Origin of the sequence: Saliphagus sp. GCM10025334 (assembly GCF_042663485.1) — an archaeon.
GTDB lineage: Archaea > Halobacteriota > Halobacteria > Halobacteriales > Natrialbaceae > Natronosalvus.
Genome location: NZ_JBHTAF010000002.1, coordinates 451,229 through 505,528 on the forward strand (window position 1 = coordinate 451,229; position 54,300 = coordinate 505,528).

General features: G+C 65.4%; 57 protein-coding genes, 2 tRNA genes and 1 pseudogene (2 of these 60 only partly in view). 27 read left to right on the plus strand and 33 right to left on the minus strand.

The genetic code is table 11. The features are described from left to right. The 3 genes from ACFQO4_RS10485 to ACFQO4_RS10495 all read right to left on the minus strand — a co-directional run. Positions 1 to 323 carry the 5' portion of a desampylase gene (locus tag ACFQO4_RS10485; protein WP_500260865.1) on the minus strand. Its footprint begins 211 nt before the window's first position, so the window shows 323 of its 534 coding nt (coding positions 1–323); the start codon lies at positions 321 to 323; the stop codon falls past the left edge of the window. Next, positions 320 to 1,276, minus strand: coding sequence for a cobalamin-binding protein (locus tag ACFQO4_RS10490; RefSeq protein ID WP_500260866.1), 957 nt, complete (start codon positions 1,274 to 1,276; stop codon positions 320 to 322). Before ACFQO4_RS10490 ends, ACFQO4_RS10485 begins: the two co-directional genes overlap by 4 nt. A 172-nt stretch (positions 1,277 to 1,448) precedes the next feature. Further along, entirely contained in the window at positions 1,449 to 1,994 is a 546-nt protein-coding gene (locus tag ACFQO4_RS10495) for an NUDIX hydrolase (protein WP_500260867.1), read from the minus strand. A 192-nt stretch (positions 1,995 to 2,186) separates the two neighbouring features. Between ACFQO4_RS10495 and ACFQO4_RS10500 the strand changes: the two genes are divergently transcribed. After that, complete coding sequence (locus ACFQO4_RS10500) at positions 2,187 to 2,462, plus strand: PadR family transcriptional regulator (RefSeq protein WP_253430794.1); 276 nt, start codon at positions 2,187 to 2,189, stop codon at positions 2,460 to 2,462. Positions 2,463 to 2,570: 108 nt separating this feature from the next. On the opposite strand, the gene ACFQO4_RS10505 is transcribed toward ACFQO4_RS10500, so the two are convergent. Continuing rightward, a complete protein-coding gene (locus tag ACFQO4_RS10505) occupies positions 2,571 to 3,671 on the minus strand; it encodes a DUF4397 domain-containing protein (protein WP_500260868.1) in 1,101 nt (366 codons plus the stop codon). Positions 3,672 to 4,043: 372 nt separating this feature from the next. On the opposite strand from ACFQO4_RS10505, the gene ACFQO4_RS10510 reads away from it, so the two are divergent. From ACFQO4_RS10510 to ACFQO4_RS10530, 5 genes are all read left to right on the plus strand, one after another. Then, the gene (locus tag ACFQO4_RS10510) at positions 4,044 to 4,736 is read left to right on the plus strand and encodes a helix-turn-helix domain-containing protein (protein WP_312910290.1); all 693 of its coding nucleotides are present in this window, start codon (positions 4,044 to 4,046) and stop codon (positions 4,734 to 4,736) included. Between the two features lie 183 nt (positions 4,737 to 4,919). Further along, complete coding sequence (locus ACFQO4_RS10515) at positions 4,920 to 5,318, plus strand: HalOD1 output domain-containing protein (RefSeq protein ID WP_500260869.1); 399 nt, start codon at positions 4,920 to 4,922, stop codon at positions 5,316 to 5,318. 175 nt (positions 5,319 to 5,493) lie between these two features. Next, positions 5,494 to 6,282: a formate/nitrite transporter family protein gene (locus ACFQO4_RS10520; protein WP_500260870.1), complete on the plus strand. Its 789-nt coding sequence runs from the start codon at positions 5,494 to 5,496 to the stop codon at positions 6,280 to 6,282. Between the two features lie 131 nt (positions 6,283 to 6,413). Further along, positions 6,414 to 7,679 carry a DUF2238 domain-containing protein gene (locus ACFQO4_RS10525; protein ID WP_500260871.1) on the plus strand — a complete coding sequence of 422 codons (1,266 nt, stop codon included), beginning with the start codon at positions 6,414 to 6,416 and terminating at the stop codon, positions 7,677 to 7,679. A 158-nt stretch (positions 7,680 to 7,837) separates the two neighbouring features. Further along, positions 7,838 to 8,107, plus strand: a complete 270-nt coding sequence (locus ACFQO4_RS10530) for a hypothetical protein (RefSeq protein WP_500260872.1) — start codon at positions 7,838 to 7,840, stop codon at positions 8,105 to 8,107. A gap of 113 nt (positions 8,108 to 8,220) precedes the next feature. On the opposite strand, the gene ACFQO4_RS10535 is transcribed toward ACFQO4_RS10530, so the two are convergent. Further along, positions 8,221 to 9,384, minus strand: a complete 1,164-nt coding sequence (locus ACFQO4_RS10535; protein WP_500260873.1) for an NAD(P)/FAD-dependent oxidoreductase — start codon at positions 9,382 to 9,384, stop codon at positions 8,221 to 8,223. A gap of 107 nt (positions 9,385 to 9,491) precedes the next feature. Here ACFQO4_RS10535 and ACFQO4_RS10540 point away from each other — a divergent pair, with 107 nt between their 5' ends. Next, positions 9,492 to 10,463 carry an ornithine cyclodeaminase family protein gene (locus tag ACFQO4_RS10540; RefSeq protein WP_500260874.1) on the plus strand — a complete coding sequence of 324 codons (972 nt, stop codon included), beginning with the start codon at positions 9,492 to 9,494 and terminating at the stop codon, positions 10,461 to 10,463. 111 nt (positions 10,464 to 10,574) lie between these two features. Here the strand turns inward: ACFQO4_RS10540 and ACFQO4_RS10545 are convergent, their stop codons facing one another. From ACFQO4_RS10545 to ACFQO4_RS10590, 10 genes and pseudogenes are all read right to left on the minus strand, one after another. Then, complete coding sequence (locus ACFQO4_RS10545) at positions 10,575 to 11,279, minus strand: ABC transporter ATP-binding protein (protein WP_500260875.1); 705 nt, start codon at positions 11,277 to 11,279, stop codon at positions 10,575 to 10,577. 96 nt (positions 11,280 to 11,375) lie between these two features. Then, positions 11,376 to 12,131: an ABC transporter ATP-binding protein gene (locus ACFQO4_RS10550; protein WP_500260876.1), complete on the minus strand. Its 756-nt coding sequence runs from the start codon at positions 12,129 to 12,131 to the stop codon at positions 11,376 to 11,378. Next, on the minus strand, positions 12,128 to 13,177 hold the full coding sequence (locus tag ACFQO4_RS10555) for a branched-chain amino acid ABC transporter permease (RefSeq protein WP_500260877.1): 1,050 nt from the start codon (positions 13,175 to 13,177) through the stop codon (positions 12,128 to 12,130). The genes ACFQO4_RS10550 and ACFQO4_RS10555 overlap by 4 nt, the downstream gene beginning before the upstream one ends. Then, positions 13,174 to 14,058, minus strand: a complete 885-nt coding sequence (locus ACFQO4_RS10560) for a branched-chain amino acid ABC transporter permease (protein WP_500260878.1) — start codon at positions 14,056 to 14,058, stop codon at positions 13,174 to 13,176. The genes ACFQO4_RS10555 and ACFQO4_RS10560 overlap by 4 nt, the downstream gene beginning before the upstream one ends. 18 nt (positions 14,059 to 14,076) lie before the next feature. Then, positions 14,077 to 15,450, minus strand: coding sequence for an ABC transporter substrate-binding protein (locus ACFQO4_RS10565; protein ID WP_500260879.1), 1,374 nt, complete (start codon positions 15,448 to 15,450; stop codon positions 14,077 to 14,079). 427 nt (positions 15,451 to 15,877) lie between these two features. Further along, positions 15,878 to 15,950: transfer RNA gene (locus tag ACFQO4_RS10570), tRNA-Pro, on the minus strand. Positions 15,951 to 16,008: 58 nt separating this feature from the next. Next, positions 16,009 to 16,593, minus strand: a pseudogene (locus tag ACFQO4_RS10575) (P-loop nucleotide/nucleoside kinase family protein); the annotation flags it as partial. Positions 16,594 to 16,629: 36 nt separating this feature from the next. Further along, positions 16,630 to 17,244 (minus strand): tRNA (pseudouridine(54)-N(1))-methyltransferase TrmY, encoded by a 615-nt coding sequence (trmY, locus tag ACFQO4_RS10580; RefSeq protein WP_500260880.1) that lies wholly within the window; start codon positions 17,242 to 17,244, stop codon positions 16,630 to 16,632. A gap of 111 nt (positions 17,245 to 17,355) precedes the next feature. Beyond that, positions 17,356 to 18,234 (minus strand): homoserine kinase, encoded by an 879-nt coding sequence (locus tag ACFQO4_RS10585; protein ID WP_500260881.1) that lies wholly within the window; start codon positions 18,232 to 18,234, stop codon positions 17,356 to 17,358. 329 nt (positions 18,235 to 18,563) lie between these two features. After that, on the minus strand, positions 18,564 to 19,886 hold the full coding sequence (locus ACFQO4_RS10590) for an MFS transporter (protein WP_500260882.1): 1,323 nt from the start codon (positions 19,884 to 19,886) through the stop codon (positions 18,564 to 18,566). Between the two features lie 136 nt (positions 19,887 to 20,022). On the opposite strand from ACFQO4_RS10590, the gene ACFQO4_RS10595 reads away from it, so the two are divergent. Together ACFQO4_RS10595 and ACFQO4_RS10600 are read left to right on the plus strand one after the other, a co-directional pair. After that, a complete protein-coding gene (locus ACFQO4_RS10595) occupies positions 20,023 to 20,433 on the plus strand; it encodes a hypothetical protein (RefSeq protein ID WP_500260883.1) in 411 nt (136 codons plus the stop codon). Positions 20,434 to 20,558: 125 nt separating this feature from the next. Beyond that, positions 20,559 to 21,188 carry a DUF1684 domain-containing protein gene (locus ACFQO4_RS10600; protein WP_500260884.1) on the plus strand — a complete coding sequence of 210 codons (630 nt, stop codon included), beginning with the start codon at positions 20,559 to 20,561 and terminating at the stop codon, positions 21,186 to 21,188. 39 nt (positions 21,189 to 21,227) lie between these two features. Here the strand turns inward: ACFQO4_RS10600 and ACFQO4_RS10605 are convergent, their stop codons facing one another. Further along, positions 21,228 to 21,908 carry a class I SAM-dependent methyltransferase gene (locus tag ACFQO4_RS10605; protein ID WP_500260885.1) on the minus strand — a complete coding sequence of 227 codons (681 nt, stop codon included), beginning with the start codon at positions 21,906 to 21,908 and terminating at the stop codon, positions 21,228 to 21,230. A 337-nt stretch (positions 21,909 to 22,245) separates the two neighbouring features. Here ACFQO4_RS10605 and ACFQO4_RS10610 point away from each other — a divergent pair, with 337 nt between their 5' ends. Next, positions 22,246 to 22,824, plus strand: a complete 579-nt coding sequence (locus tag ACFQO4_RS10610; RefSeq protein WP_500260886.1) for a DUF7090 family protein — start codon at positions 22,246 to 22,248, stop codon at positions 22,822 to 22,824. A 66-nt stretch (positions 22,825 to 22,890) separates the two neighbouring features. On the opposite strand, the gene ACFQO4_RS10615 is transcribed toward ACFQO4_RS10610, so the two are convergent. The 6 genes from ACFQO4_RS10615 to ACFQO4_RS10640 form a co-directional block, all read right to left on the minus strand. Then, complete coding sequence (locus ACFQO4_RS10615) at positions 22,891 to 23,682, minus strand: DUF7089 family protein (RefSeq protein WP_500260887.1); 792 nt, start codon at positions 23,680 to 23,682, stop codon at positions 22,891 to 22,893. A gap of 220 nt (positions 23,683 to 23,902) precedes the next feature. After that, positions 23,903 to 25,219, minus strand: a complete 1,317-nt coding sequence (locus tag ACFQO4_RS10620) for an adenosylhomocysteinase (RefSeq protein ID WP_500260888.1) — start codon at positions 25,217 to 25,219, stop codon at positions 23,903 to 23,905. A gap of 285 nt (positions 25,220 to 25,504) precedes the next feature. Then, positions 25,505 to 26,350 (minus strand): hypothetical protein, encoded by an 846-nt coding sequence (locus ACFQO4_RS10625; RefSeq protein ID WP_500260889.1) that lies wholly within the window; start codon positions 26,348 to 26,350, stop codon positions 25,505 to 25,507. A 188-nt stretch (positions 26,351 to 26,538) separates the two neighbouring features. Continuing rightward, positions 26,539 to 27,828, minus strand: a complete 1,290-nt coding sequence (locus ACFQO4_RS10630) for an amidohydrolase (protein WP_500260890.1) — start codon at positions 27,826 to 27,828, stop codon at positions 26,539 to 26,541. A gap of 26 nt (positions 27,829 to 27,854) precedes the next feature. Beyond that, complete coding sequence (locus tag ACFQO4_RS10635; protein ID WP_500260891.1) at positions 27,855 to 29,006, minus strand: sensor histidine kinase; 1,152 nt, start codon at positions 29,004 to 29,006, stop codon at positions 27,855 to 27,857. 47 nt (positions 29,007 to 29,053) lie between these two features. Further along, positions 29,054 to 30,526 (minus strand): ATPase domain-containing protein, encoded by a 1,473-nt coding sequence (locus tag ACFQO4_RS10640; protein ID WP_500260892.1) that lies wholly within the window; start codon positions 30,524 to 30,526, stop codon positions 29,054 to 29,056. Positions 30,527 to 30,790: 264 nt separating this feature from the next. On the opposite strand from ACFQO4_RS10640, the gene ACFQO4_RS10645 reads away from it, so the two are divergent. Further along, positions 30,791 to 31,621, plus strand: a complete 831-nt coding sequence (locus ACFQO4_RS10645; RefSeq protein WP_500260893.1) for a stage II sporulation protein M — start codon at positions 30,791 to 30,793, stop codon at positions 31,619 to 31,621. A 61-nt stretch (positions 31,622 to 31,682) separates the two neighbouring features. Here ACFQO4_RS10645 and ACFQO4_RS10650 read toward each other — a convergent pair whose 3' ends face one another. Both ACFQO4_RS10650 and ACFQO4_RS10655 read right to left on the minus strand, forming a co-directional pair. Then, positions 31,683 to 32,126, minus strand: a complete 444-nt coding sequence (locus ACFQO4_RS10650) for a hypothetical protein (RefSeq protein ID WP_500260894.1) — start codon at positions 32,124 to 32,126, stop codon at positions 31,683 to 31,685. Between the two features lie 72 nt (positions 32,127 to 32,198). Next, on the minus strand, positions 32,199 to 32,657 hold the full coding sequence (locus ACFQO4_RS10655; RefSeq protein ID WP_500260895.1) for a universal stress protein: 459 nt from the start codon (positions 32,655 to 32,657) through the stop codon (positions 32,199 to 32,201). 240 nt (positions 32,658 to 32,897) lie between these two features. Between ACFQO4_RS10655 and ACFQO4_RS10660 the strand changes: the two genes are divergently transcribed. Both ACFQO4_RS10660 and ACFQO4_RS10665 read left to right on the plus strand, forming a co-directional pair. Beyond that, on the plus strand, positions 32,898 to 33,368 hold the full coding sequence (locus ACFQO4_RS10660; RefSeq protein ID WP_500260896.1) for a universal stress protein: 471 nt from the start codon (positions 32,898 to 32,900) through the stop codon (positions 33,366 to 33,368). Between the two features lie 54 nt (positions 33,369 to 33,422). After that, positions 33,423 to 34,661, plus strand: a complete 1,239-nt coding sequence (locus ACFQO4_RS10665; RefSeq protein ID WP_500260897.1) for a DHH family phosphoesterase — start codon at positions 33,423 to 33,425, stop codon at positions 34,659 to 34,661. 67 nt (positions 34,662 to 34,728) lie between these two features. Here ACFQO4_RS10665 and ACFQO4_RS10670 read toward each other — a convergent pair whose 3' ends face one another. Then, on the minus strand, positions 34,729 to 35,187 hold the full coding sequence (locus tag ACFQO4_RS10670; protein ID WP_500260898.1) for a hypothetical protein: 459 nt from the start codon (positions 35,185 to 35,187) through the stop codon (positions 34,729 to 34,731). Between the two features lie 180 nt (positions 35,188 to 35,367). Between ACFQO4_RS10670 and ACFQO4_RS10675 the strand changes: the two genes are divergently transcribed. Further along, the gene (locus ACFQO4_RS10675) at positions 35,368 to 36,189 is read left to right on the plus strand and encodes a manganese catalase (RefSeq protein ID WP_500260899.1); all 822 of its coding nucleotides are present in this window, start codon (positions 35,368 to 35,370) and stop codon (positions 36,187 to 36,189) included. Positions 36,190 to 36,393: 204 nt separating this feature from the next. Then, complete coding sequence (locus ACFQO4_RS10680; protein WP_500260900.1) at positions 36,394 to 36,831, plus strand: SPW repeat protein; 438 nt, start codon at positions 36,394 to 36,396, stop codon at positions 36,829 to 36,831. 229 nt (positions 36,832 to 37,060) lie between these two features. Here the strand turns inward: ACFQO4_RS10680 and ACFQO4_RS10685 are convergent, their stop codons facing one another. Then, entirely contained in the window at positions 37,061 to 37,642 is a 582-nt protein-coding gene (locus ACFQO4_RS10685; protein WP_253430884.1) for a 2Fe-2S iron-sulfur cluster-binding protein, read from the minus strand. Positions 37,643 to 37,724: 82 nt separating this feature from the next. Next, positions 37,725 to 39,212 (minus strand): tRNA guanosine(15) transglycosylase TgtA, encoded by a 1,488-nt coding sequence (gene tgtA, locus ACFQO4_RS10690; RefSeq protein WP_500260901.1) that lies wholly within the window; start codon positions 39,210 to 39,212, stop codon positions 37,725 to 37,727. Positions 39,213 to 39,460: 248 nt separating this feature from the next. Between tgtA and ACFQO4_RS10695 the strand changes: the two genes are divergently transcribed. The 3 genes from ACFQO4_RS10695 to npdG all read left to right on the plus strand — a co-directional run bounded on the left by ACFQO4_RS10695 (position 39,461) and on the right by npdG (position 42,353). Next, on the plus strand, positions 39,461 to 41,089 hold the full coding sequence (locus tag ACFQO4_RS10695; RefSeq protein ID WP_500260902.1) for a midas domain-containing protein: 1,629 nt from the start codon (positions 39,461 to 39,463) through the stop codon (positions 41,087 to 41,089). Positions 41,090 to 41,265: 176 nt separating this feature from the next. Continuing rightward, positions 41,266 to 41,553 carry a hypothetical protein gene (locus tag ACFQO4_RS10700; protein ID WP_500260903.1) on the plus strand — a complete coding sequence of 96 codons (288 nt, stop codon included), beginning with the start codon at positions 41,266 to 41,268 and terminating at the stop codon, positions 41,551 to 41,553. A gap of 125 nt (positions 41,554 to 41,678) precedes the next feature. Further along, entirely contained in the window at positions 41,679 to 42,353 is a 675-nt protein-coding gene (gene npdG, locus ACFQO4_RS10705; RefSeq protein WP_500260904.1) for an NADPH-dependent F420 reductase, read from the plus strand. Between the two features lie 180 nt (positions 42,354 to 42,533). Here npdG and ACFQO4_RS10710 read toward each other — a convergent pair whose 3' ends face one another. Next, positions 42,534 to 42,803, minus strand: a complete 270-nt coding sequence (locus ACFQO4_RS10710; protein WP_253430898.1) for a thioredoxin family protein — start codon at positions 42,801 to 42,803, stop codon at positions 42,534 to 42,536. A gap of 231 nt (positions 42,804 to 43,034) precedes the next feature. Between ACFQO4_RS10710 and ACFQO4_RS10715 the strand changes: the two genes are divergently transcribed. Beyond that, on the plus strand, positions 43,035 to 43,745 hold the full coding sequence (locus tag ACFQO4_RS10715; RefSeq protein WP_500260905.1) for a 5-formyltetrahydrofolate cyclo-ligase: 711 nt from the start codon (positions 43,035 to 43,037) through the stop codon (positions 43,743 to 43,745). A gap of 428 nt (positions 43,746 to 44,173) precedes the next feature. Here ACFQO4_RS10715 and ACFQO4_RS10720 read toward each other — a convergent pair whose 3' ends face one another. Together ACFQO4_RS10720 and ACFQO4_RS10725 are read right to left on the minus strand one after the other, a co-directional pair. Further along, entirely contained in the window at positions 44,174 to 44,506 is a 333-nt protein-coding gene (locus ACFQO4_RS10720; protein ID WP_500260906.1) for a DUF7126 family protein, read from the minus strand. Positions 44,507 to 44,584: 78 nt separating this feature from the next. Beyond that, the gene (locus ACFQO4_RS10725) at positions 44,585 to 45,082 is read right to left on the minus strand and encodes a DUF6789 family protein (protein WP_500260907.1); all 498 of its coding nucleotides are present in this window, start codon (positions 45,080 to 45,082) and stop codon (positions 44,585 to 44,587) included. A gap of 141 nt (positions 45,083 to 45,223) precedes the next feature. On the opposite strand from ACFQO4_RS10725, the gene ACFQO4_RS10730 reads away from it, so the two are divergent. The 3 genes from ACFQO4_RS10730 (at position 45,224) to thrC (ending at position 47,376) form a co-directional block, all read left to right on the plus strand. Continuing rightward, the gene (locus ACFQO4_RS10730; RefSeq protein ID WP_500260908.1) at positions 45,224 to 45,529 is read left to right on the plus strand and encodes a DUF8001 family protein; all 306 of its coding nucleotides are present in this window, start codon (positions 45,224 to 45,226) and stop codon (positions 45,527 to 45,529) included. A 65-nt stretch (positions 45,530 to 45,594) separates the two neighbouring features. Continuing rightward, on the plus strand, positions 45,595 to 45,966 hold the full coding sequence (locus tag ACFQO4_RS10735; RefSeq protein WP_500260909.1) for a helix-turn-helix domain-containing protein: 372 nt from the start codon (positions 45,595 to 45,597) through the stop codon (positions 45,964 to 45,966). A 126-nt stretch (positions 45,967 to 46,092) separates the two neighbouring features. Continuing rightward, the gene (thrC, locus tag ACFQO4_RS10740; RefSeq protein WP_500260910.1) at positions 46,093 to 47,376 is read left to right on the plus strand and encodes a threonine synthase; all 1,284 of its coding nucleotides are present in this window, start codon (positions 46,093 to 46,095) and stop codon (positions 47,374 to 47,376) included. A gap of 27 nt (positions 47,377 to 47,403) precedes the next feature. Here thrC and ACFQO4_RS10745 read toward each other — a convergent pair whose 3' ends face one another. Then, complete coding sequence (locus ACFQO4_RS10745; RefSeq protein WP_500260911.1) at positions 47,404 to 47,874, minus strand: carotenoid biosynthesis protein; 471 nt, start codon at positions 47,872 to 47,874, stop codon at positions 47,404 to 47,406. 342 nt (positions 47,875 to 48,216) lie between these two features. Here ACFQO4_RS10745 and ACFQO4_RS10750 point away from each other — a divergent pair, with 342 nt between their 5' ends. Then, a complete protein-coding gene (locus tag ACFQO4_RS10750; protein ID WP_500260912.1) occupies positions 48,217 to 49,719 on the plus strand; it encodes a hypothetical protein in 1,503 nt (500 codons plus the stop codon). A gap of 368 nt (positions 49,720 to 50,087) precedes the next feature. On the opposite strand, the gene ACFQO4_RS10755 is transcribed toward ACFQO4_RS10750, so the two are convergent. Further along, positions 50,088 to 50,160, minus strand: a tRNA-Arg gene (locus ACFQO4_RS10755). Positions 50,161 to 50,451: 291 nt separating this feature from the next. Between ACFQO4_RS10755 and ACFQO4_RS10760 the strand changes: the two genes are divergently transcribed. The 4 genes from ACFQO4_RS10760 (at position 50,452) to ACFQO4_RS10775 (ending at position 54,143) form a co-directional block, all read left to right on the plus strand. After that, on the plus strand, positions 50,452 to 51,873 hold the full coding sequence (locus tag ACFQO4_RS10760; protein WP_500260913.1) for a single-stranded DNA binding protein: 1,422 nt from the start codon (positions 50,452 to 50,454) through the stop codon (positions 51,871 to 51,873). Between the two features lie 60 nt (positions 51,874 to 51,933). Further along, on the plus strand, positions 51,934 to 52,365 hold the full coding sequence (locus ACFQO4_RS10765) for a histone (RefSeq protein WP_312910362.1): 432 nt from the start codon (positions 51,934 to 51,936) through the stop codon (positions 52,363 to 52,365). Positions 52,366 to 52,369: 4 nt separating this feature from the next. Continuing rightward, positions 52,370 to 53,383 carry a histone deacetylase family protein gene (locus ACFQO4_RS10770; protein ID WP_500260914.1) on the plus strand — a complete coding sequence of 338 codons (1,014 nt, stop codon included), beginning with the start codon at positions 52,370 to 52,372 and terminating at the stop codon, positions 53,381 to 53,383. Between the two features lie 106 nt (positions 53,384 to 53,489). Further along, positions 53,490 to 54,143, plus strand: coding sequence for a DUF6517 family protein (locus ACFQO4_RS10775; RefSeq protein WP_500260915.1), 654 nt, complete (start codon positions 53,490 to 53,492; stop codon positions 54,141 to 54,143). A 46-nt stretch (positions 54,144 to 54,189) separates the two neighbouring features. Here the strand turns inward: ACFQO4_RS10775 and cca are convergent, their stop codons facing one another. Beyond that, a protein-coding gene (gene cca, locus ACFQO4_RS10780; RefSeq protein WP_500260916.1) for a CCA tRNA nucleotidyltransferase crosses the window boundary here: on the minus strand, positions 54,190 to 54,300 show its 3' end. 1,308 nt of this gene lie beyond the right edge of the window; 111 of the gene's 1,419 nt are visible here — the last part of the coding sequence; the start codon falls outside the window, past its right edge — the gene reads right to left on this strand; its stop codon occupies positions 54,190 to 54,192.

The following is a 54,300-nucleotide window of genomic DNA, read 5'->3' on the forward strand; positions in this document are numbered from 1 at the left end:
AAGCCAACGATCTCCTCGTCGCGGGCCTCGAGTCGCTCGAAAATAGCAAGCTGTTCTTCGGGATCGATTCGATACCGGGTTCGTGGCTCGTCGGCGACGTTCCGGGCCGGGTAGTGCGACCGAGCGTGACTCACGTCGGGGCCAAACTCGCCGCCGAGAACGCCACAGCACTCCTCCGGAGCGCTCGCTCGAGCGGCCTCGAGGATCGCCCGTTCGATCGAATCGGGGAGGACGAGCGTCGCCGCCCTGGGCGAACTCTCGCCCGGCCCTCCGCGACCGCTTTCGTCGTCGCCGTCGCCGTCTCCGTCACCTCCGGCGCTCACACGTCGACCTCGAGCCCTCGATCCAGGACCTCGAGCGGGACGGCGACGGATGCGTCCGGCGGATTCGGGAATCGGTCGGGCTGGACGATCGGTCCGATCGCCTCGAGCGTGTCCACCAGCCGCGGGCCGGGCCGGTTGAGGTACTGGTTCCCGTCGAGCGCCCAGACGCGCCCCTCCCGGACGGCGGTCAGGTCGTCCCACCCCTCTCTGTCCGTGAGGTCCGCGAGGTTGGCCGCCGTCTGCGCGAGGTCGAAGCCGCAGGGGGCGACGATCACGACCTCGGGGTCGTAGGCGCGTATTTCGTCCCACTCTCGCGGCCGCGAGCGCTCGCCCGCGTCGGCGAGTCCGTACCGGCCGCCTGCCCACTCGACGAGTTCGGCCGTCCAGTGGCCCGCGATCATGACGGGGTCGGTCCAGTCGAAGATGGCGACCCGCGGGCGCTCGCCTGGCACGAGATCAACCGTTCGAGTCCGGACGGCGTCGATTCGCTCCTCGAGAGCGGTGACCGCGTCTCGAGCGCGCTCCGGAACGCCCGTCGCCTCGCCCACGCGTTCGATGTCCGCGAGCACGTCCGCGATCGAGTGCGGATCCGTCGTCAGTACCTCGGGGTCGGCCGTGATTTCCTCGAGGGGGCGTTCGACGACGACCTCGTCGACCGCACAGACGTCGCACATCCCCTGGGTGACGACAAGATCCGGATCGAGCGCGTCCAGGGTATCGACGGCCACGTCGTAGACGCCGTCCCCGACGCCGTCGTCGGTCCCCGAAACAGCCTCGAGCACCTGCTCGTCGATGGCGCCGCTCGAGGCGTCGGCGTCAATCCGCGAGGCCGTCACCGACGGGCGGTCCCGGACGGCGGGTGGAAAGTCACACTCGTGAGAGACGCCGACGGGTTCGAGACCGAGGGCACAGACGATCTCGGTCGCCGAGGGAAGGGTGGTGACGATGCGCATAGCAAGCAGTTGTGTGCGGTGGGCCAAAAGCCCACCTGCCTCCGCCGTCCGCTCGGTGATCGTGCACCGATCGACCGTCGACGCAGGAACTGCCTGCACGGTCCGGCTACAGAGACCACCTGCACGGTCCGGCTACAGGGACCGCCTGGGGTCAATCGAATGACCGTTTCGGTTACGACAACAGTTCGTAGTAGGCCACCGCGAGCACGGCCCGTCCGTCGCGGATCGTCCCCTCCCGGACGGACTCGAGAAACGTCTCGTAGGGCGTCGGCGACGCACGTATACTCTCGTCGTGATCCAGTCGCTGCTCGCTCGCCGGCTCACAGCCCCGGGCCACGAAGAAGTGGATGACCGAGTCGGCCAGGCCGTTCGCAGGCTCGACAGAGACCAGCGCCTCGAGCGTCTCGGCCCGATAGCCGGTTTCCTCGGCGAGTTCGCGACGGGCCGCGGCCTCGAGGTCGTCGTCGTCGGGTTCGGTGGTCCCGACGGGTAACCCGCGGCTGACCCGGGAGACGGCCTGGCGCCACTCCTCGATGCAGACGACCTGCCCGTCGTCGGTCAGGGGAAGGATGCAGACGCTCGCGGGTTCGGAGAGGTAATCGAAATCGGTTTCGCTGCCGTCGGGGAGTCGTACGGTCTGAGTAACGACGTCGAAGCCCGGGCAGGAGTAGGCTACGTCGGATTCGACGGTCTCCCAGGAGAGGGGATCAGCCGGCATACCCGCCAGTATGGGCGTCTTCGCCAAAAGCGTCCGGTTCTACCCCGACTCGAGTCGAAGTCGGTCGAACGGGTCGTTTCGCCCTCGCCGCTACGCCGTCGCTACGCCGTTGCTACGCCGACCGTTCCACCGACGTACCCGCTCTATAACAAAACCACAGATCGGTGAAGGTTCGTTTTCAGAGGGTGATCCATGGATCAACTAACAGGCTTCCAACGCGACTTGTTGTACGTCATCGCCGGGATGGACCGTCCGTCGGGACAGCAGATTCTCGACGACATCAACGAGTACATCGATCAACCGGTGACACACGGCCGGCTCTATCCGAACCTCGATACGCTCGTCGAACGCGAACTGGTCGAGAAGGGACAGCTCGACCGGCGGACGAACTACTACGCGCTCACCCCCAAGGGACGGCGCGTCCTCGAGCGGCGCCAGAAGTGGGTACAGCGATACGTCGACGTCTAGGCGTGGGCGCCGGACGGTGGACATGGCCGACAGGCAGGGATGCGCTCCGTGCGCCTCCCTGACCGAGTGGCGTCACGTCGGCTGACTTCTTCTGTCGAGAGTGGGGGTTCAGGAGTCAGATTCGTCGGTACTGTTGGTTCCGTTGGATTCGTCTCCGTCGGTACTGGTTGTTCCATCGGATTCGTCTCCGTCGGTGTCGTTCATCCCGGCTTCGTCGAAATCGTCACCACCGTCGGAATCGTCGTCACCCGGCGCACGTTCTCCCGATTCCGGTTCCTGGTCTGGTTCTGCGTCCGGCTCCTCGAGCGCCGCCGGCCCGTCCTCGGTCAGTTGCACCGCGAACGCGCGATCGGGCCGGTCAGTATCGGAACCGGGCTCGAGGAACCCCTCAGCGAACGCCGTGTAGGCGGTGTTCGGCTCGAGTTCGACGGTAACGGTAGCGACGGCGTCCTGACTTTGGTCGGTGCGGTCCTCGCCGGTGGTTGCCGTCTCCTCGTCGGTCGACGCCCCCTCATCGTTCGCCGTCTCCGACTCGCCCGACGTCCCCTCATCGTTCGCCGTCTCCGATTCGTCCGACGGCTCCGATTCGTCATCCATCGGTTCGCTATCGCCCGCAGACGTGTCGCTCGCTTCGTCATCGGTCGCCGCGGGCGCCACCTCGAGGGTGTACGATCCCGACGGGAGGGCGACGTAGTTCGTCCCCCGGCCGAAGCCTACGCCGTCGAACACTGCCCGTCCGCTCCCGGCGTCGCGCACGTCGACAGTCGGTGCGTCGGGGGCGGCGTGAACGAGTCGGAGTAGCGCCGATCCGGCGTCGGACAGCAACTCGACCCGAACCGCCTCCTCCGGAGCGTCCAGGACGGCGACCGTGTAGAACGCCGTCTCGACCGCGATGGATTCGTCGTAGAGGACGGTCTCCTCGTCGCCGGTCGCCGTAATCGTGACGTCGTGAGCGCCGGGTTCGACGACGAAGTACGGCGTCGTCCGTTCGAAAGCGATCCCCGAAACGACCGACTCCCCGTCGACGGCGACGTCGACAGCCGGCGCGTCGGGTGCGAGGTGGGTGACGCGAACGCCCGCCGCCGGGACGTCCGACTCGTCCTCGTGCTCGTTCACCGCGAAGACGCGCTCGCTAACGGAACCCTCGACCTGGTTCGAGCGGCTCGCGCCCTCGAGCGACTCGAGTGCCGTGCGTCGTGTGCTAGTCATGCGGCCTGAATCGTGACTGCCGACCGGATAAAGCGCCCAGTCGGTTGTGGCGCCCGTGGTTCGATTTACTCGTGGTGAGGGCGTGTAGGGTGACGATACCGAACGGAAAGCGCACCGTACAACGATGGCGACGACGGGACGATGACCGCCGAACGCCGGACTCGACTGTCGTCGACGGCGCAACTCGCCTTTGATCAGCGGCGATTGCTGTCGGTCGAGTTGATACACCATTCACACTGTGCCGTCGTTTTTTCCATTGGCGGCAACACCAATCATTTTGCTAATGATTGCATTTCTTACAGTCAGGAAATCCGAAGCTAAATGTTTTGGAATGGTCGTTATCCCTTTCGTAGCAGTACCCGATACGTACCCATGACGACAATCGCTGACTTCGAGATCGACGCGTCGACGGTCGCCCTCGGTGAGACCTTCGACACCCTGCCGGAGTTGACCTGTTCGGTCGAGCAGGTCATCGCGGCCGCGGATCGCGGCCTCTGGTTCGAGGGTGCCGACCGCTCGGAACTCGAGGCAGCCCTCGAGGACGACCCGACGGTCGACGACGTGGCGTTGATCGCGGCCGACAAGGCCGACGGGCAACTCCTCTACGACGTGACCATGGGCGACGACGCACTCGACGTGTTCGAGCTCATCCTCGAGGAGCGCGGTACGGTCCTGTCGGCGTCCGCGAACGAGGGTCGCTGGCACCTCCGCGTCCGGTTCATCGACCACGACGACGCGAGTCGACTCTACGATCGACTCGAGGAGAGCGAAGCGAACTCGACGCTTAAGCGACTGACCGAGCTACGTGAGGCTCCGTCGACGACGGATCGCCTCACCGAGAAACAGTACGAAACGCTGCTCACGGCGTTCGAGCAGGGCTACTTCACCATCCCGCGCGAGACGTCGATGGAGGAACTCGCCGACGAACTCGGCATCTCCCACCAGGCGCTCTCCGAGCGCTTCCGGCGTGCCTACCGGGAACTCGTCCTGACCGCGCTCAACGGGACCCATCCCACGCACCCGGAAGACGACGCCTCGAAGCCCGAACCGAACCAGCCGGCGTAGCGACATCGCTGGCTGAGCCGCCTCGTCTCGAGGCCTCCAGGAAATCGTCGCCGTAATCGTCGTCGCTGCGATTGTCGTCGCAGCCGTGACTGTCGCGACAGCTGTGTCGAGACCACCCCCTATATAAGCCTGTTTCGTCGTCAAAACGGCCCTTCTTCCGTTGGCGTCGTCTGTGTAGTGCTGATGATACGGCCAGGAACTGAGGACGGAAACTCGAGGTCCGACACGAGCGGTCGAGGAGGTCTGGAAACGGAGTCGGCGACTGCGGGCGCCGTCGAAACGCCGGGATCCGCTGTCAGTCCGGATCACCTGAAATCGACCGCCGAGGCCCCGCTCGCCTACACGTTCGATCCGGAGGAGGAAACGCCCGCACAGGCGATCATCGACGCCGTCGCCGCTGCCGACGGCTGCGATCCGCTCTCGCTCCCGCCGCTCTTCGATGCGATCAATCCAGACGCACTGAACGGACTCGTGGCCCAACCGCGGTCCGGCTCCGAACGCCGATCCTGGGCGCTCTCCTTCGAGTACGGCGACTGGCTCGTTACCGTCGACGCCGACCACCAGATCGTCCTCGAGCCGTAGAAGGGCTGAAAACCGGCAGATCCAGAGAGTACTCCCGGTCGTAGACGCTGGACGATCGGGATCGCCTTCCGCCACCGAACGGACCGGCTGACTCGAGACGAGTCTCACGTGATTCTCCCCCTCGGACGGGCAAGCCCTCCTTTTTTCCCGCATAGAATCGAACGGTTATCGAAATATGTCCGACGTTACGGACCCTTCGGAGATATTTTATCGTGCGGCCGAGGAAGGGAGGCGACGTCTCGAGCAGCCGTTGCTCGAACTCGCCGCGACGGGGTTCATCGCCGGGTTCACGATCGTCTTCGGAATCATAGCGCTCGGCATCGTACACGCGACGGTCGAGCCACAGTTCGGCGACGTAGCGAGAGTCGCGGGCGCACTCGCGTTCGGCGTGGGCGTCGTGTTGCTGGTCGTCGGTCGCGCGGAACTGTTCAGCGAGAACTTCTTCGATCCGGTCGCGGCGGCCGTCGAACGATCAGATTCGTGGCTCGTCGGTCCGCTGCTTCGCCTGTGGTCGCTCACCCTCGTGTTCAATCTCGTCGGTGGCACGCTCTTCGTCTTCGTCATGTCGGTCGACGGCGCGCTTCCCCCCGGGTCGGGAGCGGCGATGAGTACGACCGCCGAAGGACTCGCCCACCGGGAGAGCGCGGGAATGTTCGCAGACGCCATAGCGGGCGGTGTTCTCGTGGCGTTGCTCTCTCACCTCCTCGTGTCCGTCGATAGCGACGGGGGCCGCATCACCGTCGCCTACATCGTCGGGGTCCTGCTGGCCCTCGGACCGTTCGATCACGTCGTCGTCACCGTCCTGCACGTGCTCTTCGGAATGCGGTTCGGGGCGGACATCGGCGTCGCCACCTTGACATTGATAGCGATCGTTTCGACGGCCGGGAACCTCGTTGGGGGACTCGGACTGGTCACGCTCAGTCACGTCGCCCAGGCCATCGGTGCCCGCGAGTCCGACACGTGACTCCGGCGCAAGGTACCGAGGACGCCCCGCTGCACTTCTCGTATCGATGCTCGAGTAGAGGGGGTTCGACAGCACGTTCACGGGCACATATCAGGTGGTCGATTTAGAGGGGTTGAGCGCGTATATCGCCCATGAACGTGCTCGCAGCTATCGTCGAGAGCGAGCGAGCGAACGCTGCGCTCGCCTGGTCGATCGTCGCCGCGATCGTCGTCACGGCAATCGTGAGCGCTCGAGCGGGAGCGTTCGTCTGGGCGGCACTCGGGGCGACGGCCGTCGTACTCGCGCTCGTCCCGACCCTGCGTCGATGGGACCCGCTCGTGATACTCCCGTGGGAGGTGCTGGCGCTCGCGGCAGTACCGCTGGTAGTGCGTCTGGTGGCGTCGATTCCTATCGCGGGATTTCTCACGGTCGCCACCATCGCGCTGCTCATCGCCGTGGAACTCGATACGTACACCTCGGTCGAGATGACGTCGCGGTTTGCCGTCTCGTTCGTCGTCCTCGCGACGATGGCCGTCGCCGGGTGCTGGGTTATTCTCCAGTGGACCAGCGACGCACTGCTCGGTACGGCCCACCTCACGGGGGTGGTCCCCCTCATGTGGGACATCGTCTACGCGACCGCCTTCGGTGGGCTCGCGGGCGCGCTCTTCGTCCTCTACTTCTTCCAGCGCGACGACGCAGACGGTGATCTGACGCAGGAACGAGCGGGCCACGACGAGGGACGGAATCACCGCACCTCGAGCGAGGCGGAGACGAGCGACAGCGACACTGTCCTCGGACTCTCCGAACGATGGTGCTGGCGAGGAGTGAGGCTGCTCCAGGGCGCGCTCGCGCTTCTGGTCGGTTACGCGGTCGTCACCGTCGATCCGGCGCTGTTCGTCAACGCCGCGCTCCCGCTCGCGCTCACCTTCGCCCCGACCCTCGTCCGCCGAACGTCCGGCCACGAGATGGGAGCGGGGCTCGCGCTCTGGATCGCCGCTGCCGCGTTCCTCCACACGGTCGGCGCGATCGGGCTGTACACGACGTTCGGGTGGTTCGACCAGCTCACACACACCCTCTCGGCGACGCTCGTCGCCGGTCTGGGGTACGCCGTCGTCGACGCCCTCGAGCGCACGGAAAGCGGCGTAGACTTCCCCACTGGGTTTCGGTTCGTGTTTCTCGTGATCTTCGTCCTTGCCTTCGGCGTTGCCTGGGAGATCCTCGAGTTCGGGTCGGGTGGCCTCGCCAGCCTCGTCGGCGGCGAAGCCGTCCTGGCCCAGTACGGAACGAGCGACATTGCACTCGACCTCCTGTTCAACGCCGTCGGTGCCGTCCTCGTCGGCCTCTGGGGGACAGGGTACTTCGACGGGCTCGCCCGGGTGTTCACGAACCGGTTCGACGACTCCCGCGACGTCACCTGATCCGGCGCGGGACCCGACGGCGTCCCCGCCAGGACTACCGATGGACTCCTTCCCCCACCTCGAGTAGGACCGGGTTCAGCCACTCGCTCGAGAGGTCGGCCGGCGAGCGTGAACCTGCTGGTTGGCCGTTTTTGCTCCTCCACCGTGACCACCCAGACATGGCAGACGTACCCGACATCGAGACCGTCGAGACCGAGGACGACTACATCCACGTCCGGTTTCGCAACCCCGACCAGTTCGACGAAATTCGCACGCCCGACTGGGCGCAGAACCCGGCGGAGTCGGTCTCGGAGGGCGCGGAGGTCAGGACCGGCAACACGGAGGGCGACGACGACTGGAAGGTCCAGAGCGTCCTGATCAAAAAGTCGGTCGGCGAGGAGAAGGCGAGAGAGCAGGCGAAAGACATCGTCGAGAAGATTCAATCCTGAGAATCGCTCGAGCGTTCGGGTGCCTCGCTATCCAATTGCGGACCTCGAGAACGGTACGCCCGCATAACGCATCCATCGATTCCCGCCCAGCGGAGGACGCCGAGTCCGTAACCTCAGGCGACGTTTCGTTCGGCGAGCGTCTCACCACGGTTGAACCGACCGCTGTCGAGCACCGACACGTCGACGAGGGTTGCCTCGCCGTCGAGCACGATCTCCGCGACGATCTGCCCCGTCGCCGGGGCGTGCTGAAATCCGTGTCCCGAGAAGCCCGCGGCGGTCACGAAACCGGGAATCGTCTCCTCGATGATCGGATGGTGGTCCGGCGTCACCGCGTACAATCCCGCCCAGCCCCGTCTGATCCGGGTGTCCGGGCCGAAGTACTCGGCGTAGTCCGCCGCGTACTCGACGGCGCGGGCCGCCCACTCGAGGTCCATTCCCTCGTCGAAGTGGCCCGGATCCATCTCCGGGTCGTCGTCCTCGGGGAAGTGGCCCCCGACGAGGGCGATTCCCTCGCGTTCGGGGCGAAAGTACGACCCCGTCTCGAGGTCGATGGTCAGCGGGATCGATTCCGGCATCGGTGGCGTCGGATCGACGACCGCGACCTGTCGCCGTCGCGGCGAGATGGGCAACTCGACGTCAGCCAGCTCGGCGAGCGCGCCCGCCCACGCCCCGGCGGCGTTGACCACGTAGTCCGCCTCGCGTCGTTCGCGACCATCGGTTCCTTGCACGTCGACGCCCACGACTCGGCCGTCATCCAGGCGGACGTCCGTGACGGCCGTCCCCGTTCGTATCTCGACGCCCAGTTCCCGGGCCGCCGCCGCGTACCCCTGTACGGCGAGGTTCGGATCCGCCACGCCGTCGTCGGGGTTGAACGTCGCGCCGACGAACGGCTCGGGGTCCAGTCCGGGGCAGTGGTCGGTCGCCTCCGTCGGCGAAAGGTACTCGCTTTCGGCCCCAAGACGCCGTTGCATGTGGACGTTCTCGCGGAACCCGTCGGCGGTGGACTCGGTGCGGGCGAGAAACAGGTAGCCGTTCTTTCGAAGCCCGATGTCGACGCCGAAGGTCTCCTCGAACGCGTTCCAGACGCGCTTGCTGGCGAGCGAGAGTTCGACGTTGACCGCCGTCGAGAACTGCGACCGAATCCCGCCGGCCGCACGGGCGGTACTCCCGGCGCCGAGCGATCCGCGCTCGTAGAGCGTCACGGATGCCCCACGCTCGGCCAGATAGTGTGCCGACGAGAGGCCAACGATGCCCCCACCGACGACGACTACGTTCATGACCCTCCATCGGCCCCGGGGGGCATAATCGTTCGCCGACTCGAGGCACCCGCCGATTCGGATGGCCCGTAACCAAAAGCTAAGTCCGAAGACGGCGATGGCCGCCCATGGTACTCGTCCTCTCCGAAGCAGCGGTCGAGGAGACGCTCGACCTCGCCGACCTCGTCGACGTGGTCGGGGACGCGCTCGTCAAACAGGCCGCGGGTGACGTCGAACGGCCCGACCGACCGCACTTCCCCGTCGGCTCGGGGCTCGAGGGGGACGAACCGCTGGGAACCGGGATCGCGATGCCCGCCTACGTTCACGGCGACGACCAGTACGCGACGAAACTCGTCGGCGTCCACGAGGGGAACGCAGACCGCGGGCTGCCGACGATTCACGCACAGATCGTCCTCACGGACGCCCGGACCGGCGTTCCGAAGGCGTTCGTGGGCGGGACGACCATCACGAACGCCCGAACGGGCTGTCTCGGCGCGCTCGCGGTCCGCGAACTCGCCCCCGATGCAATCACGCTCGGCGTCGTCGGCGCAGGCGCGCAGGCTCGCTGGCAGACCCGGGCCATCGAGACGGTCGCCACGCTCGAGGACGTGCGAATCTACTCGCCGAGTGCGTCCCGGGACGCCTGTGCCGCCGACCTGCGCGACGAGGAGATTCCCGCCCGCGCCGTCGACACCCCGGCGACCGCCGTCGACGGAGCCGACGTGGTCGTGACCGCGACGACCGCGACCGAGCCGGTGTTCCCGGCCGACGCGCTCGAGTCGGGGGCGCTCGTCGTCGCCGTCGGCGCGTTCACCGCCGAGATGCAAGAAGTTGAACCGGCCGTTCTCGAGGACGCTGGCACGGTGTTCGCCGACGTCCCGTCCGAGGTCGCCGAAACGGGTGACGTCCTCGCCACCAGCCTCGGCGCCAAGGACCTCGTGGCGCTCGGCGAATTGGTCACCGACGGCTACGAGCGTCGATCCCCGGACGAGGTGATCGTCGTCGACAGCGTCGGTTCCGCGACGCTCGACGCGGCCGCGGGGGCGACGGTCTATCGACGGGCGCTGGAGCGCGGTGCCGGGACGGAGATTTCGCTGTAACGCGTCTCGCGTTGCAGCCGGCGAGGAGGGGGTGATCGCCAAAAGGAACCGGTGCTCGAGCAACGACGACTCGAGCGACACCACCTGAGCAATGACGACCCGAACGTCTCGCTACCCGCCGAGAAACTGCCGCCGCACCTCGGGATCGTTCAACAGCACCTCACCCTCGTCGACGTACCGGTTTTCCCCCTGAGCGAGGACGTAGCCGCGATCACAGCGGCGAAGCGCCGTCTTCGCGTTCTGTTCGACGATGAGGATCGTGACGCCGCGGTCGTTGATCGCGTCGATGTGGTCGAACATCTCGTCGACGAGATCCGGGGCGAGCCCCGCAGACGGCTCGTCGAGCAACAGCAGGGGCGGGTCGGGAATCAGCGCCCGCGCCATCGCGAGCATCTGTTGCTGGCCGCCCGAGAGGTTCCCCGCCCGCTGGTCGAGGCGCTCCTCGAGGATCGGGAACTGCTCGAGGACCACCGCCAGCCGATCGTCCGGGAGGTCGCCCAGCAGGTACGCGCCGATGCGGAGGTTTTCCTCGACCGTCAGCGACGGGAAGACGTTCTCGGTCTGGGGAACGTAGCCGACGCCGCGGTCGATGATCGCCTGTGGCTCCAGTCCGGCGACGGTCTCGCCGTCGAATCGAATGTCGCCGCCCATGTGCGTCGCCAGCCCGACGATGGCCTTCATCGCGGTGGATTTCCCCGCGCCGTTGGGGCCGACGATCGCGACGTACTCGCCGTCGTCGACGTGGAGATCCACCCCGTACAGCACCTGTAGCTCGCCGTAGCCCGCGTCCAGGTCGGTGAGTTCGAGCAGGCTCATCGGCCACCCCATCCTCGTCGCGAACCGTTCGACTCGTCTCGTCCACTCGAGCCGTCCTGGCTGGATAGTGTCTCGTTCATCGCATCACCTCGTGGCTCATCCGCCCAGATAGGCATCGATGACCTCCTCGTGTTCCATGATCTCCGCCGGTGTCCCGGTCGCGAGAACCCGCCCGTCCGCGAGAACGACCAGGCGGTCGACCAGTTCGGTCAGCGTCTCCAGTTCGTGCTCGATGACGAGCAGCGTGAGACCGTCCTCGTTGAGCGCCTCGATGTGTGCGACGATCTCCTTCGTCAACGACGGGTTGACGCCGGCAAACGGCTCGTCGAGCAGCAACATCTTCGGCTCGAGCATCAGCGACCGGGCGAGTTCGAGGAGTTTGCGCTGGCCCCCGGAGAGGGTGCCGGCGTACTCGTCGGCCATCGTCTCGAGGTCGAACACCTCGAGGAGTTCGAGCGCCCGTTGCCGGGCCTCGGCTTCGCGACGTTCGCTCGCATCCGTCCGGCCGACGGCGTGCCAGGCTCGCTCGCCGGGGTGATCGAGCGCCGGGACGAGCACGTTCTCCTCGACGGTCAACGTCTCCAGTTCGCGGGTTCGCTGGAAGGTCCGGACGAGCCCCCGTCGCGCGAGGGCGTGAGGTGGGAGCGTCGTGACGTCCTCCCCGTCGAACGTGACGGTTCCGGCGTCGCACTCGATGACACTCGAGAGGCAGTTGAACGTGGTCGTCTTCCCGGCACCGTTCGGGCCGATCATGCCGACGATCTCGCCGGTCTCGACCTCGAAGGTGACGCCGTCGACGGCGACGAGGCTGCCGAACGACCGGCGAAGGTCCTCGACGGCGAGCAGTGTCACGACTCCACCCCCAGCCTGTCGGCGTCGCCCCAGAGACCCTCCGGGCGGTACCTGATGATGAGCATCAACAGGAGCCCGACGAACATCAGCCGGATCGAGGCGAACTGGTCCTGGGTGATGAACGGAATCGCGTCGTTGAAAAAGCGCGTCAACAGCTGAAAGCCCATGATGATTGCGAGCCCGCCGATGACGCCACGGTCGTTGCCCGCCCCGCCGATGAGCATCCCGACCCAGACGATGACGGTCACGTCGATGGTGAAAAAGCCCTCCGCGGCGGCGCCGTTGTAGAAGACCAGCAGCGCCCCGGCCAGTCCCGCGATCGCGGCGCCGTAGACGAACACGGCGACCTTGTACCGGAACACGCGTTTGCCGAGGGTCTCGGTCACCTGGTCGTCGGCGCGAATCGCGCGGAGGACGCGTCCGTACGGCGAGGCCGACAGGCGGCGGAAGACGCCGTAGAAGACCACCGCGAGCGCCGCGAAGACGATGATCGTCGACACGAGCGCCGCACCGCCGCCGACGTCGGTGGTCCCAGCGATCGGCCGCGGCACGCTGGTGAGGCCGACCGTTCCGCCGGTCACGTCGCGGAACGCGACGATCAACCCGTGGACGATTTCGGCGACGGCCAGCGTGACGATGGCCAGGAAGTCGTCGCGAAGCCTGAGCGTCGAGACGCCGATCAAGACGCCGAGTGCAGCCGCGGCGAGGACGGCGGCGACCACCCCGATCGGCCACGGAAACCCGAGCCCGACGGCCTGGTACGGATCGTTCGCGGTCAAGATTGCTGCGGCGTAGCCGCCGACCGCGAAGAAGGCGACCGGGCCGAAGTTGACCAGTCCCGCGTGGCCGAACTGGAGGTTCAATCCGACCAGGATCATCGCGTACAGGAAGAAGAGGACACCGACTTCGAAGAAGACGAACGAGCCGCCCGGCGGCTGGACGAAGAGCGGACTCAACACGAAGGCTATCGAGAGCACCAGCAACGCGAGTCCGACGTGGACCGCGTCGATCGGCAGGTTCTCGAGCCGGTTCGTTGGGGCACTCACGACGTCCGCACCTCCGCGTTGACGAGGCCGCCGGGACGAACGAGCAGGACGACGATGAGGACGACGAACGCCATGGTCGCGTTGAGTTCAGTCAGTCCGGACGGAAGAAACGCGACGGAGACGGTGATACCGATGCCCAGCAGGTACGATCCGACGATCGCCCCGTAGGGACTGCCCGCGCCGCCGAGGATGGCGGCAGTTATGATCAATAGGAGTTGTCCGAAACCCACATTAGGGTTGGCCGACTGCGAGACGGCGAGCATGACGCCCGCGACGCCCGCGAGCCCGGACGCGGCGAGCCAGACCGCGTTTCTGATCCGTCGCGTGTCGATCCCGGAGACGAGCGCGAGGTCCTCGTTGTCCGAGGTCGCGCGCATCGCGATTCCGAGCATCGTTCGGCTGAGAAAGACGTGGAGGACGACGACAGCGACGAGCGTCACGCCGATGATGAACAGCTGTTGACTCGTGACGAAGAAGCCCCAGTCGTCGAAGCGGTACGTCGTGACGTCCCGTGGAACGGTCCGACGCGACGGTCCCGCGATCACCCGGAACCCGTTGCGCAAGACCAGACCCAGTCCGATGGACATCAAGAGCAACGGGACTGCGCCCGCCTCGTTCATGGGTTCGAACGTGACGCGGGCAATAACCCAACCGACGACCGCCGTGATCGCCAGGGCGACGACGACGGCCACCGGGATCGAGAGCCCGCCGAATACGACCGCGAGATACCCGACGAACGCCCCGACCGTGATGAACTCGCCGTGGGCGAAGTTGATCATGTTGACGAGGCCGTACACCAGCGTAAACCCGATCGCGCCGAGTGCGATGTACGAACCGATAACCAGACCGAAGATGATCTCCTGTGCAAGTGGAATTTCCATAGATAGTTCTACGACTCGTCAGTACTCGTCGATCTCGTCCTGCAGGTCGTCGCCGCTGATAGTAAACTCCGTCTCGAAGCCGTCGGGCGTCACCCGCTCGACGACCACGTCTCCCCAGACGTTTCCGTGTTCGGTGAAATCACAGTCGGTCACGGCGCCCTCGTAGTTGATTTCGTCGCCGTTGTCGAGCGCGTCCTTTCCCTCGGCGAACGTCGTGACGGTCGTTCCGTCGGGGCGAGAAACCGCACCGATGCTCCGCTGAATAGCCTGGTGAGACGTCTCGCCGGCGTGGTGGATCGCCAGCGCGATGATGTTCGTCGCGTCGTAGGCCGCGACTGCCCAGGGGTGAAGTCCTTCGTCACTCACCTCCTCGTAACTCGAGAGGAACTGGTCGTAGTTCGGCCCCTCCGTACTGCCGGCGGCGATCCAGGCGCCGTCTGCCTGTTCGCCGACTTCGTCGATGAGGGAGTCGTCCCGGAGGCCGTCTTCCATCAGCAACTGCCCGCCGTAGCCGCCGTCCTCCCAGTTGCGGAGGATCGTGATCGCGTCTTCCAGGGCGAACGACAGCGCCCACGCGTCGAAGTCGTTGCTGAACAGTTCGTTCAACTGGCTCTGATAGGACGACTGCCCCTCGTCAGCCGAGATGACCTCGACGATTTCACCGCCGAGTTCCTCGTACCAGTTGGTGAACTGCCGCGTCCAGCCCTCCTCGCCGGCGCTCGTGGCGCTGAGGATGCCCATTCGTTCGACGCCGGCCTCTTCGAGCATCGCCTCCGCGGCGCCTGCCGTGTGGACCGTGTCGCCGATGACGGTTCGCCAGAGCCACTCGTCGTCGTCCGTTTCGTCGGTGCCCTTGTCCCCGCCTCTGGTGTCGAGATACGTCGATCCCGGCCATGGCGTGATAATCGGGACTTGCTGTTCCTGGATGAACTCCCAGAGCGGTTCGATCTCGCTGGAGTACAGGCCGTTGATTGCGGCGACGCCGTCGCTGTCGATGAACTGTCGGAGCACCTCGCGAGCCTGTTGCGGGTCGACCGTGGTGTCCTGGCGATTGACCTCGAACTCGGCGTCAAGCGGCCCGCCAGCGTCGTTAATCTGCTGTACCGCCAGATCCGTCGCGTCGGAGGCTGCCGGTTGCAGAAAGTCCCACGTGCCGGTCAACGACCCCGGCTGTCCAACCACGACGGTGTCGGGCGACTCGCCGTTACCGCCGTTGCTGTCGTTGCCGCCGTTACCGCCGTTACCGCCGTTACCACCGTTACCGCCGTTGCCGCCGTTTCCATCGCCTTCTGTTCCGATACAACCCGCCAGGCCGATGGTCGTCAGTGCGCCCGTTCCCGTGATCGCCAGAAAGGTTCGGCGATCGGTCCCGACTGTCTCCTTGCGTGACATTCTTTCACACCCTCTCTGGTGCGTATCGATACCAGGCAAGCATAAAAGTATTGCTCGGAGCGATTCGCCCGACAGGAGAACGACAGCAGTCACCTGCGTCGACTCGACCGCTCTTCGTTCAGGCCGGCCACCGGCGGCGAGAACCGAGCCAGGAGGACGGAACGACGACGGTCAGCGGCGAGCGGCCGGCTCTCGAGTGTCTGCAGAACGTGGTCGTTTCATCGCTCGAGCAGGCTCGAGGCGTCCCGGTTATCTGCAACGACAACCGATCGACAGCGAGAAGTTCTACGGCCAGACGAACGGGAGGCCGGCTCAGATTCGAACCACGGTCGCGGCAAAGCCGCTCCCTGATTCGAATCTGCGCGGCTGCATTTCCCCACCTCACGGACGACTCGCTCCGCTCGTCGTCGTTGTTCGGTGGGAGAAATGGGCCGGCTCAGATTCGAACTGAGGTTACGGCCACCCGAAGGCCGAAGGATACCAAGCTACCCCACCGGCCCGCACTCGAGTCGAGGCCCGCCGACAGTTTAACGTTTGCGAATGGGTCTCGACGCCGATTCAGGAAACCCGTGCCTCGAGCGTCTCACAGATCGCGGTCAGCTGACGACGGGTCTCCGCTAGCGAACCGGAATTGTCCACCCGGTGGTGGGGTACCGCCGGCGGTTCGAACTCCGACTCGAGGAGTTCGTAGACGGAAAAGTCGGCGTCGCTCTCGTCGCCTTCCCGTTCCGCGATACGCGTGCGGACGACGGACGTGTCACACTCGACGCGAACGAGTTCGAACCGGGCGTCGGCGTCGTCGGCGACCGCCCGCGCTCGCTCGCGGAGGGGCTCCCGGCGGAAGGTCCCGTCGACGACCGCGACGCCATCGCGCTCGAGCGCCCTGGCCGCGCGGGCGAGCGTCGCCTCGTAGGTCGCCTGCGTCTCCGTCTCGGTGTACTCCGGGTCGGGGAACCGATCCTTGCGCACGACGTCGGTGCGGACGAGGTCGGCCTCGAGCCGAGCCGCGAGGTCCGACGCGACGGTCGTTTTTCCGGTGCCGGGGAGCCCGCAGACGACGACGAGACGCTTCCGTTCGGACATTTCGGATTCGATGAGTGAATGGGACGGTGGGGGTTTGGCCTTTGCGCTTCGGTGCGGTTCGTGCGAACGGGCCGTTCGCGACGGCCGCGTGCCGGATCAAACTCGCTCGTAGCCCTCGGTGTCGAGGTAGTGGTGCGCGACGGTGATCGCCTGGTCGGCGTGGAGTAGTGTCGGCCCGAGCCGGAGGCGTCGGTCGGCCGCCTCGGCGAGCAGGTCGGCTTCCTCCTCGGTGAAGTCGTGGTGATCCGAGAGGACGAACACGGGGCCGGCGAGCGATTGCGGATCGACGTCGACGATAGAATCGCCGTCCTCGTGCAGTTGAACGACGGGGCCTCGACCGTCCTCCGTTTCGGTGACCGCCTCGAGCGTTTCGGCGAACCCGCGTCGGTAGAGTTCGACCCCGGGGCTCGGCTCGGCGGGCAGCGCGCCGATGGCCTCCTCGCGGTGCTCGAGGGCCGTTCGGACCAGCGCGGCGGTGCTCCGCTCGTCGGGGTTGAGGTTCCGGAGGTCGCGCCCGTCGAAGGTGATCGTGTAGGTGTCCTGGACGACGAGGTGGACCTGGACATCGGTGCGGATGCCGTGGGAGGTGACGAACGCGGCGGTGATCGACCGACAGAGGGCGTCGAGTCGACCGGCGCCGCCGGCGAGATCGTCGAGCGAGAAGTCGGCGTCGGTTGGGACGTCGTGGGCGATGAGGACGAACTGGCGCATGCGGATACTCGGCACTCGAGGCGCCTCGCGTGTATGGGTATCGATCGTCAGGCCACATCAGTCAATGGAACGCCGATCCTTGTGTCAGTCGGCAGGTCGCTGACTCTCACGTTAGTCGTAGAGCATTGCACCCTGGCCAATACGGGTCTGGTAGGCACGACTCTCGACGCCCGCGTCGTCGAACGTCTCGAGCATCGCGTCGGCCACCGCCCGCTGGTCGCTGGCCCGACAGACCGCCAGCAGGGACGGGCCAGCGCCGCTGACCGTTACGCCCGTCGCGCCGGCGTCGAGAGCCGCCGCCCTGACGTCGTCGTAGCCGTCGATCAGGGCCGCTCGAGCGGGCGTGACGACGGGGTCGTCCATCCCCCGTCCGACGAGGTCGGGATCGTTTCGGGTCATCCCGACGGCGAGTGTTGCCGCGTTACCCACGGTTTCGGTGACGGCCGCTCGCGACGTCGACGAGGGGACGACCTCGCGGGCGTCGCGCGTCGAAACCACGGTTTCGGGGAGACAGGCAACCAGCGAGAGCGACGCGTCGACCTGCGTGATGCCGTGCTCGGTGACGACGGTGAACCCACCCAGCAACGACGGGGCGACGTTGTCGGCGTGAGCCTCCCCGGAGACCAGCGCCTCGCCCTCGGCGGCCGCCGAGACGAGGTCCGTTCGACTGTGTCCGAGGTCGTAGAGGGCGTTCAGCGCGAGGGCGGCACCGGCGGCACTCGCGGCCGAGGAGCCGAGCCCCGACGACGGACGGACGCCCTTGTCGATGTGGATGTGGGCGGTCACCCCGAGCGCCTCCGCGACCGCCCCGACGGTGTTCGACTTCGGATCTTCCGGGATGTAGGTGCTGCCGGCGCCCGTCACCGAAATCGAGGTCTCCTCGGCGCGCTCGACGCGCACGACGTCCGCGGGCGTCTCGAGTGCGAGGCCGAACACGTCGTAGCCACTGCCGAGGTTCGCGCTCGTCGCGGGCGCTCGCACGGTTCGCATGGCGTGTCGTACCCACAGCGGCGGGAAAAAGGTAGCGAAGCGTGCGATGATCGCCGCCCAGGCTGTGAGCCGGTCGGCGCTCATCGGTGGCTACCGGTCCGCTTGCAGGCGGGTTCCAGCTCCAGCAGCGGAGCCGATTATCGATGCTCGCCGAGTCGTCGAAAGTGGACGTGAAGAGAGAGTCCCGCGAGCCCGATCGCGACCAGGACGGCGTAGATCGTGACCTCGAGTACGGCTGGGAGAGGGTCCATCACCCGCTACTTGCGACCCGGGTGGTACAATCTCACGGCTGGATATGTGTACGCCTCAAGTGCTAAAGCGGATGGACGCTACCCGTCGGCAGGTTCACCGCGTTCGTCCTGGTCGTCGGCTCGGTCGACCTCGAGCGTCTCCTCGACCTGCGTTATGACGAGTACCGCGCCGACCGCAGCGATTGCGCCGCCGAAGAGAAACGGCACTCGAAAGCCGTAGCCGACGAGCGTCCCGGAGGCGAAGGGGCCGAGGGCGATGCCGAACCCGAAGGCCATCGTCAGTACCGACAGTTTCGTCCCGGACTCGCCCGCGCCCGCGAGGTCGCCCGCCAGCGCGAGCGAGGGGGCGAACACCATCGCACCGGCGACGCCCTGGGCCAGTCTGGCGAGGAACATCGTCTCGGGGGTGAACGCGTACCCCTGCACGATCGTCGTCGGGATCAACAGGACCATCCCGGCGACGATGAACGGCCGTCGCCCGAACCGGTCGCTGGCCCGGCCGATCGGCGTCTGCAGGAGGATCTGCGCGATCACGAAGCCGGCGAACTGGAGGCCGAACCAGGTCGATCCCTGCTCGAGGCGGGCGTTGATCTGGGGCTGGAGCGTCGCGAACAGGGCGATCGAGCCCGCGAGAAAGAGCGTCGCGACGCCGAGGGTGAAGACCGGGTCGAGGAGGTGACGACCCGATCGGTCGAACACGGCGATCGAGAGGTCCGACCCCGCGTCCGCCACCGTCGTCTCGGGATCGGAGACCAGGACGGTGACCAGCAGGTAGCTCACCGCCGCGGTGACCGTCGCGACGTAGAAGGCCGCGTCGAACCCGTTGACGGCGACTCCAAGATCACTCGTCCCGGGGACCGACAGCGCATATGGCCCCGCGCTGACGACCACCCCGGCGGCGACCGGACCGGCACCGAAACCGATCAGCCGAAACGTGTTGTAGACGCCCATGTTGCCGCCTCGGTCCCGCGTGGTCGCGAGTTCGTTCACGAGCGCGATCGACGTCGGGACGATGAAGGCGACACTCACGCCCTGCAGACCGCGAATCAGGAACAGCTGCGCGTACGTATCGGCGAAGACGTACGCCAGGTTGGTCACGGCCAACCCGGCGAGGCCGACCAGGATGAACGCCTTTCGTTTGCCCGTTCGGTCGGAGTACCGCCCGGTGAACGGCTGGGCGCTACTGTTGAGAAAGCCGTACAGCGAGAGGATCGTGCCGATAACGACGGCCTCCTCGAGGCCGAAGGCGTTTCCGCCGACCAGGTCGCTGCCGACGTACAGCGGGATGACGATGATCAGAAACGAGTTGCCGACGCCGTCGGCCATCCGGGCGAACGCGAGCGCCAGCACGCGCCGGTCGACGCGAAAGAGCGAGAGGAAGCGACCGACGATCGACAGCATGCCCCCACCTCCAAGGTACAGCCGAGTAATCGTTCCGGAACCGGGTTCGGTTTCAGGAATCAAAAACGACTGCGGACGCCCTGCCTGTGCGACCGCGAACCAAAACGGCTACTCGCTGGCGGACGAATCCCCGTGTATGGTCTCTCGAGAGAGCCGCGTCTTACTGGGATCGATGGCGCTCGTCGCCGTCGTCATCCTCGGGCTGGACCTCGTGACGGACGCGCTCGGATTGCCCCGCTGGTCGAGTCCGCTCTTTGGCTTCCTGGTGATCGTCGGACTCGGCGTCGCCACACCGCAACTGTACCTCGCACGCACCGACGACGAGCGATCGCCCCTCACCCGGCTACGGATCGTGGTCTTCCTGACCGTCGTCTTCGGGCTCCTGTTCGTGGGGGGCGCCCAGGGGCTCGAGCGGCTGGCGATCGTCGGCCTCACTGCCCTCACCGTCGTCGGCTGGTTCGGCTACGAGTTCTTGATCGCGTATCGCGCCGCGAAGGAGGACCCCTCTCGACTCCCCGACGTCGACGGCGGGCCGGGGAGCCCCTGAGTGGCGTTCCGAGCCTGAGCTGATGGGTGAAACCGATAGCGGTTATCCGGTTTCACTCATCAGTCGACGCTTGGAGGGGTACTGCGTACGGAAGGCATACCCGTCCGGCAGGCCAATCGGCGGTTATGACGACCGACGACCCTGACCCTGATCCTGGCTCCTCGAGCGACCGCGGAGCCGCCACCGACGTCGACCGCGAGGAGTACCGCCGGTCACTCGAGGAAAAACGCGCCGAGAAGGACCGATTCTTCGCCGATCACCCCCAGTCGCCGATTCCACCCGAGGACCGCGAGGACTTCGACGGCCTCGCGTACTTCGGCCCGGACCTCGAGTACCGAGTGACGGCGACGGTCGACCTCGAGGACGACCCCGAGGCAGACCCCGTCGCGATGGAGACGACCGCGGGACGCGAGGTGCGCTACCTCCGGGTCGCCACCCTCGCGTTCGACCTCGAGCGCGCGGATCCGGACCTCGCGGGGGGAAGGTACGAACTCGCGGCCTACAGTCAGGACGGGAGCACCGCCGAACTGTTCGTCCCGTTCCGCGACAAGACGACGGGACAGCAGAGTTACCGCGGCGGCCGATACATGGAACTCGAGGTCGACGGCAACCTCGATGACGGCCAGGCCCTCGTCGTCGACTTCAACCTCGCGTACTCGCCGTTCTGTGCGTTCAGCGAGACGTTCGACTGTCCGCTCCCGCCCGAGGAGAACTGGCTCGAGGTGACGATTCCGGCGGGAGAGAAAGCGTACTAAGCGGCGGAGAGAAAACGTGCTGAGAAGAGTTCGGTAGCGTCAGGGCGCGACGCCCACCGTCAGGAGCGTTCCGTACTCTCGGTACCGCTCGACCATGTCCTCGCGCGTCTCCCAGTCGTCGGTGGGGAAGGCGCTCTCGTCCGGAATCTCGGTCTCACGATCGGGGATCGAATCCTGCTCGGCGACGTACAGCCCCGCCTCCCGGAAGGCCTCCCGGTACTGGTCGTGACTCCAGCGGGTCATTTCGACCGAGATGGTGTCCTGCCAGCCGTGTGAGTGGACGTTCTCCTCGTAGTAGTTGACGGCGCAGTAGAAGGTCCCGCCCGGGCGAAGCACGCGGGCGACTTCCTCGAGCGCCTCGTGAGGGTCCGCGGCGTAGTAGAACGCCTCCATCGTCCAGACGTGGTCGACGCTGTCGTCGGCGAACGGGAGAGAGCCGAAGTCGCCGACGACGTAGCCGACGCGCGGATCGTCGGTGTAGCTCGCGGCGTTGCGGGCCATCTCGGGCGCCCCGTCGAGCCCGTAGACGGCTCCAGCGTCGTTCGTCTCCCGGAGGGCGCGTCCGGCGTAGCCGCTGCCACACCCCAGGTCGAGAACCGTGTCGCCCGCTTCGACCGGCATGCGCGCGAGCGCGTGTTTCGCCGTGTGCCAGTGGCGCGCCTCCATCCCCTTGTCGCGACCGTCGGCCGCCCACTCGTCGAACTCCTCGCGAACGCTCATGCGCCTACTCGAGCGCGAGCGAGGGAAGAATTTTCGTTTCGCGACGGGTGCGAGGCGCGACCGGCACATTTTTTAGGACGGCCTAAAAAGGTGGGAGTGGAGGGAGGTCGTACAGCCGAACCCGTGGGCATCGGGTGCGCGTCGGCCGTCCATCGAAGCCCTCCGTTCTGTCCCATTTCGTCCGACGAAGCGCACCGAGTCGAGAGTGCCGAGTACGTCGGACACGCGAGCGAGAGGGGGCTCTAGTTCCCGTAGCGCTCAGTCGCACGGAGGTCGAAATCGAACGCCGACGGACATCCGCATCCTTAAGTCAATCCCAGAACTTGTTCACGCCAGTATGGAGTACGCGCTCGAAATCGAGGGGACGCCGGAGACCGTACCGGGTGGGACGGGGATTCTCCTCCTGCACCCGAGCACCGGCGAAACCGACCGCATCGACACCGACTTCCTGAAGACCGACACCGACTCGTTTCTCGTCATCTCGACGCGAACCACCGCTCGCGAGGTCACCCAGAAACTCGAGTACTACGACGTCGACGAGTCCCGCGCCGTCATCCTGGACACCCTGAGCATCGAGCGGGGCTACTCCCGGCGCTCGAGTGACGACGTCCACTACGTCGCCGCCCCCGACGACGTCGACGGGATCGTCCGACAGGTCGAGCGCTTCCTCGAGGAAAACGACGGGAAGGTACGGCTGAGTTTCGACTCGGTCACCGAACTCGCCTACTACGCTGGCGAAGACGCCGCCCTCGAGACCGTCGAACGGCTGGTGGGGTTGCTCGATGAACACGACGCCGTCGGCCTGTTTCACCTCTCCGAGGAGGTCCACGACGCCGACGTCGTCGATCAGTTCCGAGGGCTGTTCGCCGGTATCGTCGACCTGGACGAAGACGGGACCGTCACGGCGGAGTTCTGAACGCGGCTTCGTAGGCGCGAGTCTGCACTCGAGGACTCACGCTTTGAATACTCACGACTCGAGGAGTTACGCGTCCTCGAGCGCCGCGAATGTCTTCTCGGCCCACCGAACCGCGTAGGACGGGCCGTGGTCGCGGTAGGCGCTCGTGTCGAGGGCCGCGAACGGGGCCGGTAACTCGAGGCCGTGTTTGATGGCCGCACACGCGAGTTCCGTGGCGTCAGCGAGGTCCGTCTCGCCGCGGGCGACGGCCCCCGGAAGTTCGGAGACCCGGTTCTCGAGTCGCGTCCCGGCGTCCTCCCAGGCCTCCGCCAGTTCGGGATGGGTGTCCGCGTCCGTCCAGGACCGAAAGACCTCACGCGTTTGGAGCCCCGTCCAGCCGTCGTACAGCGCCGCGGCGATCTGGTAGGTGGCGTTGGGCTCGAGCGGGACGGCCGCGTCGAGGTCTCGATACGTCTCCTCGAAGAACCCCAGGAAGTGCTCGGGCACCTCGAGGCCGAGTTCGACGAACGCTTCGGCGAGCAAGAAGTCCAGAAACGGTTCCGGAGTGCCCTGGACGCGGCTCTTGACCAGCACGACCGGCGGCCTGGTCTGGCGCGTCCAGACGATGCTCCCGTCGCCAGGCATCCCGATGGTGAAGTCGCGGCCGGCGTACCGAGCGAGTAGTCGCGGGGCGTCCTCGGGGAGCCACTCGGCGGGGTACGTCGCCGGTTCGAGACCCTCGACCAGCAGGCCGAGGTCCTCCGCCTGGGCCGGCGGGAGCGTCTCGAAGTCACGGCCCGCGTCGAGGACGAGCGCGTCAGGGGCGTGTTCCTCGCGAACGGCGTCGACGGCCGGTGAGAGGCTGCGCTCCTCGAACATCACGTTCACGCGGCGACGATCGACTGGGCGACGAACAGCAGCGCCAACAGGGCCGAGGCGGCGATCGTGGTGACGACGACCTTCGTTGCAGTGCTCATGGCGCCAACTCGGCGATCGATTCGCTTAAAACCATCTGTCTGCGTGCGCTCGAGGGTGCGTGAGGGTGCGTCCAACGGTGCGCTCGACCGGGGATCCCGGACCAGACGTTCGACGGTCGGACCTACGTCCCGTGGTCCCACGAACCCATGTACTCGCGCTGGACGTCCGTCAGGTCGTCGAATTCGACGTCCTCGGCGGCGAGCTTGATCTCGGCGATTTCCTTGTCGAGTTCGTCCGGCACGTCGTGGACGCCGGGGCCGTACTCGTCGCCGTTCTCGACCATCTCGCGGACGCAGACGGCCTGGATGCCGAAGCTCTGGTCCATGACCTCGACCGGGTGACCGAGCGCGATGGGAGCCGCGAGGTTGACGAGGCGCCCCTCCGCGATCACGTTCAGGCGGCGACCGTCCGCGAGTTCGTAGGCCTGCACGCCGTCGCGAGCCTCGTACGTGTCGACGGCGAGGTCGGCGAGTCCCTCGAGGTCGACCTCGATGTCGAAGTGGCCCGCGTTGGCCAGCAAGACGCCGTCTTGCATGACCTCGAAGTGCTCTTCGACGATGACGTCTCGGTTGCCCGTCGTCGTGAGGAAGACGTCGCCGATCTCGGCCGCTTCCGACATGGGCATCACGTCGTAACCCTCCATGTGGGCCTCGAGCGCCCGGCGGGGCTCGACCTCGGTGACGATCACGTTCGCGTTCTGGCCGGCGGCCTTCTTCGCGACGCCCTTCCCGCAGTAGCCGTAGCCGGCGACGACGACGTTCTTTCCGGCCCACGAGAGGTTCGTGGTCATCGCGATGGACGCGAGAGAGGACTCGCCGGTACCGTGGACGTTGTCGAACAGCCGCTTCATCGGCGTGTCGTTGACCGCGAAGACGGGATACTCGAGCGCGCCGTCTTCGTCCATCGCGCGCAGGCGGTGAACGCCCGTGGTGGTCTCCTCGGCGCCGCCGACGATGCCGTCGATGAGTTCGGGGTAGTCCTCGTGGACGGCCGCGACCAGGTCCATCCCGTCGTCGACGGTGATCGTCGGCTCGAGGTCGAGCGTCGCGTGGATCGCGTCGTAGTACTCGTCGCCGTCGACGCCGCGTTTCGCGTAGCTCGTAATGCGCTCGTGGGTGTCGAGCGCCGCGCTCACGTCGTCGTGAGTCGAGAGGGGATTACAGCCGGTGATGGCGATCTCGGCGCCGCCGTCGGCCAGCAACTCGACGAGGTTCGCCGTCTTGGCCTCGACGTGCATCGCCATCGCGATACGCTCGCCCTCGAGCGGCTGGTCGGCTTCGAACTCCTCACGGAGCGCGGTGAGGATCGGCATGTGCTGCGCGGCCCAGTCCATCTTGCGGCGGCCCTCCTCGCGCGCGGACTCGAGGTCCTGGACGTCCGAGTCGGGGTCCTCGGCGGCGGCCGATAGCTGGTCGCTGATCGGTGGATAGTCGGTCATGTTCCGATAGAGACGGAGGGCGCTCAAAACCCTACCGAAGGCGCCTCGAGCGATGACGAGTTCGAAGAAACCTGTCGTTGGGTGTGGAGTAGACGGCTCGAGGAGGTGGCAATTCGCGGGGGAGTTCAGAGCAGGGTATCCGGCGAGGAGCGTTGGTGCCTCTGACAGCGACCGCGTCCGGTACGCTCCCCCAGCAGCGCGTTCGACCCGAAGCCGGTTGGGGGGTCAGTCCGGATTCGGGTTCTGATTCGGGCTCGATTCGGGTTCTATCGTGGTCGAGCGGAGTTAGTTGTCGCCACCGTCTTCGTCGTCGCTGTCTTCATCGCCACCGTCTTCGTCGTCGCTGTCTTCATCGCCACCGTCTTCGTCGTCGCCGTCTTCGTCGTCGCTGTCTTCGTCAGCTTCGTCGATCCCGTCAACTTCTTCCCCATCGTCGTCCGCATCGCCGTCAGGACCTGCGTGGGCTGGTGGGCCGCGCTCGTCGTCATCGTCTCTGTCCGGCGGGCCGCGACGGTCGTCATCAGCGTCATCGCCTTCGTCGTCGGCGTCACCATCGTCGTCCGCATCGCCGTCAGGACCCGCGTGGGCTGGTGGGCCGCGCTCGTCGTCGCTTGGCGGACCGGCGTGATCCGGGGCGTTCCCGGGGTTGTTCTGGACGACGAAGTTCGCGACGGCGATCCCGAACGGACCGTCCGTGTCGTTACGGTTCTCCTCGACGAACTGCGAGACGAGGGCACCGAAGGAGTCGGCCGACTCGTCTTCGTCACCGTCTTCGTCGTCGGCCGCCTCGAGCGTCACGCTCGTGGTGGCCGTCACGTTGTCGTCTGAGGCCGTGAGGTTGACGGAGACGTTCTCCTCGGGGGTCGGCAACGCGACGGTCCCGTTTTCGTCGGCCGTGTACGTTCCGTTACCCGCGTAGGAGTCGTTCTCGTCACTCGGGGTGACCTCGAGAGTGGCGTTGTCGGCTGCCGTTCCGTTTCGTTCGATCGTCACGACGACATCGTCGGTCTGGTCGACGTCGATCGTGAGCGGCGAGTCCTCGCTGGCCATGGCCGCTGCACCGAGCGGGGCCAGCACCGAGAGGATCATCGCCGCAGCCAGTACCGCTGCGGTGAATGTGTGGCGTCTCATCCCGCCTGGAACACCCTCGAGATCACTGATAAACCCCGTCAGCAGTTCGGATTCGTTGACGTTCGTTTTGGCCGCTCGAGAATCGTTTATAGCGTTTATAGAATAAGCTGAGTGTTCAACGTACGTTCACGACTAGGACGGACCTGGACCGACCGTTCGTTCCGTTGAACAGTACGAACGACCCCGGGTCAGGCCACCCGCTCCAGGACGGCCGCGGCGTGCTCGGTCGCTCGTCGTCGAACGGCGTCCTCGTCGAGCGTCTGGACGACCCGGTCGCGCATCAGCACCTGCCCGTCACAGACCGTGTGGCGGACGTCGCTCGCGGCGGCCGCGTACGTCAGGTGGCTCACGAGGTCGTGACGGGGCGTCAGGTGGGGCGCCTCGAGGTCGATTACGGCGAGGTCGGCCGCGCTGCCGACCTCGAGGCGGCCGCTCTCGAGACCGATGGCGTCGGCGCTCCCCCGAGTGAGCATCTCGACGACAGCCTCGGCGGGGACCGCGCTGGCGTCGTTCGCGGCGAGTTTGCCGAGCATCGCGGCGTCGCGGGCCTCGTCGAGCATCGAGAGGTCGTTGTTCGAGGCGGCGCCGTCCGTGCCGAGGCCGACCGTGGCTCCCGCGTCGAGGAGTTCCTGGACCGGCGCCATGCCGCTGGCGAGTTTCATGTTCGAGGCCGGGCAGTGGATCACGCCGGTCCCGGTCTCGGCGAGTAACTCGATCTCGCGCTCGTTCAGGTGGACGCCGTGGGCGACGAAGTCCTCGGGTTCGAGCATCCCGATCTCGTTGGCGTACTCGAGCGGGCGAACGCCCTGTGCCTCGACGATGGGGTGGACCTCGTCGGCGGTCTCGTTCGCGTGGTAGTGGACCGAGATACCCTCAGCACGGGCCTTCGGGAGGAACTCCTCGAGGATCTCCTGGGAGACGGTCGTCAGCGAGTGGGGCATGAACGCCGTCGAGATGCGGCCGTCGGCCGCGCCGTCGAACTCGCGGGCCACGTCGAGACTCTCTTGGGCATCCGCTCGCGCGTCGGCCTCGTCCTTGCCGACGGTGACGATGCCGTGGCCGAGTCGCGCCCGGAGGCCGGCCTCCTCGACTGCAGCGGCGATCTCGGGCACCTCGAAGTACATGTCGGCGAACCCCGTCACGCCGCCCTTGATGAACTCGAGCAAGCCTAACTCGGTGCCTGCCCGGACGTCCTCGGTGGAGAGGGCGGCCTCGGCGGGCCAGATGTCCTCCTGCAGCCAGGCGTCGAGGGGCTTGTCGTCGGCGTACCCCCGCAGGAGCGTCATCGCGACGTGGGTGTGGCCGTTCACGAAGCCCGGCGTCACCAGACAGTCTGTCGCCTCGAGCGTCTCGTCAGCCGCAAAATCCTCGCCGGTCTCGAGAATCTCGCCGGTCGATTGATCGATCAGTACGTCCGCGCGGTCGACGGTTCCGTCGGGGCGGAGAAGTTCCCCGCCGACGATCGCCAGCGTGGTCATTGCGTGACGTTTCGGCGGGGGAGGTGTTAATCTGCCGTCTCCGATTTCGACGGCGCTTCGACCTCCGCCGAATCGTCGGCCAGTGGCAGCGTGAACGTGAACGTCGACCCTTCCCCGCCTTCGGACTCGACCCAGATCCGTCCGTCGTGGCGGTCGACGATGCGCTTACACAGCGCCAGTCCGATCCCCGTCCCCGGATGTTCGTCGCGGGTGTGCAGTCGCTCGAACACGTCGAAGATCCGATCCTGGTTCTCCGGGCTGATTCCGAGCCCGTCGTCCGTCACGCTCACCCGGCACAGCTCTCCGTCCGCTTCGGCGGCGATATGGACGGTCGGCGACTCCTCGTCGGTGTACTCGAGGGCGTTGCTCAACAGGTTCTGGAAGAGCTGTCGGAGTTGTTCGGCGTCGCCACGAACCGTCGGAAGCGAGCCGACCGTCAGCTCCGCCTGTGACTCTCCGATCTTCATCCGAAGATCCGAACGCACGTTCTCGACGACCGTCTCGAGGTCGACCGGATCGAACGACCCCGACTCGGTGTCGACCCGCGAGTACTCGAGGAGCGCCTTGATCATCCGATGCATGCGTTCGGCGCCGTCGACGGCGAACGCGAGGAACTCCTTCCCCTCCTCGTCGAGTGCGTCGCCGTATCGATTCTCGAGCAACTGGAGGTAACTCGAGACCATCCGCAGGGGCTCCTGGAGGTCGTGACTGGCGGCGTAGGCGAACTGCTCGAGTGCGCGGTTGGACTCCTCGAGGCGGGTGACGGAGTGCATCAACTCGAGGGACTGCCGTCGCCGGGCGAGCAGCGAGTTGAGCTGTCGAACCAGCGGCTCGCGCTCGATCGGCGCGGTGACGATCTCGTCGACCAGGAGCGAGTCGTCGTTCTCGTCCGGGTCGGGGAGGACGATCCGGGGGTTCGTCCGTTCCCGACGAACGAGGACGACTGGACAGAACACTGGACCGCTCTCCTCGACTCGCTCCTCGAGGGCCGCGTGGTAGTCGGGAAACGAGAAGTCGTCGACCAGGTAGGCGTCGGCCTCGACCACCGACTCGTCGGTGAGCACCTCGTAGCGATCCTCGAGCAGGCGTCGGACGGCGGCCCGATTCCGCTCCTGGGAGATCAGGAGCTGAACTCGGATTTCGGACCGTCGTCGCTCGACGCGGTTCGGGTTACTCATTGGTCAGGTGTGTCGGTTGGAGGGGCATCGATCGACTCGAGCGTCGGTCACTCATCCTGTGCGAGGTCGCGAATGTCGCTCATGCGTGGGTTGCCCTGGAGCACGCCGTGAAGTCCCGAAAGCGGGTCGCCGACCCGGAGGCCGTCGTCGGTAATCTCGAACTCCCGGAGACTGTGCTCGAACCCGCCGGTTCGTTTCTTCAAGACGCCGATGACCTTCCGGAGTCGACCGTCCATCTCGACGTAGCTCATGAACGTGAGGTTGTCAGCCAGGTAGCTGATGTTCGGGCTCGTCGCCGTCGAGATGCCGGTGATCTCGGAGATCTCGTTCGTGAAGATGACCGTCACGCCCTCGTTCTTGAGGTAGCGAGTCAGGCCGTGAAGCTTTCGGATCAGTTCCGACTCCTCACCCTGAACCGAAATCGTGTAGCCATCGATGCCGTCGATAAACACGACGTCGGTTCCCTGGGTTTCGACCTGTTCGATGACCCGGTGGGCGAACTCCTCGTTCGAGAGCGTCAGCGGTTCGACCTGCTCGATCGTGAGCGCACCCGATTCGCGCAGCTCGTCGATGGGAAACCCGATCGACCTCGTTCGGTGGCAGTAGGTCTCGAGGCTCTCCTCGAAGAGGTAGGCCGCACACGTCATCCCCTCCTCGATCGCCTGAACCATGAACTGCGTGCCGAGGGTCGTCTTTCCGACGCCGGAGGGACCGCTGATGAACGTGACCGTCCGTTGCTCGAACCCGCCCTCGAGCAGGTCGTCGAGTTCGTCGACTCCCGACTGCAGCGGGGTCGGGTCGAACGCCGTCTCCTCGTGCACGGGAACGACGTCCGGGTAGACCTCGATCCCGTTCTGTCGGATCTCGAGGCCGTGTTCTCCCTCCATCTGTCCGAGCGCGCGGTGTTTCGCGGGGGTGATGCGTCGTCCATCGACCCCGCGAGTGAGTTCGATGATCCCGTCGCTCAGCGAGCGAACCTCGGCGTCGGACTTTTCGTCGTAGGCCGTGGGTGCCGTGGCGACGACCGTGATGTCGCGCTGTTTGAGAAACCGCATGAACGCGAGCATCCGCTTGCGGAACTGATAGCCGCTCGACTCAACGTACCGGAGCTGGGTGATCGGGTCGAGGACGACTCGCGTCGGATCGATCTCCTTGATCGCGTCGTGAACGTCGCGGGTGTACTGCTCTTGCTCGAGGTCGCTCGGGTGGACCAGGTCGTAGGCCTCGTCCTGGGTGAAGAAGTCCGATTCGGGCCCCAGGTCGAGGAATTCGGCATCCCTGACGTCGATTCCGACGGCCAGCCCGTTCGAGACGATTTCCTCCTGGGACTCCTCGCCGTGGATACAGAGCACGGTCTCTCCCTCCTCGAGTCCCGCCTCGAGGAAATGCATACCGAGAAGCGTCTTCCCCGTTCCCGGTTCGCCCTGGACGAGATACATACGGCCACGGACGAGTCCGCCGTTCAGAAGGGTATCGAGGCCATCAATTCCCGATCGGATCGTAGAGATGGATGCCGACATAGATGGCGAGATACTACGAGAGGGGTGAGATAAAAGCTGTGTACTCCGTAGCCTGAAAATCGCAACGGACGACGATTGTCACCGGTATTCGGTACAATCGGTCGGGAATCGGTGCAATATAACGGGCCGCCACCACCGACCGAGTCACCGGCGACCGTCCGATGGCGAACTCGAGTCCGGTTATCGTCGTCCTCCGAGTCCGAAGTCGCTCACCCTCGCTGTCGCGGTCGGCGGATTTATCGCTTTGCTGACCGAACGTGACGTATGGCGACACGTTCGCGACCGGCGACGGACTCGAGACGGAGTCGACGGACACTCGCGCTCGTGCTCGCGCTGGCGGGTCTGTCGCTCCTGACCGCGCTGTACCTCCTGAGCACGGAATCGTCGATTCGTCCGGCCGTTGGCGCGTCACTCCTGGCGCTCGGGTTCGCCGCATTCGTCGTCGTCGACTGGCTGAGCGACCGACGGGTGCTTACAGCTCTCGAGGCCGCGTGGCGCGAGCACCGACCGTACGTCGGGTTCGCTGCCGCGACCTTCGCCGTCGGTATCCTCCTGGGCGTTCTCCTCTACGCGCTCGGGGTCGACCTGCTCGAGTTCGTGCTCGAGGCCTTCGGGGAGGAGTTCATCGGAGACGAGGAACTCGAGTCCGGTAGCGAACCGGGATCCGGAGGTGCGCCGATAGAACTGACGGCCGGATGGTTCGTCGCCAACAACTCGGGCCCCTTCGCGCTCGCCATTCTCGGCGCCGTCTCGCTCGGGGCGTTCACGCTCCTCATCATGGTTTTCAACGGTGTCCTCATCGGAAACCTCGCCGTCGGTATCGGTGGCCTGATCGGCTACGGCGAGTTCGTCGCCCTGCTCGTCCCTCACGGCGTGTTCGAACTCACGGCACTCTTCATTGCCGCCGGTATCGGCTTCCGGCTCGTCCACCGCTTCGGTCAGCGCCTTCGCGGGAGCCGCGACTCGTTTCTCACGAAGCGGTACCTCTACCGGACCGGGCTCCTGGCGTGCTTCGGCTGGTTCCTGCTGGTGCTGGCGGCGTTCGTCGAGGCGTACGTGACCATCGCCATCGTCGAGGCGCTCTTCGGGAGCTGATCGGCTATCGTCGGAACGGGGTCGGGGGAGATGGCGTCAACTATCGATACGGCCCAAACGATCAGTCTCGAGGCGAGTCGTCCACCGGCACCTCCCTGTCGTACGTCGTCACCGGCACGACCACCGAGCCCGGCGGCGCGTCGGTCACCGTCGCCGCCACCGTCGTCTCCTCGAGGTCGGTGTCCGACTCGAGGAACTCGTAGCCGTCGTCCGTCTCGACGGCGACCGCGACGTCGGTCGGACTGGCCCCCGGCGGTAGTTCCGAGGGGTCGTACGGGAGTTCGACGCGGCAGGCCACGAGCCCCTCGACCTCGTCGACGGCGTACAGTTCGACCGGATCACCAAGCGCGCCGGGTGGGGCCTCGACGTCGGACTCGGCCTCGACGATCTCGACGGCGTCGGGGACCGAGGAGGCGACCAGTTCGAGACGGGCGGTTGTTCCGGGAGCGGTCCGCTCGAGCGTCCGTTCGGTGATGTCCTGCGGATCGTAGCCAGGAATGGGCATAGGTTAGCGTTCGGACGGAATCGCCGTAGTTCCTCGGCGTGCTATCGCGTGGTCGGCCGTCCGCGACCGTAGTCAGACCGACAACACCGGCTGGCTCGCGTACGAGAGAACGTACTCGGCGGCCTTCTCGAGGACCTCCGTCGGCGCGTCGGTCACGGATTCGCGCGGGAGCACGATGAAGTCGGCGTCGATCGCGTCGGCCGCGTCGAGGACGACACTTCCGGGGTGGCGCGTCTTGATCGACGACGAGAAGCCGTGAGCCGTCGACGTCGAGAACTTGACGTCGTAGGCGTCGGTCACGCCCGCGACCTCCTCGAGGAAGCCCTGGGTGTTCTCGGCGACGTCGGTCTCGGAGACGACGCCCGAATCCATGCCGTGAACGACCTCCCGTCCGAGGACGAACAGGACGTGGACGGTGGCGTCGTATCGGTCGGCGATGGCGACGGCGTACTCGACGGCGGTGGCGGAGTCCTCGCTGCCGTCGACCGGGGCGAGCACGGTGTCGACGGTGAGCGGATCGCTGACGTCCATACGGCCAGTGGGTGTGCCGATGGCAAAAAACCAACCGTCTCCACGCTCGGGCGGTCGTCCGTCGGCCGCGGTGTCGAGACGCGCCCACCGTCGACCGGAGTGTCGAAACGCGCCGTCCGTCTTCGAGATATGGAGGCGCGCCGTTCGCTCGAGGCATCGATTCCGACCGATCGGTTCCGACTGACACCGCACCAGCGACGTTCGAATGCGTTTATAGGCTCGGAGGGGAAACGTACGACCATGTTCGACACGGTCGTCGTCGCGACGGACGGGTCCGAGAGCGTCGAGCGCGCCGTCGAGGTCGGCATCGACCTCGCCGCCCGGTTCGGCGCCGACGTACACGCCCTCTCGGTCGTCGACGCCAGCGAAGTCGACGCCTCGCCCGAACAGCTCCGCGAGGAGTTCCGAACCGCCCTCGAGACCCACGCCGAAGGCGCGCTCTCGAGCGTTCGCGACGAGGCCGGTCCCGGAATCACGACCGCGGTCCGGGAGGGTCGTCCGGCCCCCGAGATCGTCGCGTACGCGCGCGAGCAGGACGCGGATCTGATCGTCACCGGCACGCGCGGTCGTCACGGGGAGAACCGCCTCCTGCTGGGGAGCGTCGCCGAGCGCGTCGTCCGCACGTCGCCGATTCCGGTCCTGACGGTCCGACAGCTCCCCGACGCGGAAGGCGAGGAGACGGCCGCCGGGAGCAGTCAGGCGACGACCTGAACGGACTCGAGCGACATCCGGCGGTTACTTCCCTCTCGCCCCCGCAGCAGGGGTATGGACGCCGATCTCATCTCGAGTTCCGATCTCCCACTGGCTCGCAAATCCGTACTCCCGGGCACCGGCTTCTTCCTGCCCGACGACGTCGAGGACGACCTCGAAGAGCAGAAAGCGCGGGCCGCCCTCGAGGGCGCCGAGGTCGCCGTCGTCGCGGACCCGGACGCCGACGGACTGGCCTGCGTGGCCATGATTCGCGAGGCGTACGACGACGTGCAGGTGGTTCCGGAGCCGCCGACGGACGACCGGGACGAGGACGAGAGTGACGGGATCGGTGAAGGCGAGGCCGATCCCGGCCCCGACCCCGATGCCGACCCCCTCGAGGAACCCGAACCGACCCCCCACCGCGTCGCCCTGCTCCCCGCGAGCCCCCACAACGTCGAGGAGGCCCTCGAACGGGTCGCCACCTACGCCGAACCGGGGATCGACTGCTACGTTTGCGACCTCTGTCCGGATCGCTACGAGTACGTCGAGGACGAACTCGCGGCACTGCTCGAGGTCGCCGGCGACGTCTCGTGGTTCGACCACCACCAGTGGGACGACGCCGTCGCCGAAGCGGTCAGGGACGCGGGCGTCGACCTCGTCGTCGGCGACTCCGAGGAGGAGTGTACCGCCGACGTGACCCTTCGGTCGCTCGCCTACGACTTCGACCAGAAGTACGAGACCCTCGCGGCGGTCACCCGCGACCACGATCTCTGGCTCCGCGAGGACCCTCGTAGCGACGACCTGGCCGACTACGCCTACTGGACGAACCCCGCGGAGTACGTCGAGGTCGTCCGAGAGTACGGCGTCGACTTCCCCGCGTGGGTGCGCGAGTTCATCACCGAGCGCCGCGTCGAGAAGGAGGCCCTGATCGAGCAGGCAGTCGGCCGCGCGAAGTTCCACGACGTCGGCGGCTACACCGTCGGCGTCACCTACGGACGCTGTTCGCAAAACGAGGTCGCCGAGGCCATGCGCGAGGAAGGCGCCGACGCCTCCGTCGTCGTCAAACCCGCCGGGTCGGCCTCGATTCGCGGCACCGACGAATTCGACCGCTGCCACGAGGTCGCGGGACGAGTCAACGGTGGCGGCCACCCGAAGGCGGCGGGCTGTAAGCCCGACATCTACGACGACATGCTCGATTACGCCCACCACTGGACGACCCGAGGCGCGGTCACGAAGCAGGTCATCCTCGAGGCGTTCGAGGACGTCGTCGAGAGTTCGAATGCGGAGACCGCAGAGACGGAACTCGAGGAGTAAGACTGACCGCGGATCGACCTTCTCTCCGCCGACCACGTGGCCGGCCGCCCGTCGTTCGTCGTTTCGTTCACGGGTTCACGGCAGCAGGCGCAGATTCCTCGTCGAACTCGAGCTCGACGTCGATCACGTTTCGACCAAGAGTCGTCGAACCGGAACGACGAGACGAGCCGAGCGTGATCGTTCGGCCTCGCCGAGGCAGGTCGGAGTCGGTAAAGTGAAAGGCGCGAAACGACCGGGAGCCGTGGAACGTGATGACGTTCGTTACGTAGGTCTGCTCGAGCGCTCGCGGTCGCCAGTCGAGATCGCGTTCGACGAGCGAGCAGCGCGATCCGGGCGCGTACTGGTACGAGAACATCGCACCGTGCGTGGGGACGGGGTCCGACCGAGGCGACCCGCGTTCGGTCGCCGTCTCGGATTCGTCCGCGCTCTCGACGCGTCCGATCAGCCCGCTGGCCGCCCCAACGGTTCCGGATTGGAGCACTCGTCGTCTCGTCGTCGTTCGCTCGTCGAGGGTGTCGGAAGTCATAGAAACTCGAGCCACCGCACGGACCACGGGCGCCGAGAAAAAGGTGTGTTGCCGACGGTGCTGACGTTTCGCCGACGTTGTATCTCTCTCGCGTCGGTCTCTCGTACTCCGTATAATTACAGCATCCACTATGTATGAAATATTTATCTCGAGCGATGATGTCGGGGGAGTGGAGAAACGATGTTCTTTCAAGAACCAACACTTCAGTACGAGGTCACCGTCGAAGAGCCGGACCCGCACTTCGCCAAACTGCTCCAGCAGGCGATTGGCGGACAAGAGGGAGAGATGCGCGTCGCTCTCCAGTACATGTTCCAGGCGTGGGCGCTGCCCGAGGAGTACGAAGCGTACCGGAATCTCCTGATGGAAACCGCCGCCGAGGAACTCGGCCACATCGAGATGCTCGCCACGGCCGTCACGAAGAACCTCCGCGGCTCGCCCAAACAGATGCGCGAGGAGACCGAAAACGACGCAGCCGCCGCCGCGGCGATGACCGGCCAGAATCCGCGCCAGTTCCTCTCGTCCGGGCTCTCGGCGATGCCCGTCGACAGCAACGGCGTTCCCTTCACGGCCGGCTATATCGCCGCCTCGGGTAACCTCGCGGGCGACCTGTACGCGAACGTGATGGCCGAGGCGACCGGACGCACGCTCGCGACGCGCCTCTGGGAGTACACCGACGACCCCGGGATGAAGGACATGCTCTCGTACCTCATCGCCCGCGACACCATGCACCAGAACCAGTGGCTCGAGGCCCTGGAGTCGCTCGAGGACCCGGTTCCGGTTCCTGCGAGCTTTCCACAGGAGGAGGAGAACCAGGAGTTCAATTACGCGTTCATGTCTACCCGGAGAGAGCCCCAGGAGGATCCCGGATACCCGTGGACGGAAGGTGACTCGCCCGACGGAAAAGGCGAGTTCTCCTACCTCGCGGAACAACCCGGAGATGGCGAGGTCGTCGCCCCGGATCCGGACCCGAAGACGTACAACGATCCGAACGATTCGGAGTGAGTTCGGCGCGCAGCGACGCGCACCGGCCCACCAATCGGCGACGAACGCGCGGTAAAGCGGAGAAACGCCAGCCGTCGTTCGAGTAGCCTGCCACACGTGCGGACGCGGTAACCCGAACTTACGTCCACAGGGTTTCGTCCTCCCGACGGGTGCAAGCACCGCCGTTATCCTTAGCTGGGCTACAGATTCGGACGGAGTTCAATCATGAGCGATACACCGACTGACACCGAATCGAGCGGTCGCCGCGAGTCCGCGCGAAATACCATAAACACTGACGTAATGCAGTGGCTGAGCGCCCTGGTCGCGCTGATCGGCCTGTACGTCGTCGCGTCGCCGTTCATCTTCGAAGCCACGGACACAGCGATCTGGAACGACACACTCATCGGAACGGCGATTTTCCTGCTCGCCGGGTACAACTTCTACCGCCTCTCGAGGGATCGACTGGCGAGCGTCGGCGCCGCATCGCTGACCGTCCTGCTCGGCCTGTGGTTGTTGATCGCACCCTCGTTCATCGAGATGGGGAGTGATCAACTCGCGACCGGTACCGCCATCTCAGGCGCGCTCGTGGCTCTCCTCTCGGCGTACAACGCGTACGCCAACAACAAGGCCGACGCGCCCGACCGTGCTCGTGCTCGCGCCTGAGACGGTCGGTCTTCCGCTTTCAGAGAACGAGTAGTGATTTCGGCTGCGAGTGGCGTTTCGTCATCGATACGTCCGGGAAGCAGGTCGAGACAGCGGAAGTGATCGAAGCGTACTATAGTTTCTTATCAAACCTCGAGCCAACTCGTTCGCTCGAGGAACGCGTCGAAATCACGCGACGTGTGAAAGAATAGCGACCACGAAACGAGTCGGGAAGCGGGAGTCGAACCGACTACGGCGCTTCGTTCGTCTCGATCGAGAACTCGCCGCGCGGATAGCCGACGCACGTGAGGACGTATCCCTCACCCATCTCGTTCTCGTCGAGCATCTGCTGGTTGTCGTGTTCGATGAGTTCGTTCGCGTCACCGGAAATCTTGGCCGAACAGGAGACGCAACTGCCCTCGCGGCAGGCGTAGGGCAGGTCCCAGCCCTGGTCTTCGCCCTGGTCGAGCAGCGGTTCGTTGTTCGCGACCTCGATCGTTTCGCCTTCCTTGACCCACTCGACCTCGTAGTACTCGATTTCGTCCTCGGGGATGTCCCCCGGTCCCGAGGCGGCCTCGCTCTCGCCCTCGCCGCCCTCGAGTTCGCCACCGGCTTCGCCGCCACCGACGGCCGCGACGGCGCCACCACCGCCGATGGCCCGGTTCATCGGCTCCGGGAAGTCCGTCTCGGGGACGCTCTTCGCACGGTGTTCGAGGACGTCCTGGGAGATGTCCTCGGTCGGGCGCCACGGGGTCCCGCGGGCGAAGTGAAGTACGGTCGCCCCGAGGGTCAGGGTGAGCCCGATGATGAGCCCCATCTGGCTGTAGTCCATATGCGTGGGATTTGGGTGCAGTGATTTATGTGTGTTGTTCTTTCCTCGTACGGCGTTTCGAGGGCGGTCTGGACACCGACGATCAGCGCGGCGAGCGATCGGTCGTCAGGTCGAGACACCGCACGTCCTCGGGCACAGACTCGAGGACGCTCGCCGGCCAGTGGCGGTGGCCCAGCGTGAACTCGCTGTCGGGGTTGGCATCGACCAGTCGGGCGATCCCCACGGCCGCCGCCTCGAGGGCCGCCCGATCCCGGCGGTCGGGCACCTCGGCCGCGAGGGGGTACGTTCGCGAGAGTGCCCGCGGGAAGGGGCCGAAGGGAGGCAAAACGCGCCAGGAGGCGTCGTATCGGTCCTCGTTCGAGGCGTCGCCCTCGGTGAGGAAGACAGCGTCGGGTACGGAAAGGCGCCCGAGGCGCCGGTGGTGGCGAAGCACTTCCGGACGGCGGGCGCTCTCGTGAGAGGTGTAGAAGAACGTCCCCTTCGAGATGGGGTCGGTCCGCTCGAGTTGCTCGGCGTGATCCAGGAGGGCGCGGTAGCCGTCGAGCATCGTTGGGTGCGACCGGGCGCGCTGCTCGACTAGTTCGAGGAGGCGGCCCGCGCGGATCGCGTCCTTGATCCGCCGGATCTCGGCGAAGCTGACGTGGAGGTTGTGTTCGGCGAGCGCCGTTTCACGGGCGTCGTCGTCCAGCGCGGCCAGGCTGTCGGGGTCGTGGCTGGTGCAGATTGGACAGGGGCAGGGGAGGTGCGTAAGGTCATCGAGGTGGCGCGTCCCCCGGACGGTGAGGTAGCGGTCGTCGCGGGCGTAGAGGGCGTAGGCGGCGGAGTCGAAGAGGTCGCAGCCGATGGCGGCCGCGAGGGCGAACATCATGGGGTGGCCCGCCCCGAAGAGGTGGACCGGCGCGTCCGCGCCTAGCCCCCGCTTGGCGGCGGCTACGACGTCGACCATGTCGTCGTAGCGGTAGTCGTTCATCAGCGGGACGACCGCACCCACGGGAAACACGTCGAGGTCGGTCCCGTCGGCGTGTCGGCCCGCCCGCTCGCGCAGATCGAGGTGGGTCGAGCCCTGGACGGGCGCGTTGACGAGCATCTCGCCGGTGTCGACGGCTTCGGCGGCCTCGAGGCGCTCCTGGGTGGTTTCGAGTTCGGTCTCGGCGCGTTCGCGAGAAACGTCCGGCGGGGTCGGGATGTCCACGGGCGTCCCGATGTCCGAGCCGACCGCGCGCTGAAATTCGAGGATCTCCTCGGTCGTGACGGAGATGTCGCCATATTCGGACAGCTGGAAGGAGCCGGAGTCGGTCATGATCGCGCCGTCGAAATCCAGGAGGTCGTGGAGGCCGTCCTCGAGCGCCCGCTCGCGGACGTCCTGGCTATTGTGGATGATGTAGGCGTTGGTGATCAGGATCTCCGCGCCGAAGTCCTCGCGCAGGCGGCCCGGTTCGACGGTGTCGAGGTGGGGGTTGATGACGGGGAGAAGGGCAGGCGTCTCGACTACGGTGTCGGCCCGCGGGACCGTCAACTCACCGAGGCGACCGCCGGCGTCTGTTGCCCGGATTTCGAAGCACTCGCGCATCGGCCGAGTGTTGACGAGCGCGCCGGTAAACGTTCCGTTCCGAAGCGCTAAGACCGGGTGGTCAGCGTATGCAAGCGATGTGCCAATACCTACGTGTCCCCACTGGGCCCCAGCGAAGCCGATCGAGGACGATACTATCAGTAAAACACCATTATCGACCGTTTTGAGAGTACAGCGCTGGTTTCATGCGAAGAAAGCCCGTAACAGTCTCTTTGTTTTACTCTCACCGTCGCCGTCGGTCGAATCGCATGGTTTCACGAGCACAGAAACTGACCGTCATCCTCGTCACCGCCCTGGTCGCCGTCGCGATCGGCGGCGGCCCTGCTCTGGCAGCGGCGACAACAGGGACGACGAGTGCGAGTGATGACGCGACAACGGGAGACACGAGCGTATCGATCGAGAACGTCCAGGTCGGAACCCTGGAACTCGAGAACGTCACCCTCGAGAACGTGACGATTGAAGAGTTGAACGTCGAGACGCTGAACGTCGAAGACGAGGAACTCGAGCAGGCACTCGAGGAGGACAACGAGACGGACGAGACGGACGATTCGGGGGCGAACGACACCGATACGGAGACTGATACCGAGAACGACACCGATGTCGGTACGGACGACGAAGACAACGAAACCGACGTCGGCACCGACGCGGGCGACGGCGACGACCTCGGAACGGACTCCCAGGAGATCACCATTTCGGATATCGAGATCGAGTCGCTCGAACTCGAGAACGTCTCGATGAGTGATCTTAGCTTCGAGGAAGAAGGGATGAGTGACGGCGTCGGCACTGACGAGAACGATAGTGTCGACGGCGAGATGGACGACGACAACGAAACCGACGTTGGAACCGACGACGGCGAAGATAACGAGACGGACGTCGGTACGGACGATGGAGACAACGAGACCGATACTGACGTCGGTGTGGACGGCGACGATAACGAGACTGACGTCGGTGTGGATGGCGACAACGAAACCACTGGAGAGAACGTCATCGAGGAGGATACCGACGAACTCGTCGTCCAGAACGTTACTATCGAGGAGATGAACGTCGAAGAGCTCACCATCGAGGAACTCACCGTCGAGGGAGACGAAGAGGGCATCCTCGAGCAGATCGGTGGCTTCTTCGAGGGGCTGTTAGACGGTGACGGTGACGACGACAACGAGACGGACACCGACGTTGGGACCGACGACGAGGACGACAACGAGACTGACGTCGGCATGGACGACGAAGACAACGAGACCGACGTTGGTACCGAGGATGGAGACAACGAGACCGACGTCGGCACAGAGGACGGCGACAACGAAACGGACGAGCAAAACACACAGGAGATCGAAGAACTCACCATCGAAACCTTCGAAATCGATGAGCTCACCGTCGAATCGATGACCATCCAGTCACTCGAGAGTAGCGACGAAGCGGGCGTCGACACCGAGGACGATAACGAGACCGAGACGGACGTCGGTACGGACGACGATGACGACAACGAAACCGACGTTGGAACCGACGATGGCGAGGACAACGAGACCGATATCGGAACCGACGATGGCGAAGATAACGAAACCGACGTCGGTACGGACGACAGTGAAGATAACGAGACCGATATCGGGACCGACGACGAAGATAACGAGACTGACGTCGGCACCGATAACGGGATGGACGACACCGGTGAAACCATCGAGTTCGTCTCCGCCAGCGAGGTAACCGTCGAGAACTCCACCGCCGAAACGGTCACGCTCGGCGACACGAGCGAACTCGAGGAGGCACTCGGTGAGGACGGTGCCAACGAGACGGACACCGGTACTGACACCGACGACACCGAAACCGAGAACGACACCAACGACACCGAAACCGATCAGCGTTCACTGCCGTTCCTCGGCTGAGAAGTCGCAACCGGTGGACGCAGTCCACTGACCTTTCGGTTTTTTCGCACACTCGAGTGCCGACGAGCAACAGCATTCGACGGACAGTGCTCGTCGACCGACACCGCCGGGCACCTCCGCACCCAGCCGAAACCAGCCGGCCCGACCTTGATACCGCCCCACCTCGTAGCGACCGTATGGCCGATCACTCCCTCGACGAAATCGAGGCAGCCCTCGAGCGCGCGACCGACCTCGAGACCGACGAGGCGGTTACCGTCCTCGAAGACGCGCGACGAAAGCTAGAGGACCTCGACGATTCGGAACTCCAGGAGGTGAACCTGGACGTCGACCTCGAGGGTCACGCATCGCCTCGGGAAGCCCTGGAGACGCGAATCGAGCAGCGAATCCGCGAAATCGAGGATCGCGACGCCTACGGCGGCGGTCTCGGGTCGGCGATGAACCCGGAAGACGGCGACGCGCCATGAGCCGTGAACCGTGAGGCGGACACCCGTCTTCGGCCCTTTTTCGTTCTCGAGTGAACGCCCACCGAAACCGGCAGGGCCGGCCGAACACCTAGCGATTAATCACCCTGCCGACCCCAGAATCGGGTATGCGAATCGCACTCCTCGGTGGGACCGGCGACATCGGCGAAGGACTGGCGCTGCGCTTTGCTCGAGACACCGACCACGAGATTCTGATCGGCTCTCGCGACCCGGAGAAGGCTCGAGACGCCGCCGACACGTACGTCGAAGCGATCGAATCCCAGTCACGCGGCGGGGAGCCCACGGTCAAGGGCTTCGCCAACGAGATGGCGGCCGACCGTGCGGACGTCGTCGTGCTCGCGGTGCCGCCGTACCACGTCGGCGACACGGTCGAGGCAGTCGCCGAAAAGCTCGACGCGGACTCGATCCTGGTCAGCCCCGCGGTCGGGATGAAAGGCGACGAGGACGGCCTGCACTACCACCCGCCTGGAACCGGGAGCGTCACGGCGCTCGTCGCCCAGCGCGCCCCCGACGACGTACCGGTCGTCGGCGCGTTCCACAACCTCGCCGCCGCGAAACTGTCGAACCTCGAGGCCGACCTGGACGTCGATACCCTGGTCGTCGGCGACGACGCCTCGGCGAAGGAGATGGTGCGGCGACTGGCGACGGAGATCGACGGCCTCCGGGCGCTCGACGCCGGCCCAATCGCCAACGCACCCGAGGTCGAGAGCGTGACGCCGCTCGTGATCAACGTCGCCCGGTACAACGACGACATGCGCGACGTCGGCGTTCGATTCCACTGACCAGCCTGCAGAACGAGCACGTCGTCACCCCGCAACGGGAGGAAGATACGACGGCGTCACGACACTGATTGTCGACGACACTCCCTCTCACGGGCGCGAACGCAGAGCATCGATGGATCGGCCTCGAGCCTCGAGAAGGAATGCGAAACGATCGCTCGGGTCTACGTTCGGTCGCGGCCCTTACGCGCCGGCCGATTCGAGGGCGTCCTCGATGTCCTCGCGCTGGGTAACGCCGACGAAGCGTTCGACCACGCCGTCGTCGTTCTCGATGATGAGCGTCGGCAACGAGCGAACCTGATACTCGTTCGCGACGTCCTGTTCCTCGTCGACGTTGACCTTCTCCACTTCGAATCGGCCGTCCCAGTCGTCCTCGAGTTCCTCGAGGATCGGGTCCTGGGTCTTACAGGGGCCACACCAGTCCGCGTAGAAGTCCTTGAGCGTAACAGTCATGCCGTTCATCGGATCTTTCCGCCCGCCGCGCATAAGGGTTTCCCACCTGTGTATGCTTGCCGGAAGTCCGGGTGTTAGATGTGTAAGAGGTCCATACGCCGTAGTGAGGAAGCGGTCGATCGTATTCAGAGACCAGCGGAACTCACCGAAGACCACGGAGACCAGCGGCGAGCGACACGACGATCGGTCGAAATCACCATCACCATAGGGACGGTGAGACGAACGACCTGTATGGAGAAAGACGCGATCCGCGAACGAATCTGGGACGACCTCGAGTCCTCGGGGGAGGCCCGCTTTCCCTACCCGCCACACGGCCGAATTCCGAATTTCGAGGGGGCGAAAGAGGCCGCGGCGATGCTGGCCGACCAACCGGAGTGGCGGGCCGCAGAGACGATCAAGGCCAATCCGGACGCGCCACAGCTACCCGTGCGGCGGCAAGCGCTTCGAGACGGAAAGTCGGTCTACATGGCGGTGCCGCGCCTTCGAGACGAGCGGTGCTTTCTGGAACTCGATCCAGAGACGCTCGAGGACTACGACGCGGCGACGACGGTCTCTGGATCGTCGACCCACGGGACGCCGGTTCGGCCGGAGTCCGTCCCCGACATCGACCTGATCGTCTCCGGAAGCGTCGCCGTCGACGAAACGGGAACGCGGATCGGCAAAGGCGAGGGCTACAGCGACCTCGAGTACGCCATCCTTCGCGAACTCGGTCTGGTCGACGACGAGACAGTCGTCGCGACGACCGTCCACGAACGACAGCTGGTCTCGGGTCTCGAGTCGGACACACACGACGTCCCGATGGATCTGATCGTCACGCCCGAACGCGTTCTCCGCCCGGATCCGGCCGACAGACCGGCAGGTATCGACTGGAATGCACTCGCTGACGAACGGCTAGACGAGATCCCGATACTGCGGGCACTTCGAGACGACATCGACGACTAGAGAACGGTCTCGAGGGTGGAGAATTGCAGGGACGAAGGAGGCCGGTGCAGAGCCTCCGTCGTCGACAGCCACGAACCGGCCGAAGGAGGTGCAGGCCTCCGTCCGCGAACGTGGCGCGGCAATGGTGGGGAAGGGTGCTGTGGTGGGTTGCTGGAAGTCACGGGATCGACTAAGGCTTGGGGTGCCTCTTGTGGTGGGATTCGCCCGTCGACCTCCATCGAGGACAACGAGTGGTAGTTACTTCAACGCCGGTGTCGGTCCACCCGATTCGGTCGGATTCTACCACACTTTACCCGGATTTAATCGGCCGAATTCGAGGGTTAGAAAGTTCATTAACGGCATACTCCGAAACCACACGATCGATTGCAACGAATTTATTCCAGTTGCAGGCAAAATGTGCCAATCCCGGGGGAACTAGCGACGAGCGGTCACGACGACGGCTCCCGAACGAGTTCGCTTGCGAGCACGTCGGGAGCGATTAGCGCCGGATCGACTGCGAGGTCGAGCTGGCCGCGTACGAACTCCGGCACCGTATTCCGGTCGTAGACGACCGTTCGAACGTCGTCGGTGAGATCACAGACGATCGGGATCGTCGTCGACTCGCCGACGTCAGTCAGGACGTACAATTCAGCGTCGACGATGCCTGCTTCCTCGAGTACCGGCCGGGTCAGGGGCCCCTCGAGCCGTTTTACGTCGGCGCCGACGGCCTCGAGTGCGTCGGCGATCCCATCCTCGTCAGGAGCAGTGACAATCGCGTTCATTGTAGCTGAGGCGACGGGCCCCGGGGGTTTGTGTGTGTCGAAGCGACGCAAAATCGAGCGAGGAAAGTCGTGACTCGATCAGGGACGGATCAGGGCGTAGACCGTGCCGAGAACGAGGCCGTAAACGGCGTGCCCCACGAGGCTGAGTTCGCTGACGTTCGGAAGCGGCGGGGCGCCCGGGAAGCCGACTGCGTCGAGCCATACCGGCATGACGAGGACCGCCAGGGTGGCCCACACGACGACGCCGTACAGCGCTCCAGCCAGAGCGGTCTTGATACTCGAATCCGTCCAGGTAGTGATCGGTCCGCGGTGGACCAACGCGGCGAAGACGACGCCGATAACGGCGCCGTGTGAGAGGTGGATCACCCAGCCCGCGAGTTCCGCAGGATTTGCGGGTGTGGCCTCGATGCCGTACATATTCGGAATCGCGACCTCGAGGACGGGGTCCGGGATCATAGTCATCATGAGCGCGCCGAAGACGACGGATCCGAGTAGCCCGCCGACGACCCCGGCTTGCCAGGGCTGGATCGACGTTCGATTCGCGACGGTAGTCTGTGATGTGGTGCCTGATGCCATACGAGAGGACGTACAATCGTCGAGGAACTACGTCTATCCCGGTGTGGACTCGTTCATACACGACCGCGCGTGCGTGGCGACGGGAACGGGCAGGGTAATGGAGAGAAACCGTTTTTCCCCGCGGCGTCGAATTGCGGACGAATGACGACGCCGTTGCGAATCGCGGCCGGCGAGCATCCGCCCGAAACGATTCTCGAGGCGCTTCGAAACGGACGCCGGGTCGTGATCACGACCCAAGCACTCGGCGAGAGCCACGACGTCACGCTCCGCGTCGTCGACGGCACCTACTACTGCGATACGCCGACCCGCCTTCACCGCCACGAGACGCTCGAGGAGATGCGATCCTGCATTCGAAAGATGGGGTACGCGAAATCGAAGACCACGGATTCAGCCGGCCCAAGCGGCGACGCGGAATCGACGGACTTGGACAGCAGCGACGAGGACTGAGCCCCGGCCGATAAGCCTGTACGAACGAGCGAGAGTTTTTGGCGCCACCGCCCGCACGTGAACGCATGTCGAACGATCCACGCCATCGACTCGATGAGTTAATGGAGCAGTCGGATCCGGAATTTCGAACCGTGATGAGTTGCGTATTCGGAATCGAAACCCACGAGACGCGGACCTACCTGACGCTCCTCGAGCACCCCGGGAGCACGATCGCGGAACTGGCGTCACTGCTCGACCGCGACCGAAGCACGGTCAACCGGTCGCTGTCGACGCTCGTCGGGCGAGGGCTCGCACAGCGAGACCGGCGACTCCTCGACGGCGGTGGATACGTCTACCAGTACACCGCCGTTCCCCTCCCCGAGGCGAAAGAAGCGCTCCACGAGGCGCTTGATACCTGGACCGCGGGCGTTCACGAGGTTATCGACGACTTTTCGTGAGCGCAGACGTCGTGATGACCACCGACGTCGTGATAGCCACCGGCACCATGGTGGCCCGATAGCCCTCGACGGCAGCATCCGCAGCAACCCACCCACTTTTCCCCGTTGGCTCCCTCCCGCCGGATAATGACCGACAGTCACGATCCCTCGCACACCCTCTCTCTCACGGTCGACTGGGAGTCACCAGCCGAAACCGCGGTCGACGGTACCTGGCTCGAGTGCGTCGCCTGCGGCGAGACGTTCGCCCCGTTCGAGGCCATTCGCTACACCTGCGACGCCTGCGACGGGCTGCTCGAGGTACGTTCCGACGACCTCCCGACGTTCGACGACTTCTCGGGTACCGGGGTCTGGCGGTACGCCGAATCGCTCCCGCTCGACTCGGGCGTCACGATCCAGGAGGGGAACACGCCGCTCTACCGGGTTCCGCGACTCGAAGAAGACGTCGGCGTCGAGACCCTTCGAATCAAACACGAGGGGATGAACCCGACCGGGAGCTTCAAAGACCGGGGAATGACCGTCGGCGTCGCCGTCGCCCGCGAACTCGGCGTCGACCGCCTCGCCTGCGCCTCCACGGGCAACACCAGCGCCGCGCTCGCGGCGTACGGTTCTCGCGGCGGCATGGAAACGCTCGTCCTCCTCCCCGCGGGCAAGGTCGCCGCCGGCAAAATTGCCCAGGCCAGCCTCCACGGCGCGCGCATTCTCGAGGTCGACGGCAACTTCGATCGGTGTCTCGACATCGTCCAGGAGCTGGCAAGCCGTGGCGAAACCTACCTCCTCAACTCGCTGAACCCGTTCCGCCTCGAGGGCCAGAAGACGATCGGCCTCGAAATTCTCGAGGAGTTCCAGGCCGACTACGGGACCTGGCCCGACCGGATCGTCCTCCCCGTCGGCAACGCGGGGAACACTGCGGCGCTGTACAAGGTCTTCCGCGAACTGGTCCAGGCGGGCGAACTCGCGATCGAGGACGTGCCGAAACTGACGGGCGTGCAGGCCGAGGGGGCCGCACCGATGGTCGAAGCGATCGAGAACGACGCGGACACGGTGTGCCGCTGGGACGAGGTCGAGACGCGCGCGACGGCAATCCGGATCGGCAATCCCGTGAACGCGCCGAAAGCACTGCCCGGAATTAGGGAGACCGGCGGAACGGCAGTCGCCGTCAGCGACGAGGCAATCACCGCAGCCCAGCGCGACCTGGCCGAGGAAGGGATCGGCGTCGAACCCGCATCCGCCGCGTCGGTTGCTGGCCTTCGAAAACTTCGAGCACAGGGCGTCGTCGCCGCAGACGAACGCGTCGCCTGCCTCACCACCGGACACTTGCTCAAGGACCCCGACGCGGCCGCCGCGGCTGGCCGCGATCCGGAGCCGGTTCCCGCCGATACGGCGGGCGTCCTCGAGGTACTCGAGTCCTGACTCGCTAGTCGCGAAAGGGAGGCCGAACTAGAGCAACGAGACGGCGATCGCCGCCGTCAGTCCGCTGATGACGAACCAGCCCAGAAAATTCCACCACGGAACTCCGCGGCGACGGGGTCCGGGGAGACTGTCGGTGTAGGTCCAGTACCCTTCCTCGACGCCCTGGTGATCGACCAACAGATCGTACCCGGTCGCGAGCGCGGCCGCGAGAACGACAGCACTCCAGCCGTCGACTGCGAGAAACGCGAGCCGAAGCGCGACGTAAATCACGCCGGTCCAGCCGAACAGTACGTAGAGCGGCACGCCCGCGACCTTCGGGCCGACGTGGTGCTCGAGCCACCCGAAACCGATGACGAGTGCTTCCGCAACGAACGCGATCAGCGCGCCCCCGACAAAGAACGCGACCGTCGCGCGTGTTGGCCACGTGAACACTGCGTGCGTGAGGGCAACGACGCCGACGAGTACCGTCGTGAGTGCGAACTGACGACTGCCTGTCATACGTCGTTCGTTTCATGCCAGGAACAAATACGTGCTTCATTTAGTCCGGAGCGAGTGAGGACACACGATTCCGTCGAGAGAAACCCACGAACTGTGATCAATCCGGATTAACTAACCCAGTTCACATACTTAGCGCCCGTTCGAGCGGCCGATCGACGAATTCGCTGATCCGAACGGAGTTAGTTGGCGAGTAACCCATCGACCCCCTCACGTGCGTGAATGTCGTTTCTGGGGGAGCGTTATTGGTTCGAATAATTGCAACTCTATTATTTTATTCCTGAAATTCAAGCGTGAAACGTTACAGAGCCTATAGCCAAATAGTCACTGTTCTCAGGGCCTTCCGTGAGTTCCAACGAACCACAGTCGGCTCGATTCGGTCGGAGATCGTATCTGAAAGGCTGTCTCGTCGGCGCCGGTTCTGCGCTCGCTCTTTCGGGGGTGACGTCCGCGTCTGACGATACACTCGAGGACCAGTACCGGACGGTTATCGACGTCACGGAGGAGGGGGCGGACAACACCGGGAACGAATCGGTGACACCCGTTATACAGCGGCTCGTCAACGACGACACGCTGCTGAAGTTCCCCGAGGGACGCTACTACATGGACGGGCAGGTCCGGTTCACCAGCTTCGAGAACGCCGGATTCGTCGGGGACAACGCGACGCTGGTACCGGCGAACTACCACAATTTCGATGGACCGCAGTACCGTCTGTTCAGGCTCGGCACCGCTGACCGCCCCGGACGGGACCTGCACTTCGAGAACTTTACCGTAGACCAGAGCGCCGAGGACACGGGGATCCGCGTGATCAGCGCGGAGGTCGAGGACGGGCTCTACGTCGGCAGAGTCGGCATTTACGGCCTGCACGACAGCGGCACGTGGGGTCCTGGCCTGTTCAACATCACCGATCCGGGGGGATCGGGATTCGTCGAGTGTTTCCGTGCGAAAGCGGGCGGGGCTCACGTCGACGACACGCCCAACAACGGGAACATGTGGCGCGGGCCCACCGGGATCGCCGTCAACCCGAATCACCACGGGTCGCTCACGCTGAGTGACTGCACCCTCGGCGCGTTCCCCGACAACGGCCTCTACGAATCGTCGGTCGACGGCGAACTCGTCGTCCAGGGTGGTCTGTTCAAAAACAGCGGCACCGCGTCGATTCGACTCTCCGGGAACAAAGCCACGGTCAACGATCCGGTCATCGTCGTGGACGACAATGCCGTGCGAGCAGCGGGCCAGCACGCGATTCGACTCGACCACGGGAAGGCATTCGAAATCGACGGCGCCGACATCAGGATTCCCGAACCGAACGGGGCCGCGATACGGGTGATGGACGACGTCGACGAGGCGACGATCAAGAATACCTCGATTTCGATCGGCGACGGTAACAACTCGGGAATCCGGATCGATCCCGAGTCGGGGCGAACGACGGTCGAAAACGTCGACGTGGACATCGACGCCAGCGGCTACGCGTTCCGCATCCTCGGCGAGGACGCCGGCATCGTCAGTCTGCGACACGTGAACGTGACCGGCGACGCGACCAGATCGCCGATCCGGCACACGATCTACTGTGAGCGGAGCAACTGCCGGTTCCACAACCTGTCGATCGACCAGCCCGGAGACGGTCGCGGGGGACTCGAGCTCCGCGGTGACAACTACCACATCACCAACGGCGAGTTCACGACGGATGACGTTCCCATCGTCGTCAACGGCTCCGACGACGTGGTGATCGAAGACAGTTACAGCGAGTCCTACGAGGGCGAGACCTCCCTGCTCATCCTCGACGGCTCGAGTAACGTCTCGCTTCAGAACAACGACTTCCCCGGTGGCGTGAAAGACACCCGGTAACGGCAGTCGGACCGCTGTTGGCCTGCGTTTTTTGGAGCGTACTCGAGGGGAGTGACGGAGTCTTCTACCGGAGGGTTACGTTCACGAGAGCGTCCTGACTGAGCCTCCGTCCAGAGGTTACGTCCAAAGAGCGTCCTGACGGAGTCTTTCGCGAGCGAAGCGGACGAAAGGCACGCCAGGACCGAACCCGAAGCGAGTGCTGAGCAACGCGAAGCACTCGCCAGAAGTGAGCGTCCTGACGGAGATTTGAACACGCGAAGACGGTCGGCCTCGCTTCGCTCGGCCGCTGCGACTTCTCTGCTCAAATCACCGGGTCCGTTCTCGAAGAATGGACTCCTCGCTTCGCTCGTCGTATGGTTCTTCGAAAACGTCCTGACGGAGATTTGAACTCCGGTCCCTGGCTCCGCAAGCCAAGAGGATAGTCCACTACCCTACCAGGACTCATCTCTTCGTTACCCGGAGTCGGTTAAAGCCCTTTCGAAAGGGGAGCGGTGTCGCTGTCGATTTTGTGGGACGTGACCGTAACGCACAGCTCTCGAGACGCTTTCTCGGGACGCGAACTCGAGGCGGTTTTCCCGACGCTGCCTCGAGCACCGGAGCACGCTCGACACACCGACGGCGGCCGACGGTTTAAATACGATCCCGCGGCAGATCCCGGTATGGACGACCGAATCCGGCGACGACCGCAAATGGACAATGCTTATGCGCGGGCTACCCATGCACGAGCATAGAATGAGCGAGATCGAGGGTATCTACGAGGACCTCGAGGCCGACGTCTCCCTCGAGGAGTTTCGCGAGGCCGTCGAGGCCAAAGTCGAGCAGATGGGTGGGCTCGCCGACGAGGAAACGGCGGCGATGCTCATCGCACACGAACTCGGCGAGAGCGAGGTCACCGGCGTCGCGGACATCGAACCGGGGATGGAGGAGGCGAAGTTCACCGCGAAGGTCGTAAAGATCGGCGATCTCCGCACGTTCGAACGCGACGGCGAAGACGAGGACGGCCGCGTCGTCAACGTCGAAGTCGCCGACGAGACCGGGAGCGTCCGGGCCGCCTTCTGGGACGAACACGCCCAGGCAGCCGTCGACGAACTCGAGGAGGGGCAGGTGCTGAAAATCAAGGGCCGCCCCAAGGAGGGATTCAGCGGCGTCGAAGTGAGCGTCGACGACGTCGAACCCGACGACGACACCGAGATCGACGTCCAGATCTCCGACACCTACACCGTCGAGGCGCTCTCGCTCGGCCTCTCGGACGTGAACCTCGTCGGCGTCGTCCTCGACACCGACGCCGTCCGAACGTTCGACCGGGACGACGGCTCGGAGGGGAAGGTGGCCAACCTCACGCTCGGCGACTCGACCGGACGCATCCGGGTCACCCTCTGGGACGAGCGAGCGGACCTCGCCGACGAGTTCTCCCCGGGCGACACGGTCGAGGTCGTCGACGGCTACGTACGCGACCGCGACGGCTCGCTCGAACTCCACGTCGGCAACCGCGGCGCCGTCGAGGAAGTCGAGGCGGACGTCGAGTACGTCCCCGAGAGCACGCCGATCGAATCCCTCGAGATCGGGGACACGGTCGACATCGCGGGCGTCGTTCGATCCGCGGACCCGAAACGGACGTTCGACAGGGACGACGGCTCGGAGGGACAGGTTCGAAACATTCGCGTCCAGGACGCGACGGGCGACATTCGCGTCGCCATGTGGAGTGAGAAGGCCGACGTCGACGTCGGTCCCGGCGACGAGGTCGCCCTAGCGGACGTCGAGATCAAGGACGGCTGGCAGGACGACCTCGAGGCCTCCGCTGGGTGGCGCTCGACCGTGACGGTACTCGGCGAGGGTGGCGGTGGTACCAGCGCCGACTCGAGTTCAGCCGACGGCGGGAGCGAGTCAACCGGGCTCTCGGCGTTCGCGGACGACGCTGCCGGCGACGCGGAAACTGCCGACAGCGAGGAGGACAGCGACGACGCCGACGACCCCGAAGACGGCGAGCAGATCGAGTTCACCGGCGTCGTCGTCCAGGCCGGCGATCCGGTCGTCCTCGACGACGGCGAGACGACGATGAGCGTCGAGACGAGCGCCGACGTCGGCCTCGGGGAAGAAGTAACGGCGCGCGGACAGGTCACCGACGGGCGACTCGAGGCCGACGAGGTCTTCTGAGCGGGCACGCCCGTAGCCTGTACGAAAAGCGTTAAGAAGGTCAACTTCGGCTATCTGTGTATGAACGTCGAACTCCCGTTCGCTCCGGTGGACACGATAATTCGACGGAACGCGGGGGACCTTCGGGTGAGCGCCGGTGCAGCAGAGGAACTGGCCAGGGAGATTCAGGCTCACGGCGCCCGGCTGGCGATCGACGCGGCCGAACGAGCGACCGCGGACGGCCGGAAGACGCTGATGGCCGAGGACTTCGAGGTCGAAACCGTCGTCGACAAAGACGACCTCGAGTTGCCGGTCGCCCCGGTCGACCGAATCGCGCGTATCGACATCGACGACCACTATCGCGTCTCCATGGACGCCCGCATCGCGCTCGCCGACATTCTCGAAGACTACGCCGACAACGTCGCTCGCGCGGCGGCGACGCTCGCCCATCACGCCGACCGACGGACGATCACGGCCGACGACATCGAGACGTACTTCGCGCTCTTCCAGTAATCACATGCGCTTTGGGTACAGCACCACCTGCCTCGAACACGACCCCGGCCCGCGCCACCCGGAGACACCGGACCGTCTTCGGGCGATTCGCGAGGGACTGAAGCGGAAACACGGCGTCGAGTACGTCAACGTCGATCCGCTCTCGATAGACACCATCGCCGCGATCCACGACCGCTCGTATCTCGAGGAGGTTCGCGAGTTCTGTGCCGACGGCGGCGGCAGCTGGGACCCGGACACGAGCGCCGTCGAGGAAACGTGGGACGCGGTCCGGACCAGTGCTGGCCTCGCGTGCTGGGCCGCCGAACGCGCGCTCGAGGGCGACGACGGTCGAAAGACGCCGTTCTCGCTGGGTCGGCCGCCGGGGCACCACGCCGTCTACGACGACGCGATGGGGTTCTGTTTCGTCAACAACGTCGCGGTCGCGGCTCAGTACGCCATTGACGAGTACGACGTCGACCGCGTCGCGATCATCGACTGGGACGTCCACCACGGCAACGGAACCCAGGACCTGTTCTACGAACGCGACGACGTGTTCTTCGTTTCGCTCCACGAGAAGGGGCTGTATCCGGGGACGGGCGACGTCGACGAGACCGGGGCCGACGCGGGCGAGGGGACGACCATGAACGTCCCGATGCCCGCCGGTTCCCACGACGGCGACTACCTCGAGGCGCTCGACGGCGTCATCGCCCCGGCGCTCGAGGCCTACGATCCCGGACTCGTTCTCACGAGTGCCGGCTTCGACGCCCACCGCCACGACCCAATTTCGCGCGTTCGCCTGTCGACCGAAGCGTACGCACTCATGACCGATCGGCTCCGCACGCTGACCGAAGACGTCGACGCAGCGCTCGCGTTCGTCCTCGAAGGGGGCTACGGCCTGGAGGTGCTCGCCGACAGCGTCGCGCTGGTCCACGAGACGTTCGACGGGCGCGACCCGCTCGGCCCGGACGATCCGGTGAGCGACGACGTCGCCGCGCTGCTCGAGGAGGTACGCGAGGCACACGGCCTCGATCTCGAGTAGCGCCACGGGAACCGATCGGTTCGCCGGTGAGAATCGGATCGTGCCACTCGAGCGACTGGATAGAAGCCAACACACTCATTAGAACTGACTCGCCAGGTAGTACACGATGAATCGTAGAGACGTGCTCGCGGGGACCGGTGTCGTTGGTCTCGCGAGTCTCTCGGGGTGTCTGGGTGTACTGGGACTCGACGAACACGAATCGGCGCCGGCCGGCGTCGACCAGTCGGTGCTCGAGGAGACTGGTTACCAGGAAATCAGGACCGAACCGTTGGGCGTCGACGAGAACGTCGACCTGCTCCTCTACAGCGAAACGGTAACCGTGACGAACTACCTGACGGAGTACGACAAGAGCGTCGACCTCGGCCCACTCGGGAGTCTGCGCGCCGCCGTCTTCAACGTGCTAACGACGCCGCAAGTCGACGTTCTCGGGCAGGAACTCAACCCGATCGAGGAGATGTCGACGGAGGAGGTTATGGAACTCGTCAAGAACAACTACGACGGGTTCGGTGACGTCACCCACGAAGCCGACGAGTCGGTGTCGGTGCTCGGACAGGAGGCGACGATGTCACGGTTCAGCGCGAGCGCCAAGTTCGACGGCGCCGACCTCGACGTGTTCATCCACGTCACCGAAGCGATCCAGACCAGTGAGGACCACCTCGTGGCGATCGGCGTCTACCCGGAACAGACCCAGGGGCGAGAGGAGGCAAACGTGTTTTCACTCGTCGAGGGCGTCATCGAGGACGCGAGCGGCGCCGAGTGAGACGGCGACGACTGCGACGGCACCGAGTGAGTCGACGCCGAATCGATCACGGCATCGGTTCGAAGTACATCCGTAACGCCGTCCCGAACTCCTCGAGCAACCCGCTCACGTCGGGTCCGACCAGCACTTCGTACTCGCCCTCGAGTGCCGTCTCGAC

Excerpts from the sequence above, each read along its gene's own strand:
- ACFQO4_RS10490 (WP_500260866.1), bottom strand. The coding sequence starts at position 1,276 with ATGCGCATCGTCACCACCCTTCCCTCGGCGACCGAGATCGTCTGTGCC.
- ACFQO4_RS10495 (WP_500260867.1), bottom strand. The coding sequence starts at position 1,994 with ATGCCGGCTGATCCCCTCTCCTGGGAGACCGTCGAATCCGACGTAGCC.
- ACFQO4_RS10500 (WP_253430794.1), top strand. The coding sequence starts at position 2,187 with ATGGATCAACTAACAGGCTTCCAACGCGACTTGTTGTACGTCATCGCC.
- ACFQO4_RS10505 (WP_500260868.1), bottom strand. The coding sequence starts at position 3,671 with ATGACTAGCACACGACGCACGGCACTCGAGTCGCTCGAGGGCGCGAGC.
- ACFQO4_RS10510 (WP_312910290.1), top strand. The coding sequence starts at position 4,044 with ATGACGACAATCGCTGACTTCGAGATCGACGCGTCGACGGTCGCCCTC.
- ACFQO4_RS10515 (WP_500260869.1), top strand. The coding sequence starts at position 4,920 with ATGATACGGCCAGGAACTGAGGACGGAAACTCGAGGTCCGACACGAGC.
- ACFQO4_RS10520 (WP_500260870.1), top strand. The coding sequence starts at position 5,494 with ATGTCCGACGTTACGGACCCTTCGGAGATATTTTATCGTGCGGCCGAG.
- ACFQO4_RS10525 (WP_500260871.1), top strand. The coding sequence starts at position 6,414 with ATGAACGTGCTCGCAGCTATCGTCGAGAGCGAGCGAGCGAACGCTGCG.
- ACFQO4_RS10530 (WP_500260872.1), top strand. The coding sequence starts at position 7,838 with ATGGCAGACGTACCCGACATCGAGACCGTCGAGACCGAGGACGACTAC.
- ACFQO4_RS10535 (WP_500260873.1), bottom strand. The coding sequence starts at position 9,384 with ATGAACGTAGTCGTCGTCGGTGGGGGCATCGTTGGCCTCTCGTCGGCA.
- ACFQO4_RS10540 (WP_500260874.1), top strand. The coding sequence starts at position 9,492 with ATGGTACTCGTCCTCTCCGAAGCAGCGGTCGAGGAGACGCTCGACCTC.
- ACFQO4_RS10545 (WP_500260875.1), bottom strand. The coding sequence starts at position 11,279 with ATGAGCCTGCTCGAACTCACCGACCTGGACGCGGGCTACGGCGAGCTA.
- ACFQO4_RS10560 (WP_500260878.1), bottom strand. The coding sequence starts at position 14,058 with ATGGAAATTCCACTTGCACAGGAGATCATCTTCGGTCTGGTTATCGGT.
- ACFQO4_RS10565 (WP_500260879.1), bottom strand. The coding sequence starts at position 15,450 with ATGTCACGCAAGGAGACAGTCGGGACCGATCGCCGAACCTTTCTGGCG.
- trmY (WP_500260880.1), bottom strand. The coding sequence starts at position 17,244 with ATGCGCCAGTTCGTCCTCATCGCCCACGACGTCCCAACCGACGCCGAC.
- ACFQO4_RS10585 (WP_500260881.1), bottom strand. The coding sequence starts at position 18,234 with ATGCGAACCGTGCGAGCGCCCGCGACGAGCGCGAACCTCGGCAGTGGC.
- ACFQO4_RS10590 (WP_500260882.1), bottom strand. The coding sequence starts at position 19,886 with ATGCTGTCGATCGTCGGTCGCTTCCTCTCGCTCTTTCGCGTCGACCGG.
- ACFQO4_RS10595 (WP_500260883.1), top strand. The coding sequence starts at position 20,023 with ATGGTCTCTCGAGAGAGCCGCGTCTTACTGGGATCGATGGCGCTCGTC.
- ACFQO4_RS10600 (WP_500260884.1), top strand. The coding sequence starts at position 20,559 with ATGACGACCGACGACCCTGACCCTGATCCTGGCTCCTCGAGCGACCGC.
- ACFQO4_RS10605 (WP_500260885.1), bottom strand. The coding sequence starts at position 21,908 with ATGAGCGTTCGCGAGGAGTTCGACGAGTGGGCGGCCGACGGTCGCGAC.
- ACFQO4_RS10610 (WP_500260886.1), top strand. The coding sequence starts at position 22,246 with ATGGAGTACGCGCTCGAAATCGAGGGGACGCCGGAGACCGTACCGGGT.
- ACFQO4_RS10615 (WP_500260887.1), bottom strand. The coding sequence starts at position 23,682 with ATGTTCGAGGAGCGCAGCCTCTCACCGGCCGTCGACGCCGTTCGCGAG.
- ACFQO4_RS10620 (WP_500260888.1), bottom strand. The coding sequence starts at position 25,219 with ATGACCGACTATCCACCGATCAGCGACCAGCTATCGGCCGCCGCCGAG.
- ACFQO4_RS10625 (WP_500260889.1), bottom strand. The coding sequence starts at position 26,350 with ATGAGACGCCACACATTCACCGCAGCGGTACTGGCTGCGGCGATGATC.
- ACFQO4_RS10630 (WP_500260890.1), bottom strand. The coding sequence starts at position 27,828 with ATGACCACGCTGGCGATCGTCGGCGGGGAACTTCTCCGCCCCGACGGA.
- ACFQO4_RS10635 (WP_500260891.1), bottom strand. The coding sequence starts at position 29,006 with ATGAGTAACCCGAACCGCGTCGAGCGACGACGGTCCGAAATCCGAGTT.
- ACFQO4_RS10640 (WP_500260892.1), bottom strand. The coding sequence starts at position 30,526 with ATGTCGGCATCCATCTCTACGATCCGATCGGGAATTGATGGCCTCGAT.
- ACFQO4_RS10645 (WP_500260893.1), top strand. The coding sequence starts at position 30,791 with ATGGCGACACGTTCGCGACCGGCGACGGACTCGAGACGGAGTCGACGG.
- ACFQO4_RS10650 (WP_500260894.1), bottom strand. The coding sequence starts at position 32,126 with ATGCCCATTCCTGGCTACGATCCGCAGGACATCACCGAACGGACGCTC.
- ACFQO4_RS10655 (WP_500260895.1), bottom strand. The coding sequence starts at position 32,657 with ATGGACGTCAGCGATCCGCTCACCGTCGACACCGTGCTCGCCCCGGTC.
- ACFQO4_RS10660 (WP_500260896.1), top strand. The coding sequence starts at position 32,898 with ATGTTCGACACGGTCGTCGTCGCGACGGACGGGTCCGAGAGCGTCGAG.
- ACFQO4_RS10665 (WP_500260897.1), top strand. The coding sequence starts at position 33,423 with ATGGACGCCGATCTCATCTCGAGTTCCGATCTCCCACTGGCTCGCAAA.
- ACFQO4_RS10670 (WP_500260898.1), bottom strand. The coding sequence starts at position 35,187 with ATGACTTCCGACACCCTCGACGAGCGAACGACGACGAGACGACGAGTG.
- ACFQO4_RS10675 (WP_500260899.1), top strand. The coding sequence starts at position 35,368 with ATGTTCTTTCAAGAACCAACACTTCAGTACGAGGTCACCGTCGAAGAG.
- ACFQO4_RS10680 (WP_500260900.1), top strand. The coding sequence starts at position 36,394 with ATGAGCGATACACCGACTGACACCGAATCGAGCGGTCGCCGCGAGTCC.
- ACFQO4_RS10685 (WP_253430884.1), bottom strand. The coding sequence starts at position 37,642 with ATGGACTACAGCCAGATGGGGCTCATCATCGGGCTCACCCTGACCCTC.
- tgtA (WP_500260901.1), bottom strand. The coding sequence starts at position 39,212 with ATGCGCGAGTGCTTCGAAATCCGGGCAACAGACGCCGGCGGTCGCCTC.
- ACFQO4_RS10695 (WP_500260902.1), top strand. The coding sequence starts at position 39,461 with ATGGTTTCACGAGCACAGAAACTGACCGTCATCCTCGTCACCGCCCTG.
- ACFQO4_RS10700 (WP_500260903.1), top strand. The coding sequence starts at position 41,266 with ATGGCCGATCACTCCCTCGACGAAATCGAGGCAGCCCTCGAGCGCGCG.
- npdG (WP_500260904.1), top strand. The coding sequence starts at position 41,679 with ATGCGAATCGCACTCCTCGGTGGGACCGGCGACATCGGCGAAGGACTG.
- ACFQO4_RS10710 (WP_253430898.1), bottom strand. The coding sequence starts at position 42,803 with ATGACTGTTACGCTCAAGGACTTCTACGCGGACTGGTGTGGCCCCTGT.
- ACFQO4_RS10715 (WP_500260905.1), top strand. The coding sequence starts at position 43,035 with ATGGAGAAAGACGCGATCCGCGAACGAATCTGGGACGACCTCGAGTCC.
- ACFQO4_RS10720 (WP_500260906.1), bottom strand. The coding sequence starts at position 44,506 with ATGAACGCGATTGTCACTGCTCCTGACGAGGATGGGATCGCCGACGCA.
- ACFQO4_RS10725 (WP_500260907.1), bottom strand. The coding sequence starts at position 45,082 with ATGGCATCAGGCACCACATCACAGACTACCGTCGCGAATCGAACGTCG.
- ACFQO4_RS10730 (WP_500260908.1), top strand. The coding sequence starts at position 45,224 with ATGACGACGCCGTTGCGAATCGCGGCCGGCGAGCATCCGCCCGAAACG.
- ACFQO4_RS10735 (WP_500260909.1), top strand. The coding sequence starts at position 45,595 with ATGTCGAACGATCCACGCCATCGACTCGATGAGTTAATGGAGCAGTCG.
- thrC (WP_500260910.1), top strand. The coding sequence starts at position 46,093 with ATGACCGACAGTCACGATCCCTCGCACACCCTCTCTCTCACGGTCGAC.
- ACFQO4_RS10745 (WP_500260911.1), bottom strand. The coding sequence starts at position 47,874 with ATGACAGGCAGTCGTCAGTTCGCACTCACGACGGTACTCGTCGGCGTC.
- ACFQO4_RS10760 (WP_500260913.1), top strand. The coding sequence starts at position 50,452 with ATGAGCGAGATCGAGGGTATCTACGAGGACCTCGAGGCCGACGTCTCC.
- ACFQO4_RS10765 (WP_312910362.1), top strand. The coding sequence starts at position 51,934 with ATGAACGTCGAACTCCCGTTCGCTCCGGTGGACACGATAATTCGACGG.
- ACFQO4_RS10770 (WP_500260914.1), top strand. The coding sequence starts at position 52,370 with ATGCGCTTTGGGTACAGCACCACCTGCCTCGAACACGACCCCGGCCCG.
- ACFQO4_RS10775 (WP_500260915.1), top strand. The coding sequence starts at position 53,490 with ATGAATCGTAGAGACGTGCTCGCGGGGACCGGTGTCGTTGGTCTCGCG.